The organism is Cnuella takakiae, from assembly GCF_001953305.1.
GTDB classification, from domain to species: Bacteria; Bacteroidota; Bacteroidia; order Chitinophagales; family Chitinophagaceae; genus Flavisolibacter; species Flavisolibacter takakiae.
The window spans coordinates 1-57671 of record NZ_MTFE01000001.1 but is presented as its reverse complement, the minus strand read 5'-3'; the positions used below and the strand labels follow the sequence as shown (position 1 = coordinate 57671).

Genomic DNA, 57671 nt, shown 5'->3' with positions numbered 1-57671 from the left:
TTTGTAGGCTATGCGAAGGGCCTGCTGTTGGAGGGTAATCATTTCATCTACTGCCCGGTAGATGTTATACAGTGTAGTGGCGTCGGCAGCTACGATGGCTGCTGATGTCAAGCGGCTGTCCAGCAAGTCGGCAAGGTTCTTTAGCCGGTTATTACCCACCTTCCAGGTAGCAACAGAAGCCTGCGAAGCCAGTTGGTTGGTCGTTGCTTCTTTGTGGTCGCTGTAGTGCCGTTTGTTGGTTTTAATCATTACTTCAGTGGCGGCTACATCCCAGGTATCCTGCTGCCCGGCTGCAGGCAGAACGGAAGCGAAAGACAGGATCAATAAAACAGGTGCTTTCATAGGGCTTAGAATTTCCAGGTTCTGAGTACGTCTTTCACCAGCGCGGCATCCCTGTTTACCATGGAGGCAAAAGGATTGAGGGTTTGTATCAGTCCCTGCTGCACCACCAACCGCACTTTGAGATATGAACTATAGGCAAGGCCGTTGATTACCTGCAGGTCCATCAAGATTTCACGCATCAGGCGGGTACGCTCCCCTGCATCCATCAGCAGGTTGCGGTCGTTCTCCTTGAGTACGAGCGTACGGATTTGGTTGTAATAAGCAATGGCACGGGTCACCATTTCCTTTTGCATCTGCATGGCAAAGGCAAGAGCCAGTGGGTTTTTCTTGGCTTCGCGGATCATGGCGCTTTCACTTTCATAGATGCTCTTCATCACCTGGGCACACTCGTAAAGCTGGTAGGCGTTCTTTACATTGTCGCTGATCAAGGTGAGCCCTTCGTAGGTTTTCTGTTGCCAACGGTTGATAAAGTCTACGGTTGCAGCCGTAGCAGTTTGCAGGTTCTGGATCATCACCTGCCGCTCTTTGATCTCGTTCATGCTTTTGCGCTCCACTTCCCCGTTGATGGCCAGCATTGTTGAAAGTGTTGGATCGATTACCAGTTCCTGGGTGTTGCCACGGCTGGCCACCAGCATACCCACACCCATCAGAACCATTAGTTGCTTTGCGTTCATACCATAAGTTTTTGGGATTGGTAAATGCCTCCGGAACGGCTGCATTGCTTTAAAAAATCGTGGAAAGGGAGCCCGCTTGCTTTCAGGTCTTTTACCAGCGCCTCCATAGCCTGTTCGTAGGTAGCATAAGCTTCCAGGTAATATTCCAGCACCTCCCGCTCTTTGCGTTCGGTGGTATAGGTCAGGTACTCTTCAAAAGGCACTTCCACGCCATACACTTCGCCCACCCCACCCCGCTTGATGTACACTTCGTTGAACCGGCCCCTACCCTCCCGGTTATCGAGGCGATTGATGGTAAATATTTTGTTTTGCTCTACCTCGTTCAGGCCTAGCAGCTTTGCGATATCGGAAAAATTGTCCTTATACTTGTATTGATCCAGAAGGAAGATGGTATCGCTGTTGGAGATAATGCTATCCTTTACAATGCTGTTCCCGATAATGTCGCCCAACTCCTGTGTGACAATAATGGCTTCACCAGCAAACTTGCGTACCGTTTTATATAGGTAAAGAATATAACCTGCCATCATGGGAGAGGCAATAGCCTTCCAAGCTTCTTCAATCACCAGGATTTTTTTGTTTTTCTTGTAGCGCATTTTCTGGATGAACACATCCATGATGATCAGCGTGGTGATGGGGAACAGGAGCTTGTGTTCCTTTATGGCGTCAATTTCAAAGACAATGAAGCTTTCGTTGAATAGGGTATTGTCTACCTCATCATTCAAAATCCTTTCGTACTCCCCGCCTTTGTAAAACTTTTTGAGCACAAAGCGGAACTCGTCCAGGGCAAAGGATATTTTTTCTTCCTGTAACAACGCATGGATGGCTGCGCAGGCGAATTCGTAAAAAGTGTTGAAGTTGAGGCACTGCACCTGTACCCGACTTCCGAAATAATCCGTGTAGTAATCGGTGATAATTTTGCTGAGTACCGTGTCTTCCACTTGGTTGAGCTGGCCATCCACCCCTTTCCAGATCAGGCCAATCAAAGACTTCAGAATTTGTCGCTTTTCTTCGTTGTTCTCAACGGCCTCGATTCGGAAGGGGTTCATGGTGATGGGCCTTTCCTCACTGTAGGTGATGTACCTGCCGCCAAAATACTGGTTGGTTCCAAAATAAGAGTGCCCGGTGTCCACCAGTACCACATCGGCACCCAACACCTGGCACTGTTTGATATAGCGGTTGGTCACAAAAGATTTACCCGTACCGCTGGGACCCAAAATGAACTTGTTGCGATTGGAGATGCGGCCCGTTTGCATGGGCAGCTCCGATGTATCAATGCCAATGGGCACCCCCTGCCTATCGGTGAAATACAGCAGGTAGTCGGAGGCTTCGGTTTTGGGCAGGGTTTCTTTGAAGAAAAAGCAAACCGCCGCTGGCCGGGAAGTCAGGAACTTATCGTATTTCTTAAGTTCGTCTGCATTTCCGGGGATGGCTGACCGGAACAGCTCCATTTGGTTATACGTGTTCTTGCCAGGTATAATTCCCATGGCAAAAAGGTTGGTATCGATATAGTTGACGGCCTTATTGATCTTTTCCCCTTCCGCCATCACCAGGATGCTAAAGTTGCAGTACACCAGCAGCTCATTTTCCTGTGCAATGCTCAGGAACATATCATCAATGTCCTCCACGGAAATATTGTTAGCCGGATCGGGCATGGAAGCATGCCGTTTCTTTTTAGCCTCCAGCTCACCTTTTACTTTTACCTGATCGGGAATAAACACAACCTGGTTGTACAGCACGGTGTCTGCTTCAGGCACATGGAGCAGAAAAGAAAGCGGGTCAACGGGGAAAGGCTTACCAGACCGGGCAAGGTCATGGCGGTTGGTATACGCCGACACTTCAGCAGGTATGTTCAATTCATCGATGTCAATAAGGGAAACAACTTTCAGTTGGCGTTCCCCAAACTGAAGGCCGTTCTTGTCTGCTGCAATGTTTGCGTAGCTATACTGGGCATCGGAAAAGTTGAAGGCCATATAGCGAGCCTGCAGGCTTTTCATTTCCCCTTCATTCAATACGCCAACAGAAGCTTTTGCATTACGGATGGTGTCCATGATCTTGAGCACCTTTCCTGTGAACTCCTTTATTTCCCCTTCATTATACGCAAAGAACCGCCCCTTGGTGTTTTGATGGGTAATGGTCAGGTAGGTAGTTAACCGGTTGTACCTGCGCCCTTCAAAGTAGCGGAAGAACTTTGTATCCAGGTAATCACCCGAATTGTTGTTAGGCTGCTGAAAGCAGGACCGGGTAACTATATCTGTTTTTTGCAACAGGATGCCCGGACCAGCAATCTTGATGATGTGGCCGAACAGTTGGTGGGCAGCCTCATACAAACGCTCATCAGCGCAGTACTGGGGGCACCCGTTTTCCATCTGGAGTATCACCGAGTAATTGCCATTACAGCTGTACAACAAGGTCAGGCCATCCGCAACCGAAGTGCCGATGAAGGGAGATTCAAATAGCTTTTTTGCCTTCATGTTTCCGGTAGATTGTGTGTTTGGAGGGAATGATGAATACCGCGTCATCACGCCGCTTTTCGTACAAGCCTTGCTTTTGCTTTTCGATGATGACCATAAGCAGGGGAATGGCAACTATTGCCATGGCAACAAGACCGGCTATGGCGCCTAAAACCACACTGGCAACTATGCCTGCTGTTATACCACCTACCAAGGCGCCCAACGCCATGTAGATAAACCGGCCTTTAAAAACCTTGAAGACAAGGGGCCGTTGCAGCCCCTTGTAGATGGCATAGGTGCGGGTAGCCATGTTACATCCCAAAAATGGTTTTCAATATGGTTCCGGTCAGCAGCAGAAATACGCAAGCGCCCATCCACCCCACGATGCTTTTTTGTACGTCCTGGTCGCCGTTCTGCCATTTCACATAAACCCGTATGGCACCGACCAAGCCTACAATACCGCCAATCATCAGAATCAGGGTACTTACATTGGTGAACACCCCTTTAACCTGTGAGGAGGCCTGATCAATGCCTGTACCCAGGTTTTGGGCAAACAAAGCCGTGGTGCTGTACAGGGTTAGGGCAGTCAGCATTGCCGCTTTCATTCTGTTGTTCTGTTTCATATAGTGTGTTTAAGGTTAAGCTGTGTGGATTGGGATTGCTTTGGTTAATAGCCGAAGATTGCTTTGACACTCAGGCTTGCTACCAGCAGGAAAACAACACCGAATGCCCAGGTAGCTATTTCTGTTTCGATATTGCCCTGCCCTGCCTGCCACTTGTAATAAATGCGGCAGGCACCCACCATGGCAACGATGCTGCCGCCAATGAGCAGGATGCGCGAAACATGCTGAAAAATTTCAGAGGAAAGGAGGTGTTGCATGGTTAAGGGGAATTTGGCTATAATACGATGGCAATAAAAGTTCGTGCAGCCAGGAAAAATAAGGAGGCACCCATCCAGCCTGCTATCTCTGCATCTACCCGGAAGCAGTGGGCGCCCAGCTGCCACTTGTTGTAAATCCGGATAGCGCCAATGAGCCCAAACAAAGCACAAAGCACCCAGCATAGGTTACCTACAGAATAAGCAACCTTAGTAGCCGTGTTTTCTACCGCATCCCAGCTTTGCAATAAGTAGAACAAAAGGTTATTCATAGGATTAGGGATTTAGCAGCCGCTTAATATTGTTGGTAGTAACCTCCACTCCCTGGAAGGAAGCAGGCTCAAGACCCAAATCAACACCTAAGTTTTTATACCCCTCCTCGGAATCAGTCGCCGGGCCTGTTGTTTCTGCTGTTTGTTCAAGGGAAGCGATCTTTTTTTTTTCGCCACCACCTGAAGCTTCATCCCACGTTGTTTCTTCCGGGTTTTCCCTGCTGGCTAATTGGCGTACATCGATGGGTGGCTGGCTGGCTTCAACTTCGTAGTGAACCGCCTCATTGCCCATTGATGTTTTGCTGGTGGTTTTACTCCGCACAAAATCCATTAGGATCAGGAAGCAGTAATAAGCGCCATAAACACCCAACAACAGGAGCAGGAACTTGCTAAGGGTCATTTTTCAGTCTTTATGTGAATAATACTAAACCATTACTCACATCTAAGTTAAAGATCGACTAATCACATAACCAAAATAATTTGAATATTTTTTATAAAATATGCATCATGCGATTAAAAACAGGGCGTAGGTTTTGAAATTCTAGTTGGTTAAAGGGTGCTGTTGAGGGAACAGCATGTGCTGAAGATGTTGTTACAAAAGGCAAAACAAATAGGCTGCTTTGCCTGAACCAGTTATCAAATAGGCTTTTTATGGTTGCGTTTGCCCTGCTTACTTTGTTGGGCAACAACAGAGGGATACTTTCCGGTGCCCACTTATTCAATAAATGCAAAAAGGTCTGCAGCTTGCCATAATGTACCATGCTGTACTCAAAAGGCATAACATGATGATGTGCTACTGGCAGCAGCCGTAATATTTCAAGTGTTGCACCGGAAGGCAGATCAACTATCATATATGCCGGGGCCTGAGCACCTGCAGCAATGGCTTGGAGATAGGCGGCACACTGTGAAGGAGAAATATCACGGGCTGCGAAAGGAAAAGGAGCTTGCGCTTCTAAAAAGGGCAAAACCGAAGGCATGTCGCAGGAAAGGAGCATGACCTTGGATTTTTCGTAATAGTGAAGGTACCTGGCGAAATTGATGGCCATGGTGGTTTTACCACTGCCACCTGCAAGTCCTGAGAAAAATATGGTTTTCATCTACCCAACCCTTTTTGTCTTGATTTTCTTTTTTGTTCTTCCTTGTCCTTACTGGAGCGTTGGTGGCCACCGGCTGCATGGCTGTCTATTTCATTTCCGGCAATTATGCCATCTATAAACCGGTCAAAAGCAGCAAACATTTCACCCAGTCCGCTTGCCTCAGGCATTTGTTTTTCAGCTCTGGTAGCGCCGTCGTTGTTTAGGGTCAAGAGTTCGGAAATTGTCTCCCATTCTTTAGCGCTTTTTCCGAGTACTTTAGGTTCAGGTGCAAGCGGCAGTACTTTCATCCTTCTATCCGCTTTTTGGGTAAGTGCAGCCAAAGGCATAATGTCCCCTCCTTTGTATACCGTCTTTGTTTTGTGATCGATGAGGGCATAACCGTAAGGCGGCAGTCCACCTTTCGAAAAGAAATAAAACTGCAAACCGTGCTTCTCCTGAAGGTACCGGGTTAGGTCGCTCCCATATTGCACTTGTCCGCTGCTACGTACAAAAAGCTCCTGCTCCCGCTCCAACCGGGTAGTGTACCGGCCCTGATACTTGTGGATGATAGCTTTTATCTGGTCTTTACGGTGCTCTTCCCCCTCCCCTATTCTATTGTTTAAAGCAGCCAGAGAGGTGTACCCCACTTCTTTGCCGTGCTTGAAAAAATGATAAGCTGCTCCTACCTGCTTGCTGGTATAGCCCTTTAGTTCCATCAGCAGCAGTAATTGAGGGGTGGTTGATGCCCTGTATGCCAATACCTCTGCCAGGTCCTGCTGCAGCGCGGCTTTAAGGTCCAATTGCAAAAGCTGGGTAAGTAAAGTATTTGCTTTTTTCCCTTCCATATCATGAGCAATTTTGCTTCCATCAGGGGCTATGCGGGATGTAACAATATGCACATGATTGTGGCGGGTATCGTGGTGCTCATAGATCAGCAGGGGATTATCGCCATAGCCCATCTGTTGCATGATCTGCAAGGCGTACTCTTTCAGTTGCTCATGACTATAGCTGGCGCCTTTGCAGCTTAAGATTGCATGGAACTGCTTTTTTTGCACCCGGTGGTTACGGGCCGAATATTTTTCAAAATACTCCTTGAACTCCTGCCGGCTGATCTCCGATCGCTCTTGGAGGTAACCAAAATTTTGAAAGTGAACCCTGCGGGCAACATCCTGGGCCTGCTTCTTTTCGTTGTAATCCACTCCATGGAAAGAAGCGGCCGGGGGCATGATCTTAAATACAAGCTTCATATCAGAAAAAGGCTTTTTGGAGTTGGTAGCTCAATTGATCACGCAGATCATTATACCGCTTAAGCTCACTCAGGATTAGCGCAAACTCGCCAGCCTCAATCTTCTGGCTGTTATTGATCTGGTGCAGTGCTGTGGTTACCTGATTAATATTGTGGCCGATGTAGCTCATTTCCCGGGTCAGCAGGTTCAACTGTTGAAAAAATGCTTCTTCCCTGGTATAATCCTTCAAGGGTTGATCGCCTGCCAACCGGTGCCGGATCAACTTAGAAAGCTCCATGCCCTGTGATTTTGCCAGTACCTGATACCTGGCTTTTTCCGCTTCTGTACAACGGAAGAAAAAGCCCGGATACTTTTTTTTGGTTTTTAGTGGTGTTTCCATCGTATTCTTTTTGGAGTTGCGACCACCGCTTGATGGACGCCAGCCCGGAGTTGCGGAGGGCTGGATGATTCCCCTTGTAAAGGGCAGGAACACCTTTGTGTATACAAAGGTACATCCTGCAATGGGCGACAAAAACCGAACTCCTCCCCTACCTAACATGCTGCCGTGTTCATTTTCTGACCTGTTTCTTCATCGTTATGCCCAATTGCTCATTACTATTTCCATCCTCGCTCATTTCGATTCATCCGTTTTCATCAAACCTCATTTTTTGTCGCTCAAAATCATTAACACACATCAAAAGCAATAATCTATAGAGCAAATTAAATCATAAACTGAATATTTTATTTATTTTAGTTACATGGAAGATAAAAAAGGGAACGAATCAGCAGAACTGGTCCGTACGCTACTATTGAGTAAAGGCCACGGGCAATTTGATCTGCTTCCACTTGTTATCGAAAACAGGTTCTTGTTGCGGGAAAAACCCATTGTACTGTTGAAGATGATTTACAAGCAGTTGCAATTGACGCCAGATGATTTCAACTCCAATTCCTTTCGCAACTGGCTGGCCCGTTACCGGAAAACAGCAGTATCAACAAGAGCCGATTACCAACAGGTGGATAAAGCAGCAGGACATCAGGCCGTTACTAATTCAGTGGAGCAGCCATTTTCACTAACGGATCCCTCCACTTTGGTGCGGGAAAAGGAAAGTTTGCTACGCCGCCCAATCAAACCAAAATGAAACCCTTAGCATATGAAGACATTCTATTTCAACGTACAAGCGAAAGGAGGCGCAGGCAAGTCGATGCTTACTTACCTGCAGGCTTTAAAGCATGAAGAACACCAAAGTTCGGTTTTTGTCGACTTTGACGCATCAACCAAGACCAGTACCAGGCAATTGGCATTTCTGCTGGAAAAGGACCGGCTGCTTGAAGTAGCTATTACGGATAACATAGAACGGATTGACCGGGAAAAGTTGTTCCAGAGCTTAGAAGAGCTGGCAGAACTCTCCTTTGCCGAGTATTACCTGGATTTTGGCGCACCGGAAAGTGAGCAACTGCCTAAATTGTTTACCCTCGACTTTAATGTTGAGGAATTCAAGGAGTTTGAAACTACCCTGAATGCCAGGTTTGTCTTCAACGTAATTATAGCTGGTGGACCTGCTTACTTGAGTTGCATGGATTATTTGCAACGTTTTGCGGCACCCCTGAAAGGTGCTTTCGATGTTTACGCTTATGTCAATGAGTATTCTTTCCAGGCACATCCGGAGTTAATGGATGAGGCGCAATCTTTTATTAAAATGCAAGAAGGAACGATTAAAGGCGCCAGATTATTCGGTAATATATCGGTAGAACGAAACAGCGGCCAGAACATTCTGGAAGCTATCTCAGCAGGAAAAGGCTTGCCTGGACATACATCTTTTGCAGCGAAAACAGTCATCCGCAGGGAGCTGGGTAAACTATGACAAAGGAGAAACAACAAGACTACCTAACACTTTTGGCAGAGCTTAGGCACCGCTATAAAATACGGTATGGTTCGACCTTAGATGACGAAATCCTGTTCGTAATCATCCGGATCAACGAACTCCAGGTTGACTTGAAAAAAGAAGTACAAACAATCAACCGGGTGTCTTTTCCAACGGGGTTTAGTTACTTCCTGTATGGTTTAGGTAAGTCCATCAGCTACTTATTGGCAGGTATCGGGCTGCTTATGATAGCTGGTACCATCTATTTGAGCTTCACTCCTACCCCATCTAAAAAGTACGAGTACATCCAAACAACAAAGGGAACAGTGTTGTTCTTGGAAGCTTTTAATGGTAAGGACACCATGATCTTGGTAGAAACCAAAGTGCCCAAAAAGAAAAAACAATAAATTTATTATGTAAGAACTTTCAGAAGAAGGAACATTAAAAAATACAGGTGCAATCAAAAGTAATTTTACTTGTATTTATGGAAGTATTTATGTTTTGATTCCAGAAGCAAACAACCAATTGAATCACCCACCAAAAACACCCTTACTTATGAAACAGAATTTGCTATGCTTTATGGCCACTACCCTGCTGCTGATAGCAGGATGCAAAAAAGATGATGATACGGAAGATGCAAGTGTTCAGATTGGCGATCAAATAACTTATCAGGCCTCAGCCACAGGCGGGGAACCTACCATGGTTGTAGGCTATTACAATGAAGAATCCAATTTGGTAACTGTTGAAAATGCACCGGCTACAGGCTGGTCCTACTCTTATACCGTTAAAAAGAATCCCACGTATGTAACTTTTGGTGCTAACGGCGGCACGGGGAGTAAAGTGACTGGTCGAATACTGCGCAACGGAACAGAAGTTAAAACCCAAAGTTCAGACTTCAGCGTTAATCTCACTTATCCTTAGAACTTTCTACTGGTTTGAAAGCGGGCGGTTGGCCCGCTTTTTTTGTCGATTTACTTGTGTTTTTACAAGCTTTTTTAACATTAGTTTACTAGTAAATTAATATACGGTTTACAAGTACTCTTATGTTTAAATAACTAGTGTGTTAGCCATCTATTTACAACTCATCACCTAGCTCTTTTGATTTTATATCTACAATTAGTTTAACAACTAAATTAAAACGCTCTTTACAAGTAAATTTACTTCTTGTTTCATGGTAAATCAAAAGCAAAATCACTTTCTAAATACTTTAAAATATACTTGCAAATATGAATGAGCTTTAAAAAGCAATTTCAAATAAATAATGCAAGTATTTCCGAAAAAATTTCACAAGCATTACGGCTTTCATTTTAGTTGTAGAAGACATCCTGGTTTACAAGTTAAATACATTCTGTTTTCAAGACCAATATAATAGTAAATCAACTTGCATTTAAAAAGCGTATTTACAACTATTTAAATAGCAAAACCACAAGCTTTATGGAAACACATTTAGTTATAGTTATACTTTCTTTTTTTATCCAAAAGAAGAACTATATTAGGTTTTGTTTTTACAACTAAATTTAAATCCTTATTAGTTGCAAATAGAAATGCTTTTTTCAATGTAATATTGCATCCTAATTTCAAATTGATGATCTACACAGTAGGAGGTATCAAGGGAGGAACCGGCAAAACAACCATCTCTGTAAACTTGGCCGTTTGGCTGGCAAAACAAGGAGGTGATGTTTTACTCGTAGATGCGGATGAACAGGAATCGGCAACTGATTTTACTTCTTTCCGGGAACATACCTTGAATGGAGAGACAAATTATACTGCCGTAAAGCTTACCGGCGATCAATTGCGCAGCCAAGTGACTAAACTGAGCAGCAAATACGATCACATCGTTATTGACAGTGGGGGACGAGATACGATAAGCCAGCGGGCAGCTTTGGTAATTTCAGATGTGTCCCTGTTTCCTTTCCGTCCCAGAAGCTTCGATTTTTGGACCATAACCAAAGTACAAAACCTCATTTCGGAGATCCGGACTGTAAACCCAGAACTTAGGGCAATGGTGTTTATCAACCAGGCCGACATCAGAAGCGAGGATAACAGGGAAACAGCAGAGCAATTAAAAGAAATCGAGGGCTTTGAGTTCATCCCGGATATGGTTTGCAACCGCAAAGCATTTGCATTAGCAGGAGGGCAGGGGCTTGCTGTTTTCGAACTGAGCCCACAAGATGCGAAAGCATCAAAAGAAATAAACGCATTATTCAAAGCAATTCCGCAATAATGGCAAAGAGAGTAGGATTACCGCCTAAAGCAGGAGCAGCGTCTGTACTGGACGAAAAGCGTATCATGGATATCATCAATAAGGGAGGCAGCACTACCAAACAGGTAGAAGATGCAGTAGCCGAACCGGAACAGCCAGTTGCACCGGCTCCTGCGCCAGCACCAGCGCCCGTGCAAGCATCATCCAGGAAGAAGGCTGAAGTAGAAGAGCATCCTGATACTATTAAGCAAACAACAGTAGCCCTAACAGTAGGGGAGTTGGCCAGGATCCGGACGCTACGGGAGCTACGTCCCAAACCCAGGACACAGCGGAAGCCAGCTATTTCATTAACCGAATGGGTGTTGGAAGCTGTTTTGGAAAAGTTGGAGCGGGAAGAAAAGAGTTTACTACACAAAAAACACTAGCAAAAAAGCCACTAGTTATACTTGTATTTTGTAACTGAAAGCACATTCAATTTTACTTGTAAATTAAAATGTGCTTTCGGTTTTAAGTACCCTCATCCGAATAGCTTTCTATTTTAAATTGAGCCAGTAACTCAAACACTTTGTAAGCTTCTGCACCAGTTGCCTCTGAGAAGCGTATTATATCATCTACCCGCCATAAGCTGCCGTCTATAGATTTTTTACGCAAAAACCCGCTTTTATTAAACCCCAAGGTTTCTGCCAGCCGGCTTCTGGGTATGTGCTGGTAAACGGTGGCGAAATTGCTGATCTTACTATTGTTGATTAGGCTTCCGATACGTTTTAGTGCATCACGCGTTAACGCATCAGTTATTTCTTTCCGGAATTCACCACCTGTTTTGCTTTTCGCCATACATCAAACTTATGTGTTATAGAGGCATCCTGCGGTAGGAAGGCAATTTGGCTTCAGCTTTTAAACATTCTTATTGTAGGTTTATTAAAGTTCATCCTTGTTTGGGGAATGAAAATCTGTGGTTTCTAAATCAGCTAATGGCTTCAATGCTGAATAGGGGAGGGGCATTCCTACCATCCGCACCAATATAAGGCCATTTGGTAGCTGACAAATGACTTGTGTCTCCAATACTACTTGTACCCGGTCGCCAGGGTTCCACTTTGTTTGTTCCATGATTCAAATGTTCTTTAAAGTTTAATGGCTTTATTGTTCAAAACTGTGATTGAGAAGAATAGGGGTGGTAAACTTCGTTTGCTCCTTTTTTTATACTTTATAATTTAAAAAAGTGTACCCGTGACATGACATAGGAAAGGGAATGAGGGGTGTCCGTATGTGTTTCTCCTTGCTGGTCGAACCCCACCACTAATCCATTCCCTTTGACGGGCACTCCTGAAATATGAAAACCTACTGCTCCTTCTATGCCTTCATCATCTACTAACAGGTCCATGTCTGGTAGATGAACCACGTCAAAGAGTCTGCAGCCAATTGCTTCATATATGCCGTCCAGCGAAAGTGGTAAGTCAATAAAGTATACTTGTCGGCGCCAAGCATCTATTTTGATAGCCTTAATTCTGTTAATCATTGCATTTGGTTTGATGAGATGGAAAAGAGTAGGGGAGGGGTACTCCCCCTTGTAGCATTAGGAAGCTGCTTTGAACATCATGTTGTGTGTAACAACATTGGTATTTACAGTTCCTAACTCTTCTGTATTTGTCTCTTTCAAACCGAGAATATGGTTGGCTGCAGTGATAATGAGCGTATAATCCCGCTGGAGTGCATCAATCCAGTTATCGATGTACCCAGCATTGTGATGCCTGGTATCTGGATATATGCCTGCTAAACCACATAGAAAAGTGGCGCCGATTTCCGCTATCAATTCTTCCTTACTGTACTCAGGGCTCCCAAAAGGTGCAGGCTTTACGCCTTTTTGGAAACGATCTAATCTGGAACTGTGGCCAGTTGAATGGATTAACTCATGGAAAAGCACTGAATAATACAACGATTCAGTCTTGAATGATGTTACGGGAGGCATGTTTACCTTGTCTTGAGCAGGTACATAATAGGGGGTAGCAGCTGCGCTCGTAATTTGAGGGCCATTACTATATCCCGCTACTATGTTTTGACATGCTACATTTGTGAGTTGGTTATCAGATGGGGGAGGAGGAGTGAGAATATGGAATGTTACTCCATCTACCTGGTCAATATTAAAAACGTAGTAGTAAAAGGGATATAGGCGGGTTTGTTTTTCCTGTGCTTCCCGGTCTTGTTCTATAACTTTCCAAAAAATAATTACGGTAGCTTTTTCTCCTTTACGGATATGTCCACCCAGCTCTTGAGCTTGTTTGAAAGTTAAATACTGTGGAGTTTGGTATCCTTTGGTGGCAGCCTTGAAGGATAAGTAGAATTGGTTAAAACCTGTGTATGGACGGCCGGTTACGTAGTTTTTTGCCAGCCCGGAATTAATAGCTTTTGAAAAAGGCGTACTCCAGGTCACATTTCCTTTTTGAAGTTCCTCAATGATTTCTTTTGTGATCGCTTCGGTGATCTGACCGAATTTGGTAGTTTCGCTGTGCATAATTAAAAGTTTATGTGTGACGCTTAGATTTTTTCTGCTTCGGAGGGTTGCCGGCCAGCAACCCTCTTCTTTATTAATAGATCAAAAAAAGTACCAAAAATGTACTTTTTAAGGTTTCATTTATATACTTTTCTTGATAAGATTTTACGCAATATCCAATGCGTTGTTAGTGCAGTTAATAATTATTGGGATGGTTATCTGGGTAGTTGGTAGAAGGAGCTTTAAGTACTCCAGATATTATGGAAGCAACTAACTGAAGGAGATTAAGAAATAGGACAATTAAACAGTATAAAATACCAGCAGCAAACTTAAAGATGTACTTGAGGACTTTTATTGTTACGTCTACGGAATGTGTCGCCCAATTTTCTTTTTGCTGCCATTTTATACTAATCCCTTTTGATCACTACGAAAAGCTAGGCTAAACTTCAAGTGATAACAAGCTCAACGAAAATTTATTTGTAAACATTAATCACCTTCTAACTTTTTGAATAAAAATAATTACAAGGTGATTAATGGTATAGGGTTTGTAATAAAACTATATCAGTAGTGAAGTTTTATCACATAATCTGGTTTACCTGATAAATTAGAATAAATCAACAATCGACGTTCGGCGACAAAAACCGAACTTTATGACATTTCAAAACTTTGACTGTTTGAACTAATAACAAAACCCTTAGTTATTGGTAACCAGCGCTATATATTAGTTCGGCGACAAAAACCGAACTTTTTTTGTTGTATTTATGTTGGAAATCTTGCACTAACTAGGTGAGTGAGCAGGAATAGACATCATCCTGGACTGAATAATTCAACTTTCGCGGTTAAATAAGTTCATGTTTAACCGTTCTTGCGTATTTAAGCAACGACAAATAAAGGGCCTTTAACTAGTAACCATTTTATTCCCTTTATTATGAAGGAATCGAAATAAATTTTTCATTTTTGCATTGCGCTTATATTGCTGATAACTAATGCTTTAGACTATATTAAGAGACAAAAACCGAATTATAGAAGTTTTGTATTTAAACGATGAGCGACAAAAACCGAACAATTCCTGCGCGGCGCCAGGTTTTTTTTCTTGTATAATCGAGATTTCTTCCTTTCAACCTCTTTCGAAACAGTATTTTCCTGCCATTCTGACAACTTCTCTCTTCTGAACATCAATTCTATAAACCTCTTTTTTTGTTGCTCAGTGTTTTCTTAGATCAAGTTGTGATTATAAGGAGCTCTGAAAGTAAAGCCCACAAAGCGTTTCCTAATTATGCGGGCGACAAACTCCGAACTTTGCAGAGACAGTTTCCGAACCGGTTAAGACAATTTCCGAACTTTTATAACGACAAAAACCGAGCACTTGAATATGGCAGGCGACAAAAACCGAACTTAAAATTGTTATCCTTTGCTTGCAAAGGCATTTAGAAGGCTTTTTATGATGTATGCCTGAGGGTTTGTGATCGTCTGTGTGTTCTTTCTAACATGGTCAATCAGCTCCAGAATCTTTACCTGGATCTCCTGCATAAAAAACTGTTCTCTGAAGATGGGCTCCAGCTCTTCTAATTGTTTTTGGCTGAATTTCATGTGGTCCCGCAGTATATACCTGCAATGGTCGGCTTGTTCACTTTTGTCCTGTAGCCGTTTTTGTGTAATTACTTTGAAGTTTAAGCCTATTACAGAACGCCCCTTCTTTACCTCAAATCCTCGCTCATTACAATCAAACCAACAATCTGCTACACCTTCCAGGTCGGCTTGAACAGGGAGCAGGATACGGCGTTTAAAATCAAAGAATTTCTTATACTCTCCTTCTTCCAATCCCAAGTCCTTATATAACTGCTCAAGTGGAATGAAAAACTCACCTTTTTGCCGCCAGGAGCAAAGCAGCATGTAAAGCTTGAGAGTGTACTTGTTGGTGGCCGACAGTGCCACTTCATAGAGGTACCTGGTAAAGTTCACTGGTTGGGCCTTACCATTATCCAATTGCTTTTTGTCAATTTCAATGAGCAGCTTTGCAACGTCTTTGTACATATGCAGGTACAGCACGCTCATACCGTTTTCTTTTACCGGGATGTCTATTTTGGTAACCAAACTGGCTACGGAGATATAATCTGCACCTAACTGGCTTTTTAGATAGGTCTTAGCATTCATCAACCCTGTGGCCTGCTCAACGATTTCTTTGTACTGGTTTGGCTTACCAATAGTATGCAAGGGAATGCCTACCCGGATCAGATCTTTGTTCTCTTCATTGGAAAACATTTCCAGTTGGCGCCAGTCCCTGCCTTCCATATCTAGCTGTATGGCCTTTTGGAACTGGTAGATTAGGCTGGCCAGCAGTTTGTACTGCGTAAGGGTAAACTGCTCAAAACGGCCATTTGTAACCCTATTTGGCTGGTAAATGAAAGTTTGACCAGGTAATAATACCTCGCTTTTCTTCTTTTTTTTACCAGCGGCTCCTTTAGCCTTGGCTATTTCGGTTTTTGTCGCCTTTGGTTTGGTAGCCTTAATAGGGGAGGGCTCCATACTAATCCAGTTTTAATGAGGTGCAAATTGTAACTCCAGCAAATGTAAGTTTAATAATGTGGCAACTAAAGCTAAGCACACAAACACATCTAAAATTACAACTAAAACTAAAAGTATTTGAGAACGAAAACAGCAAGTATTTTTAATTGCATAATTAACTTTCTTAAGACCCATGATTAGAGATGTTGTGCCAAATAGGATAGGAGCCTACATGAAAGGAATAAGAAAGGGAAAAAATTGTTGTAACAGTAACTATCCATGTAATAGTTCAATAAAACAGAGTACTGAACCCATCACATTGAAAAACATGGCACTGACACAAATCAAGTTGAACCACTTCGAATTTAAAAAACGTTTTTTACTGTTTTGCTCAATAACATAGTACAATATGCCACCAATTAGCAGAAAGAAGGCTGGAAGAAGGTAAAATGTTTTCATGGCAGTGGTTATACTACAAACAGGTTAAATGCTCAGAAACTATGCCATAGAGAGGCATACCGTGATACACCAATAAGCAAAACCAAAACACTTTGCCTCCTGTCAGTAAAATGTATACATCACGTAGTTAAACAGTGAAGATTGATGAAGAATAATGTGCATTTTTGAACAACTACTTCAACCATAGATGCCTGTTAATTATAAGCTTTATCCCACCAATTGGAAAGAGATCAGCCGCCGGATCCGTTTTGAACGGGCTAAAGGCTTTTGTGAAAGTTGCGGGGTACCGCACATGGCAATCAATCCATACACAAGCCGGCGGATTGTCTTGGCTTGTATTCATCTTGATGGCAACCGCAGCAATAATAAGGATAAAAACTTGGCAGCTTACTGCCAGCGGTGCCACATTTTACACGATCGCAGGCAGCATGTGTACAGCCGCCGCTATGGCCGGGAGGTTCGGTATCAAACAGGAACTCTATTTGAAATGGCTAAAGTAAAAGCTAAGCTGATCAAACGACCAAGAAGTTTCCGTTTTGTTTCAATTTTTGAAAACCCACAGGGTATTAAACAAACAGCGATGTTTGTTTAGCTAAAAGTAAAAACGGGAGTGGTGCCAATCAGCCCTATTTAACATAACAAAAATTATAGGCAAAATCTTTCCCCTATATTAAACGCGGTCGTTTAACATAATGTTTCCACTGAGTTCTAGGTGGTGATTGTAGTAAAGTCTGTTCGAAGCATAGTAAAAAAGGTTGATGGTAAGATCAGATGTTTCAAAACAGTACCTATAACTGCACCATCCTCCTGTCATGTGCGATAGCTCATATTTCTCTTACCTGAACCGCTTTCAGCAAGGTTTTTTACTTTTGCCGGATGTTAAGAGTGTTCCTGCTTTTTGTTTGCTCAATGGGTTTTGCGACCCTTTGTTATGCCCAGGAGCAAGATGACTCCACATTCGCAAAGAAGATCGATGAAGTAATCATCCGCTCCTGGATGCGTAGAGATATACAACGCATGAGCGAGGAACAAAACGGGGTGCTGGTTGGTGGTAAGAAAAACGAGGTCATAAACCTTGGTGCAGCGAACGCCAACATAGCCATCAAAACAGGCAGGCAACTGTTTGCAAAGGTTCCAGGGGTGTTTGTATATGATATGGATGGTAGCGGCAACCAATTGAACATTGCTACACGGGGCCTGGACCCGCACCGCAGTTGGGAATACAATGTGCGCCAAAACGGCGTGATCATCAACTCCGATATGTATGGATACCCAGCCAGTCACTACAGTGCACCCATGGAGAGCTTTGAGAAGATCGAACTGGTGCGGGGTACTGGCTCACTACAATACGGCGCGCAGTTTGGGGGCATGATCAACTACGCCACAAAGAAGCCTGATTCTACCAGGCCATTTTCCTTTGAAAGTGTCAGCACAGTGGGTTCCTTTGGGTTGGTAAGCACCTACAATGCTGTGAGTGGAACATCCAAGCGTTTTTCCTACTATGGATATTATTACAAGCGCCATTCCACAGGGTACCGTAGAAACAGTCAGTCAGATGCCGATGCGCAGTTCGTGCAGCTTCAGTACAGAATCAGTGATAAAGCAAGCCTCAAGGCTGAATTTGGCCATTCCAGGTACCTGTACCAAATACCAGGGTCGTTGAACGACAGCATGTTCAAAGTCGATCCTACAACCAGCACCCGTAGCCGCAACTACTTCAGCCCTGATATATATGTTCCTTCACTAAGCCTGGACTGGAAGCTGGCTAAAAGAACTAAACTGGTTGCGATTGCCTCTGGGCTGTTTGGGAGCCGTAGCAGTGTTATGCTGGATGCTTTTGCTGATGTTCCTGATACCATAAACAGGACAACAGGAGTCTACAGGAACCGTCAGGTAGACATTGACAACTTCAACAGCAGAACGCTCGAACTGCGCTTCCTGCACGAATACCGCTTCGGTTCGGTGTCCAGCAAGCTGGCCACAGGCGTATTATACATGAACAATGATCTGCAACGCCGCCAGCTGGGAAAAGGAACGACAGGATTAGATTATGACCTTACGCTTGTTGATCCGGGGTTTGTCCGTGACCTTCGTTTCAGAACAGGCAACATCGCACTCTTTGCTGAGAATGCCTTTCATTTCGGACCAAAGCTGGTTGTTTCTCCTGGGCTTAGGTTTGAAAAGGGCACTTCCAAGATGCGCGGCAGTATTCGCTATTACAACCCTGGAGAACTGCCCACGGACATCAAACATAGCTTCCTGCTGGCTGGGGTAAGTACGCAGTACAGCATTGACAAAGAAAATGCTTTTTACGGCGGCATATCGCAGGCATACCGACCTGTGCTCTTTAAAGACATCATTCCATCTACAACCTACGAGCAGGTGGATAAAAACCTCAAGGATGCATCGGGATACAATGCGGAGGCAGGTGTAAGGGGAAGGCTTGGGCACCTGCAATACGACGTGAGCTTGTTCAGCGTTTTGTACAAGAATCGGATGGGGACATTAGTATTTCAGGATAACACAGGGCAAACGTATACCTTCAGAACAAACATCGGCGACAGCCGCACAAACGGTGTGGAAGCCTTTGTTCAATACAAGTTTCGGGTGGCAGGACACCTGTACGCTGGATTATTTACTTCCACCTCCTACATGAATGCCATGTACGTTTCGGGGGTTCTCTCCACAGGATCGGAAAACAAGTCCGTAGTAGGAAACAAGGTAGAAGCCGTTCCAGATTGGATCAGTCGCAATGGGTTGGACCTGTTGTACAAAGGCTTAAGTATTACTGTTCTTTACAACTATACCGCCCATTCGTATTCTGATGCACTAAATACAAAAGCTCCAGCACCAAATGGAGCAAAAGGGCTGGTACCTTCCTATTCAATCTGGGATGTAAACGTATCGCTGAAAACCAACACCTTTCTGAGCGTTCGTGCTGGTGTCAATAACCTTTTAGATAAGCAATATTTTACCAAGCGACCCACTATGTATCCGGGTGCAGGTATCTGGCCAAGCGATGGCAGAAATGCTTATGTGACCATTGGTTTAGATTTAAAATAGGTAGGCATCCAGGAGTACCACCAAAATGTAACCATGTTATCAACACATCTGAGATGTGATGTGATTTTTGCTTTATGTGAGCTTATTGTAAATCTTGCCGATTAGTGATCACAACTATGGCATAGATTAAACTAACCACCGAAAAGTTTATATCCCATGTATTCAGCTAACCGCACATGAAGAAAATAGGCATCTTAGTTTTCTCATTCTAAGGGCAAAAACCGCTTGTAGGTAGCGTCCAAGAATAGAAGAGCTAACTTTACTATGGTTTTTCCTAGGATATTGGATTTTATACGAGGCTGCATTTCCATGCGGCCTTTTTTGATGCGGGTATAGCGGCTCTTGTAGAGTTCAAAAAAGCGAAGGAGTTATCAAGAACCTATATTAAATATTTAAATGTTTATGAGAATACGCTTAACTTTTTAGTGAAGAAGCAGGGATATCTACATAGTCTCACCCATAGGCTCCTTATCATTTACCCTATGTCATTGGTCGTTATAGCCCTTCTTTTGCTAAGTATAAGGTTGGCAACAAAGAAGCTACTTAACGAATAACCCCTGACTCTAGCCTTGATAAGCCTTCACTAAGGATACGTAGTAATGGCAAGTGAAAGGTTAGGGTGCTTGGCACGGCAGTTTATTGTACACCTTGCAATTCTCAACGCACAGTGTATGGAACCGTCTCACTACTTTTTATATTCAGGGTAGCCTAGTGGTTTAGTGATGAACTGGGCGCCAAGTGCAGTGACAAAGTCGCGATCACTGGGGCTACTTGATGTGGCAAAGACCACAACAGGCGTATCCGAATACCGGGGAATACTACGGAGCTTAGACAGAGCCTCTCGCCCATTCATCACCGGCATGTTTAAGTCTAGGACGATCAAGCAGGGATCTTCGGCTCGCGCCGGAAGCTGCGCGAGTTATTCAATAGTCTCCTTGCCATTTCGGACAACTACAAACTCGTGCTTTATGCCATTTTCTTTTAGGGCTTCCGCAAGTAGATCAAGGTCATCAGAGTCGTCGCCCACCAACAGGAATTTTCGGCTTAATAGAGCTGACTGAGGCATAATGGTTGAAAGATGATTTTTGGGGTTATTACAGCACCTGCTGCCGCGGTTTTCAGTTCGGGATCAACACAAGGATTAAAACATGAAAGTTCAGCTGATCTTGCTCATAGTAAACTTTTTAACGGAAATTGATTTTACTTGTGGCTCTTTGGATGCTGACTTGCCTGCCAACAATCTACCATTACTTTCAGGGTGTTGTATAAAGCTTCGAAGTTGCTGGGCTTGAAGAAAAAACCCTGTGCCAGCAGGTCATATGCGTGTTGGATTTACTTTTCTGATGCTTCAGGTAAGCCTGAACTTCCTTAGTCTTTTCCATGGTGATACTACTTTAGCTTTTACCAAAATAGTGCACTAAGGTCTGACGTATCTACAATACTCTTTACATTTGCAGCGATGAAAATCTTAGGGTTCATAATGGCATTTTTAGTACTGGTACTTAGCTGCTTGCCATGTGCTGACCAAGGGATGTCATCCGGAATCAAAGATGTTAAACATGAGCTTGTTAAGAAAATGAAAAGCCCAGAGAGTGGGGATGAAGATAGCTGTTCACCATTCTGCCAATGTTCCTGCTGTCCTGGATTTTCTATAGCTCATCCATTGCTAGCTTACGATTTTAGCACCAAACATATCAGTCTACTTTTTCCTCCGCCTACTTCTTCGAAACAAATAGGCATTCCATTACCTATCTGGCAGCCACCACAATTAGTTTAGCACCTCTTTTTTAGTGCTATTACAGCACCCCTCTTTTCTATTCATTAAACACCTTTATGGCAAAGTCTAGGCTTAGGCCAAACCGAAGGAAATACCCACAGTATACCAACAAGGAATGGCTATTTGACAAAAAGTCAAACAACTCATTAGTCGTTTTCGTAATCTTTTTGGCATTGATGGCGATACTCGGTTTGATCGGAGCATTTCTGAGATACTACAATATGGTAGTTAAATAAAGCAGGCATGTTGAACAAGATCATCGTATTCTCAATAAAAAACAAGCTAGTAGTTGGCATATTTATATTAGGGTTGATCGTTTGGGGCGGATACTCCCTTTCTAAACTCCCTATTGATGCTGTACCTGACATTATGTAAGGCTCCCCTGTCTTCGACCATTGAAGTGTAGAGGAATAGCTCTAACTCAAATAGAAGAAATATGAAAAAGAAAAACTTCACCGAGGCACAGATTGTTATCATCGTCAACCAATAGGAGGCCGGACCTCTGGTGAAAGAAATCTGTCGAGAACACGGCATCTCTGATGCTACTTTTTACAACTGAAAAAAGTTACGGTGGTTTACAAACAAGCAAAGTAATGCCTCTCGAAGACTCTGAAGAGGAGAACACAAAACTGAAGCGCATTGTCGCTAATCTCACACTCGAGAACGACGCAATCAAAACCGTTGTTGAAAGATAGTACGGAGGCCCGGGGCGACAAACGCGAGGCGGTAGGATTGTTAGTCAAAGAAAAGATCAGTGTTCGCCAAGCCTGCAAAATCGTTCATATCTCCCGTTCGCTCATTGTGTATCACAAAAAGCAAAAGGACGACAGCTCTTTGATAAACGCATTGCACGAACTGGTGGCAAAGCATGTTTCGATCGGCTTTTGGAAGTGCTATTATCGCTTGCGAAGGCAAGGGCTTGGTTGCAACCACAAACGGTTGTACCAGGTGTATAAGATGCTTCAACTCAACGTGAGGCACCGAGCAAAAGAAGGCGGCCCCAGCGCGTCAAAGAATCTTTGTGTTTGCCGGAAGGATTAAATCAGTTGTGGAGTATGGACTTTGTTTGCGACAGCTTAGTGGATGGAAGGCGCTTCAGGTTATTAAACATCATTGATGACTACAACCGTGAATCTTTGTCCATTGAGATTAACACTTCGCTGCCATCTCAAAGAGTCATCAGAGTACTAGAACGACTTGTTGAAACAAGGCAATCACCAAAGCAAATCAGAGTCGATAACGGACCGGAATTTATCAGCGACCGCTTACAAACCTGGTGCACGGAAAAGAGCATTGAACTCAAGTTTATCTAGCGAAGAAAGCCAATGCAGAATGCATTTGTGGAACGAAACAACGGTTCGCTTAGAAAAGAACTCTTGGATGCTTATCTGTTCTTCTCGCTTGCCGAAGTGAGAGCAATGGCCGAAGCATGGCAAAGGGATTGCAACAACTCCAGACCACACCAGGCGCTTGGCTTTGTACCGCCGCTGGACTACCTTTAATCCGTTTCCCTTTTGATCACAAAAAAAACTCTTGGAGAACGCTACACCCTCGTGGACCTAAAATTAGATGAGCTTACAAGAAGTGAACATTGATGATTTAGGTAGTTCAGGCTTTGGCATGATTCACGGAGCTTTCCGGAAGTCTGTTGTTTTGATCGCTATGCTTATTAAAAAACGTGTGGACACAAACTTTTTCAAATCTCTATGCCTTGATTTTTTTATACCAGACAACAGGTGTCCTGTAATAGTTATAATAAGCGTTACATCTGGCGAACATCCTTGTATTGAATTCAGATAAAACGAAAAAAAATTCAAAAAATTTTTAACAGCATCGAGAAGGTTCCAACAATTTTTTTAAAAGCCTGTAAAAAAAACCTGCCGCCAGGCAGGGTTTTCAACCAAATCAATATCATTAAGAGGGTTAGTAGCGGCTTTGTTCGCTGTTTTTATAGTACGAGCTTCTTGCCTCCTGTATCGCTTTTTCTTCTTCATACTTCAGGTTACGTACCCATCCTTTCCGTTGCTGGCGGCTTAAGCTTCTATCCTGCCGCACCGACCACCGGCGGTCTTTGTATTCGTTAGGTAGGTCTTGAACCTGAAGATCTAACTTGGACGGCCGGTACCTGTTATATGAACCATACGGATTCCCGAAATAAGAATTGTATCCAAAACCACGGTTATAGTATCCGAACGGCGCATAGCTGCCAATGCCCAAGCCAACGCCTACATGTGAACGCACCGGAACGTGACTGCGGACAGCGCCGTGATGCTGGGCAGATGCCCGTTGCAACACCAACCAGTAGCAAAAGAACCAATAGCAGTTTCATATATCTTGATTTAATTGTTTTATGCTTCCTATAACTACAAAAAACATACAGTTATTTTAAACATTTTCTTTATAGCGGTACTATAACAATAAAAGCCGAAAATCCTTACCATTAAAGCATTTGACTGGTTTTTTGGCAGTTTTTATTATCGCTGTCTGTTATATCTAAACAGGTGCTGACACAACGGCAACACCAATAAGTGCAACCCTGTTTGCAGGACATCTATCATGGTGTTTTTAAAACAGGTTCGCATGGCATAATTTTTTCAGATTTATCCTTAAATTAATTTTTATGGAAACAAACAATCAAAACCAGGGCAGTTCTTCATCAGACCAGAACCAGCGTACAGGCAATCAGGGCATGGGCGGCACACAAGGTGGCACCAGCGGCACCGAACAGCATCAGCATGCCGAGCATCACCAAGAAGAGGAACACCACCCACATAAAGAGCATCACGCAGGATTTGACCCCAACCAGCCGGAGCAGCACAAAGAGCAAGAACACCACGACCACCCCGAGCATCACCAGGAAAAAGAGCATCACTCGGGAAGCCAATCGCAATCGCTTTAAAATTTACCTACCAAAACCCTGCCTGCGTAAGACAGGGCTTTTTTATAAACTAAGCCAAAGTAGCATTCCATTTGCCGCCTGGCGGAGCTGCCTTAAACCCGCAATTAAATTATCGTGTCAAAAAACCGGCATAATTCTCTTGTGCATTTTGTCAGCAAGCTAAGGGCTGTAACAAGCTTATTTATATGCCTCGGGCTGGCAGCCCTTTGTTATGTGCTTGTATCGCTTTGGGGTATTGAAATTTTAACCCGTATCATGTTTACCTGGGATGTTTTTAGTCTGAGCATGCTGGCAGTAAGCTGGTTAACCTTTTTTCACACCGAATGCATAAACATTCGCAAGGAGGCTAAGCAACAAGACGAAAGCAAGGTAACCATCTTTATTATCGTACTAGCCTCCGTTCTTCTCAGTTTGCTTAGTGTTTTCATTTTAATCAATCAACAAAATGAAGCAATGATACAAAAAGACATGCACGTGCCTGTTTCCATCGTTGGTGTCGTTTTATCCTGGTTCCTGTTGCATACCATATTCACGCTTCGGTATGCCCATATGTTTTATAGTGAAAATAAAAGCAAGCCCGTCGTTGATGCCGGTGGGCTGGACTTTGGGGAAATGAGGGAGCCGGACTACCTGGATTTTGCCTATTTTTCCTTTGTAATCGGGATGACGTTCCAGGTATCTGACATACGAGTGGTGTCGCGCACTATAAGAAGACTGGTCCTGCTGCATGGCATTCTATCTTTTATATACAACACAAGCATCATAGCCCTTTTTATAAATATTATTGCAGGTATAAACAGGTAACGGGAACCTTAATTTTTAAATCGCAATAAATTAAACCTACTGCTAAATGCTATCATCAAATAAAGAAGTGGTCTTGAATAGGGTTCTTTAAGTCAAGGGGCAAGCCAACCAAAGTTACAAGTCCGGTGCGGGCATACATTTCCTGGATTGCATCTGCTTATGCTTTGCTGTCTTATGACGTTAAAAATAAATCACCTGCTTTTGCATGTATAAAATTTTCCAAATCCTTATACATACATCCCTATAATAACAAACAGGATAAAGCCCACAAAAAAGCTAAGGGTCATATAGGATTTCTCTTTTAGTTCGTGGGCTTCCACCAGCAACTCCTCAGTGACAAGATACAGCAGTGCCGCCAGACCGAAAGACAGTAAGGTCTCAAGCAGTTCATCAGACAGATTACCGAACAAAGTGGCTCCGGCAATGGCCACTACCAAAAAAAGCCCGCCGAACAGCAACAGCAATTTTGTTATCCGCTGCTTTGTGTAGCCATCCGCAGTTAGTTGTGCCGCCAGCGCCAATGCTAAGGCCATTATTTCAATCGTAAGTGCTACCGCCAGTAAAATGCCCTGTTCTTCGCCGGCTGCAAAGCCAATGCCCAACAACAATCCGTCAATGACAATATCAACACCCATGGTGATCAGGAAACCTCTTGCAGCTTCGCCTTCTAACGTGCCTTTAACAGACAGGTTTTGCTTGGTCAGCTTTTCGATCAGGAACATGAGCCCGATACCCGATCCAAAACCAAGCAATACTTCCAGCGGCAAATGCTTTTCTATAATGCCGGGCAGCAGCTCCACTGCGACGATGGAAAACACCACGCCTGCAGCAAAATGAAGAATAGCACCCCGAAGATTTTCGCTTGGCGATTTGTAGGCGGCAATCATTCCAGTACTGATTAAAACAATAGCGGGCAGCAGTGAGAACAGCAGTATTTTTAAGACCATCTTTTATTTTTATACATCTTCTACGAATTTCAAAACTTTTTCAACATCCCATGTCTGTATTTATATATCCATTTGCATAAGGGGGCTGCCGGTCAGAAACATAATTAGTTTAGCCTCTTTTGGTTAATAGTTCATATGAACGCCGTAGCTTTCTTTTGCAAGCAGACTATTCCATAAGGAGATCAGTTTTTTATATTCCGTTCCCACTGGCCGTATCTTGCGATCCATATCATACAGCCCGAGTGGGTTAATCCTGCCATTGTCTTCCCGCAAAGCGGTATCCCAATCGACCTGGTCAATCAGGCTGTACCAGGTAAAGCCAACCATCGGCACGCCGTCCTGCTTCAGCCGGTAAGCATTTGCCCATTCTTTTTTCAGCCAGTTTACCGCATCCGGTTCTTTCATATTTGTTTCCGTGTGCATCATAGGTATCCGGTAGCGGCTGAAGTACTGGCGGGAGATGACATAATAACCAAATATTTCACCTGCGGCCGAAGTGGTGCCATCGTCGTGTACCATGTGCTCATTGGTCCAGTAATAATCGTTGCCCATAATGCACTTTGCGGTTATGTCCTGCTGGCGAAACCATTGGTATTCTTCCTTCGTCATGCCGTTCTCCATCAGGTATTCATACATAATCACGCTTACCGGGTAGCCGTACGTCAAATCAAGGGAAAGAAATCGTTTTTCGTTTAAAAATTGCGCTCTGGGCAGGCAGTGCGGTTCAGCGGCGTGAAAATATTCCGATGATTCGCTTTGTATAAATGTTGCCTGAGGCTGCACTTCCAGTATTGCATTCATGGCCAGTATATTCGCTTTACAGATGTTCTTCAGAGCGGTTACAAAAGCCTTGTCGCTGGCGAGGCATTCGTTCCACCAGCCGTATTGCGCCGAAAACGTCGCGGCAATAAAAATCTCGTTCACCGGCGTGTAAAACTGCAAATAAGGAAACCGCTTGGCAAAGTCTTTTGCATATTGCGCAAAGTGTACCGGCCATTCTTCATTCTGGAAATTGCCGACCCAATCCGGCACTCCGAAATGGCAGAGATCAACGATGGGCGTGATGTTCAGTTCCTGAAGATATTTAAAGGTTTCATCCGTAAAGCTCCAGTCGTACCGGCCGGGTCCGGTGTGCACGTTGTAATAAGGCGGGCCGTAACGCAGAAATTCAATTCCCATTTCCTTTACCAGGTTAAAGTCTTCTTTCCAGCGCTGGTAATGCCCGGTTTTTTCCATTTCGTCTACCCGCTTTGTGGTACCGTCCGGCAGTTGAATGGTAGGATAGCTGTTTTCAATACCGGTGGCAAACATGAACTTATTTTCCATTCTCACCTTTTATTACTGATAAAATTTTTCAAGGGCTTTTTGTAACATTTTCATTAACGCACAGCTTTTCAAAAGCCCATGCAGCTATAAAATATTCAGCCGCCCGCCGTCCACGTGCAGGGATGCGCCGTTGATATAAGTTGCTTCGGCTGATGCTATAAAACAAACAGCCGCCGCAATATCTTCCGGCTTGCCAATCTTTCCAGTTATTTTTTCCACGCCGCTGGCCACGTTAGGATTACTCCAAAGCATGGGCGTATCTACCGCACCCGGCGCCACACAGTTGATGCGCACTTTATCGCTGCTGTATTCAATACTCATGCCGCGGGTAAATGCTTCCATGGCGCCTTTGCTGGAAGCATACGGAATGACGTTAGCGGTGGTTTCGTGGTAGTGTACGGAACTGATATTAACGATGGCAGCGCCGTTCATGTAGGGCAGGCATAATTTGCAAAACATGAAAACCGATTTCATATTCACTGCCATCACTTTGTCCCACTCGCCTTCCGACAATTCAAGAATGGGCTTAAAGGTCATGATAGCAGCATTGTTTACCAGCACATCCACCCTGCCCCACTTGTCCACTGTTTTTTTCACGGCATCTTCTACCTGTTGATAAATGGAAATATCGGTTTTGATAAAAAGGGCTTCGTTACCCGTTGGGTCAATTTCATTAGCAGCTTGCTGGCCGCTGTCCGAAATATCTATAATCACTACTTTGCCCCCTTCGGCAGCCATTTGCTGGCAAATGGCTTTGCCGATACCGGAGGCGCCGCCCGTTACAATACATACCTTATTTTGAAACCTCATAGTCGTTGTATAAGATTTTATAACCAGATGCGTTTAATTGCCCACGGCTTCCTTTACATTCTAGGTTCATATAAATTGCCCCACCATAAGCAAATGAAAAAATTGTTTGCGGCACCTTACAAGTGTGTTTCGTTCTCACTGTACTTTTCCGTTTCCAGTTGAATGGTGGTATGGTTTATTTTAAAGTTGGCGGTTGCGGCATTGTTGATTAGCGCCAGCAGATCATTATAAGGCAATCCGGCCTCTATCACTACATGCGCACTGAGTGCATTGTAACCGGAAGTGAGCGCCCATACATGCAAGTCGTGCACGGCTTTCACGCCGGCAACGGCCAGCATCGCTTTTCGAATTTCTTCTACATTTACATCAGCAGGCGTTCCTTCCAGCAGCACGCCCACCGCGTCTTTCAGTAAAACCCAGGTGCGCGGTAAAATAAAAAGACCAATACCAGCTGAAATTATGGGATCGGCATAATACCAGCCGGTGGTTAGCATAATAACAGCGGCAATAATGACACCTATGGACGTGAGCATATCGGACAGCACTTCAAAGTACGCCCCTTTCATGTTCAGGCTTTCCTGTGAGCCTTTTTTTAAAATGAGCATGCCGATGATGTTTATACCAAGCCCGATCGATGCCACAATGAGCATAGTCGTGCTCGATACCTCGGGCGGATTCTTGAATCGCCCGTAAGCCTCATATAAAATATAAAGAGAGATGCCGATCAAAACAACAGCATTGGTAAGTGCTGCCAGGATCTCTGCCCGGTAATACCCATAAGTGCGTGTAGCCGAAGCGGCCCGTTGCGTCATGTTGATGGCAAAAAGCGCCAGCGCCAGCCCGCCTACATCAGTAAGCATGTGCGCCGCATCGGCCAATAAGGCCAGGCTGCCGGTTACAATGCCACCGATAACTTCGGCAACGAGGTACGAGCCGGTCAACAATAAAACAGTTCTTAATTGTTTCTTATTCTGATACCCTGCTGATGCATTATTTCCGGACATAGTTAATTACACTTTTAAAAAAATGATCTCAACGCATAAAAATTGATTACTTGCGCATTCCTGTTTGCTTCATAGAGGAAATCACTTATACTGAACCGGCATTTTGCTGCAAGGGTAACAAAAGCAATCTCAAAACATCGTTCGCGGAGATAATAGTTCTTTCCAGCAAGTGTGTTGGACATAACAACACTCCTTGTTGTGATGTTTCATGTCCATAGGCTTCACCGGTTTTTTCAATCTATGGATTATGATAACTTCAGTTAAATTTTTACAATAACCCTATTGATCTTATTATCAGATAATCTAATCCTGTACGTTCCATCGGTTATACTGTTTTCCTTAGCAAGTTTCGTGACACGGCAACCAGCTATTATGAACAGGAATGGAATGATAACGGTATATAATATAAGTCCTGCTATTGTTTGCTGTTCCGATAGCTGGTAAAAGAATGATTGCTTTCTATAACTGCTTATTCATTTTTAATAAGCCATGTTTTTAACCACCTCGTCCCTTCGGCCTGCCTGCCAATGATATTTCTTGCCAGTATCTTAAGGGTTTGGTGCGATCCATATTTTAGCTCTGCATGAGCAAGCTGCTCTGCTTCAACATTTAGTTGAAGCATGAATTGAGCAACTAGCGTATCTACATTGGCGCCTTGCACTATTTTATCCTGCAACACTACATTTCCGGCTTCTCGGATGGCATTTTGAAATTCCTTTGCAGACGAGGATCTTTTGGCAGGTTCATTTTCTATGAATCGCGTCAGCTTTTCTATTTCGCTTACCTGGTCTTCTATCACTTTACGTGAAAATATTTTAAGCCTTTTGTTGTCCCCATTCTCTATTTGAAGTTTTGCAATATCTATAACTGCATCGTGATGTTCGATCATCATGAATGCAAAATCGCGGTCGTTGTCTCCGGATAACGGCTTCCGCTCGTTCCGCTCTATCATATGCTGCATTACCGCCGGCAAGCTATCCGTAACAATGGCAGTTTTGTCTTCATAGGGTATTTTATCATTCTGGATTGGTTTGTGGGAAGTTCCGTTACATGATATAACCATGACTGCGAGCACCCACCTGAAAAAATACGCCACCATGACTTTATATGATGAAAAACAGAAACTATACATTCATTTTTTGTATGCGTACTGCATTCAGTATGGCAAGCAACGCCACACCAACATCTGCAATAACGGCTTCCCATAACGTCGCCACGCCGCCAGCCCCCAAGATCAGTACGATCACTTTCACGACCATTGCCATAGTAATATTTTGCCAAACAATACTCCGGGTAACTTTGCCGATTTTTATCGCTGACACGATCTTGGAAGGCTGGTCGTTTTGAATTACTACGTCGGCTGTTTCAATGGTGGCATCGCTGCCCAAGCCGCCCATCGCGATACCGGCATCTGCCAAGGCCACTACCGGGGCGTCATTCACGCCATCGCCGACAAAAGCAATGCGCCTGCCTTCATTCTTTAATTTCTGTACCTTCTCTACTTTTCCTTCAGGTAACAGATCGCCATACGCTTCATCGATCCCTATTTGTTTTGCCACCTGATTTACTACGGTTTGCTTATCGCCGCTCAGCATGACGGTCTTAATATTCAGATCATGCATGGCCTTAACAGCAGAAACAGCATCTTCTTTTATTTCATCGGCAATGGTAATGTACCCTGCGTATTTACCATTAACTGCTACGACAACAATGGTATCAACCACCTCTTCGATTTCAGTGGGATAAGCGATGGAAAACTTTTTCATCAGCTTTAAATTGCCTGCCAGCACTTCTTTGCTTTCAATCCTGCCTTTCAATCCATGACCGGCTATTTCTTCTACATCCGTTGCATTGGTGGGATGGTCACCGGCATGTTCCACTATAGCTTTCCCTACCGGGTGAGTAGAATTGCGTTCCAAGGCTGCTGTAAGCCGTACCAACTCCTTTGCATCGATTCCATCAGGAACGATTTGCTGCACTTTGAAGACCCCTTTCGTCAAGGTGCCGGTTTTATCCATCACTACGGCATTCACTTTGGTCATCACATCCAGGAAATTACCTCCTTTGAATAAGATGCCGTTGCGTGATGCGAGTCCGATGCCACCAAAATAGCCGAGTGGAATAGAAACCACCAGAGCGCAAGGGCAGCTGATCACCAGGAACACTAAGGCCCGGTAAAACCAGGTATAAAAATCATAGTTTTCTACAAAGAAATAGGGAACCAAACAAACTGCTAACGCCAAGAAGAAAACGATAGGCGTATACACTTTGGCAAACCGGGATATGAATAACTGCGTTTGCGATTTGCGGGCGGTCGCATCCTGCACCATCTCCAATATGCGGCTTAGCTTGCTATCTTTGAACAGCGCATTCACCTTCACTTCCGATACGGTGTTCAGGTTGATCATACCAGCCAGGACAGCCTCCCCTTTATATTTTGTATCTGGCTTGCTTTCTCCGGTAAGGGCAGCGGTATTAAAAGACGCATTCTCAGAAATCAATTCGCCATCCAGCGCTACTTTTTCGCCCGGCTTAATTTGTATGATCTCACCTAACTGGATTGAAGACGGGTTGAGTACTTGGGTGGACCCATTCCGGACAACGGTTACTTCATCCGGACGTATATCCAGCAAGGCTTTTATGCTTGACTTGGCTCTTTGCACCGCGGCATCTTGAAACCATTCGCCAATGCAATAAAATACCATAACAGCGACCCCTTCCTCGTACTCTCCAATAGCAAAGGCGCCAAGCGTGGCCACACTCATGAGCACAAATTCATTGAAGAAATCGCCTCGCTTTGCCTTGCGGAAAGCAAGGTCAAGCACCTTGCGTCCTGCCAGCAGATAGGCGATACCATTTATAACCAATGCGGCAATTTTGGGCAGCTCTATTTTAAAACCGTACTCCAAAACAAGCAACACCGCTAGAATAAGCAGTGCCAGTAGCAAATCCCAATGCGCCATCCATCCGGATTTTTCCGCTGTTGCTTCGCTGCCATGGTCGTGATCATGGTCGTCACCGCCCGTATGATCGTGGTCGTGATCATGGACCGCTTTTTTCTGCACGGGTTGTTTCATTTGAACAACCCGTGTATCGTTTTCAGGGTTATGTTTTATGTCCATACTATAATATTTAATGAATGAAAAAACTAATAATTCCTACAAGTATTAATACGCCACCTGTAATACGTTTTTCATGGTGTTCAAAAAAATGCATATTCATCAATTTGATTCCCTGATATGCCAGCAGCACTAAGGCTACGATACCGGATATGCTAACTATAGCATACACGATTGCCATAAATAAAACTTGATTCATTCCGTAAGCACCCGCGGAAAGAAACAAGCTTTCCACCTCCAGGCAGGGTGACAGAAACATCATCAGTACAAAAATCATAATCCAACGTTGTTTCGACCTTCTATACCCGTTTATGTCTTCCTTCTTTGTATGATGGTGATGCGGCAGGTTAATGGTGAAATAAATCAAGCCGAAAAGAATCAGCAACACGGGGGCAATTAGGTGTATATACTCATCGTACCGATGCGCCAAAGTCTGCCCGATATTTCCCAACAGTATGCCTAATAAAACGGTTCCGAGCACGTGGGCAAAAGCGGATACGAACGAAACCTTTACGAGGTCGTTTTTGGTCCAGCCTTCTGCCTTTGCCACGGCTACCAGGGGCAGCCAGTGGTTGGGTATCAAGGCATGAACCATTGCTAAAATCAAAGTACCGAATAAAATTTGTGTCATCGTATGCTGCTCGTAATTAATACGTTTTTATTTACCCTTGCTGCATTACATGCTTGCCAAAGCAAAAAGAGCAGAGAGCAGCACCACGCATTTCCAGCAATTTAGTCTGTTCATGTTTTTTGTTTTTATTTGGGGTTTTGAAAAAAGTTTATAAAGAAAAGTCATGCCGCAACGTGTGTTCATGCAGGCAATAATGCAATGGCAAATTTGCCTTTCTAATGATGCCTGCCGCCGTGATGGCTGCTATAATTTTCATGGTGTCCAATATCCACATGATGTCCCAAATCTATATGGGGAACAATAACCTGATAAGCAAGGTACGGACGGTACCGGCGTACCGGCTTTCTTGCCCGGTATGTTTGCGGGGCGGAAACGATGTTTCCGGACGGGGCAACAGCTGATTGCTGCGTGGATGGCTGTGCATCAGAAAATACATCCTTTGAACCGTTTGCATAAACAATGTGTGACACCTCCGCTTTGCCGGTTACATATACGGGTCCACTGATATTGGACGACTTGTAATATTTTATTTCGTTGACGCCGACCTCCGCCACTTTGCCATTAATGGCTTCACCGTTTCTCAGCGTGATCACATCCTGCGCAGACAGCAGAGAAGCCGAAAACACGGCTATCAATATTGCAATAAGCTGTTTCATCTGTTTTCGCTTTTTGAGATTAAAAAGTAATATTGTCAATAATCATACGGAGTTGTTTTGGAATGCTGTTTTTGTCGGGAAGCGGCTCACTTAACTGCCATTTAATCCTATCCAGGATAGTGCTGCATCCTTTTCCGTTAACTTAAAAAATTTTACCTCTGCCTTGGTGAAGGGTTTCATTAAATCCGTCACCTTTTCTTGCCAAGGTTTCTCACCCACCATTGCTATTTTTTCAAAACCGTTTGCATGCGTTACATCAAATTTTATATCTTCCCAAAGTGCCTTTGCATCCCAACCTTTAAAATCCTCCATTTCAAAATACCACCTGATCGTTTTAAACTGCCGGAAACGGTCTACAAGCAACGGCAGCAACTTCGCATAAGCTCCTACGGTTAACTTTCCCGTCGCTTTTATGGCGATCAAATTGCCTGCTGTTTGCTGTAAAATCTGTATCATAACTTTTTCTTAATGATTTTCTATCTTATAACAGGGTAAGGAATCGCTTGAAGAGAAAGAAGGGACCGCTCAATGTCTTCTGGGGATTTGATCAGCAGCGAATCAAAATATCCAGTTTCCTTACTACAGACAATATTGAAAAACAATTCATCCTTTTGAAGGAAGGCTGCTACGTCAGGAGGTACGCCGGGATGCATCAAGTTTTTAAGTTCTTGCGACCGGTTCTCCTTCAGGCTGAAAATGCTGCACCAGGAAACTTTGTCGCCGAACGTATCTTCCGAAAAATGGGTTAGCATCTACAGGTCGGGCATGGAGAACAGGACAAACGGGTCTTTCTCATGGTGCCCTGCGTTGACAAAATTTTTGTCTTTCCCCAGTCCGTTATAATCATCCGCCAGCACTTCATACTTCCAGATTATGACTTCCAGGTTTTCTAAAGAAGCCTGTTTTTCTCTAAAAAGAGAAAACCGGGAATGACGTGATTCTTCAGACCCGGGGTTAACAAACAGCCAATGAGACATAATGATGAAACCGAATGTTATACACTGCACCTGCTGTTTCTATCGCAGGACCTGCCGGATCAATAGAAGAATTTGAAACATGCAGGTAATTGTACAACCCGTCTTTAAACTCTTTTTTGAAAAAAATGCTTACCATAGTAACTTTTTTAAATCCCCTACTGCCCGATATTTTTTTGTTGCCCAATAAATGCCTGTGACAACAAAATCATGTTAACCAACCAGCAAACCGGAAATAAAGTATGTACTTACGCTTCAGGAAAGTACATACTTTAAGGATTAAGCCATTTGTTGTTGCCCATGATGTTCATGGCAGGCCTGTTCGCATCTCCGGCACGCTTCTGCACAGCGTTTGCAATGGTCATGATCATGCATACTGCATTCGGCAGCACAAAGCCTGCAGGCTTCTTCACATACGACTAAAAATTTGTGCGAAACTTCACTGTCCCTTAGCAGCAGCTTGGCTCCCAAAAAGCAGATTTCCGCACAATCCCTGTCCAATTCTATACAGTGTGCCATTGCGGTTACGTCCTTTTCGTCAAGGCAGGCAGCAGCGCACGCTTCACAAGCCCTGGCACAGTCTAACAAGGTTTGGATTAAGCTTTCGTGTTTGTGTCCTGAATGGTGATGTCCGGGCTGTTGATGTTCCATTGTTTTTGTTTTTATAAGTGAATAAATGAAGAATTTTATTTCCCCCCACTTTGCTTTATATGGTGCGTTCCTGTTTTTCGCCTTTCCTTTTTATCTTGTTTTTCCACCGGGTGTACCAGGCCTGCCGGTCCAAAGACAATAGGAAGTATAATAAAAACGTCGCCACAGCGGCTAGGATAAACATATCCACCCCTACCGCTACCCCTACTGCGGCGGTGCACCAGACCGTGGCGAGCGTGGTTAACCCCTGCGCGTTGGCCGAGGTATTGTTCCGGTAAATAACACCGGCACCTACAAAGCCTATGCCGACCACGATGTTTGCAATGATCCGGGATGCGGATCCAATGTCTTGAAACTCGTGGGCTACCGCCGTGAACAGCGTGGAGCCAAAACAAACGGCTGCGTAGGTGCGGATGCCGGCATCTGCATCTTTCTTTTCCCGGTCGTAGCCGATGAAGGCGCCGAATGCAAACGCAACAATCAACTTTAAAACCATGACTAATTCAAATTGTACTTCCATACAGTTATGTACTCAGCGGTATGCACCTTTGAGGCTTTCACACCTTTTCATGCGTTTGCAAAAACTTGCTATGTGCTTTTGAAAAAGTTCATCCTGCTATTGAATAGCCTGTCAAAATTTATTATCCTTTATCAATGCCCTTCTTCATCTTCCGAGTTTTCCATTTTTGAAAGCAGGTCATAGGCGCCTTTTATCACCACTTTGCTTTTCGTGTCCCAATTTTCCGGCAGGATAACAGCTGTATAACCATTCTCGGTAACACCTATACCCACTTCTACCCGGCGGAAGGCAATGTGTTTTTCTTCTTCTTTTGATGCTACGCCCCCTTTTGCGGTGCTGTCACCTTTCGCTTCCCCAGCTTCATTCTCGTCTAAAACAAAAATGTAGCTTTTTCCGCCTGACTGCACCACGGCGGCTTGCGGCAAAGCCGGTGCAGACGAAGCCCCGACCTCCAGAATAGCATTGATGAACATGCCGGGTAACAGCGTTTGCGACGGATTGTGGATGCGGCCATGCACTTCGACTGTCCGGTCCACGTCAATATCTTTTCCGATCAGAAACACTTCTGCATCGCGTTCAACACTATCGCCTGTCGCCCTGAAGCGAATTTTTTGTCCCATCCGCACTTGAGGCAGATCCTTTTCAAACACTTTTACCCGTATCAATATGTTACTGGTATTCGCCATGTCTGCAAGGAGCTCATTGGCACCGATGTATTTACCGACATTGGAATACACTTTTGTAATGTACCCGTTGGATGGCGCAGTAATATTAATTCTTGAGGTAAACTTTCCGGAACGTACATTACCGGGATTAATATTCGCTATTCTCAGACGTGCTTTTAACCCTTCCACACGGGCTACCATGCTGGTGTACTCACTGCTTGCGCGTTGCAGGGACTTGCGGGCAGCGATGTTTTCCCGCACCAGTTCTTCCTGGCGGGCTAAGTCCTGCTGCAAAAATGATAACTGGCTGCTGCTTTCCAGGTAGTCCTGTTGCATTTGAACAAACTCCGGGTTTTCAATGGTTGCAATGACCTCACCCTTGCGGACAAACTTGCCTTCAATAACATTAGTGCTCCGGATGGTGCCGCCATAAGGGGAGGCAATGGAGATCAGATCCTTGGGCGGGACATCAATAGTGCCGGACGCTTTGATGTAATTACTTAGGTTGGTGGATACCACACTTCCCAATTGAATACCCACCGATTTATATTGCTCGTCGGTAAACTCAACGACATTTGGATCATGCTCTTCCGTAGCCGTTTCGGCAGCAACAGGTTCTGCTGCTTTATCAGCATTGCAGGCAGCTAAAAAAAGCGAGGCGACAACGAGTACTTTGTATATTGAATTAAACATTTGCAAATAAATTTTTTAAAGACCTGTAATCAGTTCGAGTTCGATAGCGGTTTGATTATATTCATTTAATATTTCGATGAATTGGCGGCGCACATTATTGGCATTGTTCAGCGATTGCGATAACTGGTAATAATCCATTTCACCGGCTTCAAAGGCCCGTTGCGAGGTGCGGATCAGTAGTTCCGCCTGCGGCAGCGCCGTATTGCGGTAATACTCCAATTGAATGGCTAACCGGCGTAGATCGGAAAGCAGCAGCGAACCCCGTTGGGACAATCCGAAATAGAATGCCTGTACTTCGGCTTCCCGCCGTTGCTGGTTGATTTCGACGGCACGGATCCGTGCCCGTTGCGGTTTGGCGAATAGCGGGATGGAGATACCTGCTTCGACGCCCTGAAAGCGTTTACCAACGCCATAGTATTTTGCTACACCATCTTTTTCATGCGTGCCCACCAACGATTGGTTGAAATAACCCACATTGAAATCCGGCAAGAGCTTGCTCCGTTCTACTTTTATTTCTTTTCCGGCTACGGCAATCTGGCTGCGCAGCACCTGCAGTTCCGGGTTGTTCCCTAAAACGGAACTGTCCAACGTTAAAGCCACTGTTTTTTCCCGCAATACCGTGTCCTGAATTCCAATAACTGTTGAATCTCCCGTATACCGGCTTAACTGCTGGATATCTGTTTTTGCCTGTTCTTCCAGTTGCCGCCTTTGTGCAATGGCCTCTTGCAACTGCGTATTGGCATTGTAGCGTTCCAAAATATTAGTTTCGCCGGTTCGGAAGCGAATGTCGGCTGCTCGGAGCACCCGTTCGTACAAGAGGATTAACGAGTCGGTCAGTCTTCGTTGTTCCGTGCGGTAAATGAGCCGGTAGTAAAGGCTTTTTACCTCGTAGTTGATCCGGCTCTGGTACACCCTAAGTTGCAACTGGCTAGCATCAATGCTGGCATCTGCTAATTCAGACAGCCTTCGCAAATAAACCGGGTTGGGTATGTTCTGCGAAATGGTTATGTTGTTGTCATAGGGTACGGGACTGTTGTACTGTCCATAGGTGAGTGTAATGTTGGTTTTACCAATATCCCGTACCGAGCCGCGTAACGCCTGCTGGTATTGTACCTCAAGATTTCCCGCCCGTATATTTGGATTGACGCCAAGCGAAGTATTGACAGCCGTAGTGAGATCAATGATGCGGGCTGGTGATGTTTGTGCCTGAACAGAACTGCTACCTAATAACAAGACCAAAATGGCAACCGCCGGAGGGACGGATGGCGGCACCTGTTTACGCTTCCGTTTTGCTTTCCCGGCACCAATCCTTTCAAAAAAGGTGTACAGCACCGGCAGAACGATGAGCGTAAGCAATGTCGCGGTAATCAAACCACCAATCACCACAGTTGCCAACGGCTTTTGTACTTCACCGCCAGCGCCGGTTGAAAGTGCCATTGGCAAGAATCCCAAGGACGCTACGGCCGCGGTCATCAGCACCGGACGCAGCCGCACTGCTGTCCCTTTGAGGATAATTTCATTCAGGTCGGTCATGCCATCTTTCTTTAACCTGTTGAATTCGGTAATGAGCACAATGCCGTTTAATACGGCAACACCGAACAGGGCAATAAATCCAACGCCTGCGGAGATACTAAAGGGCATGCCACGTATCCAAAGAGCAAACACACCGCCGATCGCCGACATCGGGATAGCGGTAAATATGAGCAGGGAATATTTAAATGAACCAAACGTGAAATAAAGAAGTAACAGGATTAATCCAAGGGCTACCGGCACAGCTACCGACAATCGCTTATTAGCTTCTTCCAGGTTCTTGAATTGACCGCCATAGGTGATGTAATAGCCGGTAGGAATTTTTACTTTCTGATCAATTTTTTGCTGCATTTCCTCCACCACAGAAGCAATGTCCCTGCCCCGCACATTGAAACCAACGATAATCCGCCGTTGTGCCTGTTCCCGCTGTATCTGGTTAGGACCCAACTGTAAGCTGACGTCGGCAACCTGCTCCAATGGAATTTGTGTACCGTCAGCCGCTGTAACATACAAGCGTTTTACATCTTCGATACTTTGGCGTTCGCTTTGTTCCAGCCGTACCACCAAGTCAAACCGTTTTTCACCTTCAAACACTGTTCCGGCAACACCGCCCGCAAAGGCGGTATTGATTGCCTGGTTTATATCGGATACGTTCAAGCCGTGCTGAGCAATCTTATCCCGGTTAAGCTTTATAGAAATCTGCGGCAGTCCGCTCACCTGCTCTACATATAAATCTTCGGCGCCTTTAACAGTGGGAACAATTGCGCCGATCCTTTTAGAAAGATCGGAGAGCACCTGCATGTCCTCACCAAAAATCTTAATGCCCACGTCCTGCCGCACGCCGGATATTAATTCATTGAACCGCAGCTGAATAGGCTGTGAGAAGCCAAAGGATACGCCCGGTATGCTTTCCAGGGCTTCTTTCATTTTTTCGGCTAATTCTTCCCGGTTATCGGCGCTGGTCCATTCTTTTTTGGGCTTCAATAAAATAGTTAAATCGCAAGCTTCTATTGGCATCGGGTCGGTCGGGATTTCGGAAGCGCCAATCTTGCCCACCACTTCTTTTACTTCCGGAAACTTTTTCATAAGAATGGTAGAAGCCTGGGTTACTTTATCAACGGTCTGGCTTAAGGAGCTACCGGTCAGCAGCCTGGTTTCCACGGCAAAATCACCTTCTTCCAGTTGCGGTAAAAACTCACCGCCAAGAAAGGAAAAGATAAAGAAAGCAACAGCTAATAATGCTATGGCGATAGCAACGACCATTTTCCGGAAGCGCAGAGCACCTTTAAGAATAGGTTGATAGAACCGCTGAATCCTGTCCATCATTTTATCGGAAAAATTTCGTTTATGGCTGATGTTCTTGCTCAGGAAAAGAGAGCTAACCATCGGCACATACGTCAGCGAAAGGATGAAAGCACCCAGAATGGCAAACGAAACGGTTTGTGCCATCGGACGGAACATCTTTCCTTCAATACCTACCAGGGCAAGGATGGGCAGGTACACAATCAAGATGATGATTTGACCAAATGCCGCTGAGTTCATCATTCTTTTGGCTGAGGCAGAAACCTCATGATCCATTTCGTGTTGGGTGATTTTACCCGCCTTCCTGCTTGCCAAATGATGCATAGTGGCTTCCACGATAATGACGGCGCCGTCCACGATCAAGCCAAAGTCAATAGCGCCCAAACTCATCAGGTTGCCCGATACACCAAACACATTCATAAGGGAAATGGCAAACAACATGGCGAGCGGTATTACCGAAGCTACGATCAAGCCAGAACGGATATTACCGAGAAAAACAACCAAGACAAAAATTACAATCAGGGCACCTTCGATGAGGTTCCTTTTTACGGTGTCAATCGCTCTGCCTACAAATTCGCTTCGGTCCAGAAACGGCTCTACTTCCACACCCTCAGGCAGTGACTTCCGGATTTGCACCATTCGCTCCTTAACCCGTTCCACCACTTCACTGGAATTGCTACCTTTCAGCATCATCACAATACCGCCTACGGCTTCCTTATTGTTGCGGGTAAGGGCACCATAGCGGTTTGCCGTGCCAAAGCGCACCTGGGCAATATCACGAATGGTGACGGGAATGCCGGTTTCTGTTTTTTTGACTACAATGCGCTCAATATCACCCAAGTTGTTGATGAGCCCTTCGCTACGGATAAAATAGGCATTGGGCTTCCGGTCAATATAAGAGCCCCCCGTGTTCTGGTTGTTTTGTTCCAGTGCGGTGAAGATGTCCGCAATGGAAATATCATAGCTCCGCGTTTGGTTGATGTTCAAGGCAATTTCATATTGCTTCAAAAAGCCGCCGAAACTATTCACTTCCGCAATGCCCGGCGTACCCAGTAATTGTCGGCGCACATACCAGTCTTGCATGGTACGGAGATCCATGGCATTGTACTTATTTTCATACCCTTTTTTCGGGTGAACGACGTATTGGTAGATTTCACCCAGACCGGTGGAGATGGGGGACATTTCCGGTTCGCCGGCACCATCGGGGATATTACCCCTGGCTTCGGGCAACCGTTCGGCCACTTGCTGCCGTGCCCAATAAATATCAGCATCATCATGAAAGATGACGGTTACCACAGATAAACCAAACCGGGATATGGAACGCACTTCCTGGATTTCCGGAATGGTGGACATCGTTTGCTCGACCGGATATGAGATGAGTTGTTCCACCTCCTGTGCAGCTAGGGAGGGGCTGACGGTAATAATTTGTACCTGGTTGTTCGTTATATCAGGTACGGCATCTATGGGCAACTGGCGTAAGGAATAGACACCCCAGATAATCAGCCCAAGGGTGAAAATGCCGATGACCAGCTTATTCTTTATAGAGAAATCAATAATCTTTCCTAACATGTCTGAGAATTATTTTGTTACTAACCGGTAGTATTGGATCAGCGCTCCAGCAATCGCCATCAAGGCAAGGATACTGAGCAGGACACCGATAATGGTCATAGCGATGGTTTTGCTTTTAGACCATTTAGGATCCTTGGTTTTTTTGCTGTATTGTTTGCGGGTGGGTCTAAGCCGGGACTTAGCCATTATACAAATAGTAAATAGGGAAAATGGTGAAATGTACCACTTAGGTATGCACAGGCAGTGCATACAGAAATAAATGCTTAATTAGCTTAACAACTGAGGCGGTTGCCAGATAGATAACGCAATACCCGGAGGGATACAGGAAGATAAGGAAGAAAACGATGTCGTTGCGTAGGTGATAATCAAATTAGTAAAAGCAATAGGATGATTGATGGAATAGCCGGCACAACAACAGGTGCATTGGCAAAATGGCGGGCAGTTGTCGCCCTGAGAATCATTGTGATTTTCCGTTGTTTTTGCGAGTACTGTTTTGTTTTCACCCGCTTTCATAGCATAAGCTCCGTCGCTACAGGACAAGCATCCAAGCCCAAGTATGATAAAAGCCATTATGAAAGCAAAAAATTTCATGCGCTGCAAAGATAATAATGATCTATCGTTGTTTGAAATCAAAAATTGAAGCAAAGTTGCGAAACCTGCTAAAAGCGTAGTGTTGAATTAATAGAAAACAGTATTTAAAATCTTGTTAACACCTGAAGGTGATAGAATTCCTATGTTCTCCTCAGAATTCCCCTTTACTTGTCATACCTAAGTTATCACAATAGCGACAATTTTATAACCCGTCGCTTTTTCAACAACTATCTTTTTATTTATTCGATCACCAGTTTTGTCGTAGCCAATTCCTTGTTTTTCCCGTGTACCTTAAGGAAATATACACCCCTGGCTAACTTTAGCGGTGCAACATCCACATTTAATATGGTACCGCCTGCTCTTACTTCGGTATTTGCAATCTGATGTACATGCCCCAGGATATCCACCAATTGCAGCGATACAGTGCCTTGGTAAGAAGCTGGAAGCGCAACTTGGAACTTGTCTTTTGCCGGATTGGGATATACCCGCAGCTGCTGGGCAGCTACCAAAAGGCTAGGGTCAGTTGGCAGTAAAAAAATGTTTGGCGGCAACTGCGTATTAACCGTTACCGAAGGCCTTTTCGAGGTAGTAGGCTGAATAATGACGTAATTGATCTTCGTGTTGGTACCACCAATAGCATCTAAAGTGAGCTTGCCATCAGATACACTTACAGAGATTGTTGCCGACTTGAACTTGTTGGTGCTTGAAGATGTAAAGCTTACAATTGCGGGAACACCTTCTATGTTAACGCTGTGCTTGCTGTCGTAATAACTTGCATCGCCAACGGAAACGGTCACATCATAGCTGCCGTTAACCACCTCTGCTTCCCATTTGCCTTCCACCTTTACACCGTCGAAAGTGCCGCTTGCCTGGTTGGCCTGCATATGCATAAAAGTAGCAAGGGTAGCATCAGCAGGTGTTTTACGGTTGCGGCCGTTACCCACCAGGCTTACAGGGCTGCCTGTGGTGCGGCTAAGCCAGCCGTATGTATTGCCTGTGCCTTGTCCTGCAGAAGTACGGGAACCAAATGCCTGCCCAAAATCCCCTACCCAGCCGCTTGGCGCTGCAGTGGCATTATCTTGAAAGTTTACTTTCAGGTTGGTGAAGTTGGCAGAGGCCCCCGCTAGAGTAATCACCAGCTGTGGGGGGTTAGACCCAAATTCCTTACTGTTAAAAGAAAGAATCCGGTTTTGCCTGGCTGTATCCATTACAACAAAGGAAACAACACCGTTTGTAGCGGCTTCTTGTTTTACAAAGTTGGTTACGTCAAACTCATAGTAAGTTTTAGTTGCATTGATTACGTTGGTGTAAAGGCTACTTGCAGGCGGTGCATGCGCATTGTTCCAAGTAATGCCCGCTTCTGTCCAAGTATCGTTTGTGAGGCCCTTAACCGTAATGTAGGTATTGGTGTTGTTTTCTGTATTACGGCCATACAGTCGCAATTTGGCCATTATGATACTGGATGAATTTACCGGGAATTTCAGGTATGTCCTGCGCTTATAACCTGCCGTAGTAGTATTATCAAGTTTAACCAGCAGGGAGGTATCATTGCCATAGTTGTCGCCGGCATAGGTGCCGTCGCGCACATATGAGTCTTCAAGAGGTGTTGCCGATATGATGTTTTCGGCTACAGCCAGGTCACCACGGTAAGTAGTGCTGGTACTAGAGCCACCAGAGTAATAGATGCTGTTGCCTATAAAACCTGCTACACCCGAAAAGCGGGCTTGTGGTAAAGGGGTAAGGTTTGTCCAGGTGTCGGTGCCCGGATCATAGGAAGAAACCATACTGGTACGGCCGGTCTGGTGTACAGTTTGGCCGCCAAGCACAATGATCCGGTTGTTTACCACTACAACGGAGGAAGTTATATGATTGCGGCCTGCAGCACCCGCAGGCACCGGCATATCAGCCATTTGCGTCCAGGTGTTTGTTTCCGGATCGTACCTGTGTACGTCCTTCTGTGGCACCAGATCAGCATCATGCTCGTGCTGCCCACCTATATAGTATATTTTACCCCCAAGCACTGCCGATCCGCCATGGTGGCGCGGGTTAGGCAGTGGCGCAAGGTTTGTCCAAGTGTTAGCACCGCTGGATATATCTAACATGTAGTGGCTGCCTAGGTCAGTAGTACGGGATGCGTTAGTTCCGCCTATATAATGGAGCCTGCCATTCAGATATACCATTTGTCCGGCCGAAATCACAACCGGCAGGTCTGGCATTTTGGTGTAGGTGTTGGTAGCTACATTGTAGCGCCATACCTGCTTGGTTCCAAATATCTGGCCTGTGCCGGCAGTGTTGGAAGTATATCCACCTGCAATGTAAATGTTGGTGCCATCAGTAGCAATGCCGGCATGCGTTACGCCACCGAACGAGGTTCCATTTGGTGTAAATGGCAGGTCCGCAATAGGCGTCCAGCTGTTAAGTTCAGGGTTATAAACATAAGCCCGCTTTGTGGGCGTAAACGTCGTCTTTTTGCTGTCGAAACCGCCAAATGAATAAAGCTTTCCATTTACAACTTTAGCCTGGCCTTCATTTAAGGTAAAAGGCTGCGGAGCTACAGTGCTCCATCTAATGGTGTTAAAAGAGGAGCTTTGGCTATAGGCCGGCAAAAAAATTAAAGCAACCGCAAAACTCAATAAAAAATTCTTCATTGATGCAGGTAGCTGGCTTGATTGCTTTGACTGGGTAGGGTCGATTTTTTTCACTGTACCTAAATTTGTTGCAGAAAAAATTTTTCTGTTCCGAAGCAAGCACTTTCAATATACTTACTTGTTAGCGCTGGTTCCTATCTTGATCATTAGCAGTATAACAAAGTTAACCACTTAGCGCACTGATTCTGTTTGCTAGACCATCAATACAGTTAATGAACCTACAGTTTAGACCCTCAGTCGCATGAATAGAAGGTAATGCGTTTAATGTACAGTTTCAAATACATAAATACGGCCAAACATGTGCTTAACACATCAATAAAAGCTATATTGTAATTGCAAGGAATGTTTATTTAATAAAAATAGAAAGAATTCACTAAAGGATAAGTTTCAACTTCATGACTGTAGATTGCTGCTTATCAGAATATTCGATATAAGGAAACCCATCTGAAAAATTGCCGAGCGCAATTATCCTTAACTTTTCTTTATCGAGGACAAAAGTAAGCGGTTGAGTTTTGTTTTCTTTGGTATGTTAGGTTCAAGGACTTCATACCATTATTAGTAAACCCTTCCACCAGTTGAACCAGCTCCCATATGCAGCCGCACAGCTGATCTGGCTTCTAAACGATTAATAAATCGTCTCTTTTCGTTTTTCCAGTACTTGGGTTAAGTTTAGGAAACTGTTTCAGTGCAGAAATCTTTTCTTACAGTATCTTCTCGCATCCGGCTTTTTTAGTGCATCCACCTGGAGGTGTACGCGCCGATGAATTTGACCACCTTAGGCCGAAGCAAACTGACCACCCTTTTTGCTGGCGAAGAGCAGTGGTTCATACATGTGTAGGTGGTGATTGATTGGGGTTGATTTTTTAGTTTACAATTGGCCGTTTTCTGCTTCAAATTTAACCAGCAGCTCCGGTACTTACCCCCTTTCTTTTCCTTAAGGATTCACCTTTGAGCTCCAGGCGGTGCGCTGTATGTACAATCCGGTCCAAAATAGCGTCGGCAATGGTTTGCTCACCAATCACTTCATGCCATTTGCTCACCGGCAGCTGTGAAGTAATGATCAGCGCCCCTTTGCCATGGCGGTCTTCAATGAGTTCCATCAGGGCAGCCCTACTACCTGCATCAAAGGGCTGCAGGCCAAAATCATCGAGGATGAGCAGGTGCTGCCGCTCAATCCTGCCCACTTCCCTGAGGTAGGAACCATCGGCCTTACTCATCTTCAGCTTGGAAAACAGCTTCGGCACACTGTGGTAGATCACCCGGTAGCCCATGGAGCAGGCGTGATGCCCCAAAGCAGAGGCCACATAACTCTTTCCAATACCGGTGGAGCCGGTAATAAGAATGTTTTCCCCCTTGTCAATAAAGGAGCAATCAGCAAAGCGCATCACTTCGTTTTTGTCCAGATTGCGATCGGTGTGATAATACAGGTCCTCCAGCAGGGCCTTGTAGCGGAAGCGGGCGCCCTTTATTTTCTGTTCAATGGAGCGGTTCTGCCGCTCGTCCCATTCTGCCTCTACCAGGTGAGCGATCATCTCGTCTGGGGTGTAGTGGTCCGTGCGGCCGGATTCAATGTCTGTTTTAAAGGCCCGGTGCATACCAAGGAGCTTCATGGTTCTTAATTTTTCCAGTGTGGTTGCATTCATGTCTTTGATTTGTTTTTGAGTGGTTGTTTTGATGGTTACTGATAATAGTTACCTCCGCGTATGTTGTCATGCAGGGGCATTTTGAGTTGGTCAGTTTGGGCCGGCGCTTCTTTTTTATCCAGCTCTTTTTCCAGTATGAGCTGAATGGTTTTGTAGTTGTAAGCCTCAAAGCTCAAGGCCCGCCGGCAGGCGTTTATCAAACGTTCGCCACCGACTTTCTTTATAAAGCTCAGAATACCAATACAGGACTTATAGGCCTGTTCGGGGTGTTGTTTGCGCTGGAGTACTTCTTGGATATATAGCTTTACATCCGGGTGAATGCTTTCTGCCCACGCGATAAACTTCTGGGGCGTCCATTCCGCCACAAAGCGGTGGGTGGAGGCCAGGTGCTCTTTATCGGTGGTGTAGTGATAAGGAACTTTGACCCTCCCATGCAGGGCAATGCGCTGGTAGTTGTAAAAGATCTCCACCGAGTGGCGTGAGAAGAGGAGCTTTACTTTCTTTCCAATGTAGCGGTACGGCACACTGTAGTAGTGCTTATCAGCACTCAGGGCTACATGCCCGTTTTTGGCCACCGTGGCATACAGGCATTTTTTGAGTTCATAGCGAAGCGGTGGCAGGGGCATGAGCACCGCTCGTTCCACTTCTTCAAACTGTCCGCGGCGACTGTAGTTCCTGCCTTTGAGCAGGGCGTTGTTGTGTGCTTCCAAGGCTTCTCTGATGGCAGTATTGAGCGAAGAGAGGTTGTGGTAGTCGCCACCGCTGATCCGGGCATAGATGCGGCTGTAGGATAGTTTGACGGCATTCTCTACCAGGGCTTTATCGCGGGGGCGGTAAGAGCGGGCCGGTAGAATGCAGGTGGCGTAGTGCTGGGCAAAATCCAAAAAGGTCTCGTTCAGCGTGGGTTCATACTTACTGCTTTTGGTAACCGCAGATTTTAAATTATCCGGTACAATGGCCTGCGGCACGCCGCCGCAGTAATGCAGGGCGTTTTCACAGGCTGCGATAAAGTCTTCTTTGCCCTGAGTCATCACCGCTTCCACATAGGTAAGCTGGCTTGCGCCCAGGATGGCAACAAAGACTTCTACTGCTGTTAGCTCACCGGTTCCCTCATCAACAATATGGAGCTTGTCACCGGCAAAGTCCACAAAGAGTTTGTCGCCCACTTTGTGCTCCATGCGCATAGTGGGACTCGTTTGGGCTTTCCACGCTGAGAGATAATGCTTGAACTGGGAAAGCCCCAGGCCGTCCGGATGCTCAGTCCTGTAGCGCTCCCAGAGGGCCTGCCGGGTCGCCCCTTTTTTCTTTAATTCTTTATCCAGGGTGGGAAAGAGCGCAAGAAGGGTTTGCAGTTTTTCGCTCAGCGGCTTTTCTGCTCCCTTTACAAACAACTCTTCCAGGTCTTTATCACTGAGGGTAGTGATCTGTTCAAAGGTTAGTCTGCTATCGGTAAAAGCCCGTAAATATTTTTTGAGCGTGTTGCGGGAAATGCCTGTTTGATGGGCGATTTGCAGCTTGCTGCGCCCCTGGCTGTGTAGTTGTAAGATCTGTCTGATTTTACTCATGCTGATCGGTTTATTGGCCATCCCTGTTTGTTTTCTTCGAAAACTAACAGCAATGCCGACCAACACATAGCATGAACTTTTTCCTCTTCTCTCAGGTGGTCAGTTTGACCCGGCCAGACCCGGTCAGCTTAAACCGGCGACAAGTGGTCAGTTTCACCGGCGCATACACCTGGAGGTTCAGATTCTGATACAGGATAGATACCCGTGCATAGCCGCATATCATAGACGGTAGGTTCTGCTTGTGTTAATGGATGGATTAAGCTATGCTTAGTTTCCTAAAATCAGGCAAATATGCTTTTTTTGCACTTTGATTATTTACACCTGTTTTTTACACCATAAAGGCTGTCAAATACGATTCTATTCTTTAGTGTAAACAAATGAACGTTTTAGTACACTTTCCCACTTGCACTCTTGGAGCGATCCTTGACCATAATTGCCGGTAAGCAGCAGTCAATACATAAGTTGGATTTCTTATATTTATACCATGTCCATCATTCAACCGTATACGCTGGTAAAAGACGACGGTAATAGCGTGATAAGAGCGCTACGCCTCACTGACCTGGCTGCTGGCCATCCTTTTATGTACCATAGCGACCTGCTTCCTGAAGGGCAGGTATTTTTTGAATACCCCGACGGCTCCTTCCGCGTAGAGATACGCACCTCTGCCGGCACCTTCCAGATATTACGGCTCGCTACACCTAAAGAAATAGCTGCCTTAAAGCAGGAGTATGTCCACCTTTTCTGAACGGCCAACTCTTTTTATTGTGGCTGGTGCTAATGGTGCCGGTAAGTCCACGAGGTCGCGCAGTATGCTGCCTGCCTACATGGAGGATATTCCCATTTTTGATGGAGACATTCTGTTTAACGAGAAGAAAAAGGAACTGCAACAACATTTCAGTGCGAAGGAAAGCATGCAGAGGGCTGCTTCTTTTGTAAGCGCCCATTTTGATGGTTTGGTAAGTAAAGCCATTCAGAAACGAAGGCACTTTGCTTTTGAAGGCCACTTTACCCAAAAAGAGCATTGGCAACCTATCTTAGCGTTTAAGAACAGCGGGTACTATGTGCATATGGTGTACCTGGGACTGGATAAAGTAGAAACGTCTCTTGACCGGGTGGCCAGACGGGTGCGTACAGGTGGCCACTATGTGGATGACTTCAATGTAAAAGCAAACTACTACGGTAACCTGGACATGCTCAACCTCAATGCTCCCCTACTCCATCGGCTGGATCTGTATGACGCCAGCAGATCGCTCCGGCACCTGGCAGTGTTGCAGCCCGGAAGGGTAATGGATGCTTTGCAACCGGCAGAACAACCTAAATGGGTACAAACCGAATTGCCCAAGATTGCTACGCTGATTAACAACAGACAGTTCGAAGAAGTCAGGCAGACTAGGGGAATGGCTCTTTGATGCCTTCCAAAAAGTAAATGATATAAGTATTTGCTTCCAGGAACAAATTTCAAAATTTTCTAGCGCTTATTTAATTAAGCAGTTAGTTTTGGTTGCGGCCTGCTGTTTTCAGCGGGCTTATTTTTTTCAATCGCCAGAACTTATCAAACAGGGGAAACAATGAGGAGCTATAGTAGCCCCTCATCTGCAAAGCTGAAGTAGGTCTCCGAAGAGAGAATGATGTGATCCAGTACCTTGATGTCCAGCATCCTACCTGCCTCTTTCATCCGCATGGTGAGGTCCTCATCGGCGCGGCTGGGCCGCAGTGTTCCAGAAGGGTGATTATGCGCCAAAATGATGGAACAGGCACATACCTTGAGTGCCGTGGAGAAAACCAACCGGGGATCAGCTACGGTACCTGTGAGCCCTCCGGTGGACAGACGGTATAGGGCTAAAACCTGGTTAGACCGATTTAGCATCAGCACGCAGAAGTGTTCCTGGAGGTCCAGGGTGTCCTGTTCCCAGGTGTGGAGCAACAGTTGGTAGGTGTCGAAAGAAGAAAGGATCTGCTTACGTTCCGCAGCCTTTACCTTGTTTACATAGGATACTTTCACTTCAGATACTACGAAGGCGCTTGCAGGAGTCATCGTGCGTTTCATAACCATGGGTTTTGAGGTGATTAATTATGAACCGCAGTACAGGCATTTGAATTTGGCTAGGCGCAAGGAGGAACGGAATAAAAGAAGGCCTCGTGGGCTGGCCCCTGTGTTTATGCCGTAGTTCCTTGCAAGCCTGCCAAAGCAAAGCCTAAATTTGGGTAGTAATTAATGCCACAAAGCCCGGCACCAGCAACGCAGCCGAAGCACTTGCTACAGCCCTCCTTGCTGCCGAATAGCGATAAGAATGTACAAGTGTGCGACGCAACGGAAAGCCGGTAACGGGTAAAAGCTGGTAACCACAACAACATCGCTGCTTTAAAATTGAAGCGCAAGAAAGCGGTTCTGGCTGGTGTAAATCTTTTTTGCCTGTTATGTTCCAGTAGAAAGGGGAATCTGCAGCCTCACTAGTCGGTGTGAAAATGTCAAAGCTTTTTCAGGTAGTATGTCTCCACCCACTTGGGTAGGCTGTCACCTACCTGTTCAAACTCCTGTTCGCCGTTGGTCGTGCTTACTTGAGCTACCAGGGGCTCCCAGGCAATATCTGCTATTCTATCCTTGGAGTTATCATAAAAGTAGGTACGATGACAAAGAGGTACGGCCTCTGAAAGCAGTTCCAGTGCCCGGTAGTACCGCTGCTCTATCTTTACCGGATCTACATTATGACCGCCCTTCAACACCCGGAGCGCTACCCGGTACTTGTTGATTTCTGGCGATTCAGTAGCTACAAAATAGAGGTAGACTTTATAACCAGCAGCTGCAGCCCGGCGCATGATATCCAGATTGGACTCATGAGAAAACACCGTTTCAAAAGAAAAACGTTTGCCATGCCGCAACAGCTCTTCCCGAAGAAAACGGGCCAACAGCTGTGCCAGGCGTTCATCTACAGCTGGTGTTTCAAGCTTTACCTGTCCGGCGTTGTCCACGGAGTAAGCCTTAGCCAGATCATCGGCACTAAATTCATCGCTGAGCAAACCTGAAGCCTGCGCAAATAGGGTAAATGCATCAATTGAAAAGGAAAGATCATAGGCAGCAAAAGAAAAATCACCCTTCCGTAAGGATGCTGCTATTTCGTCAGCGTTAATATAGTAGCCTAGATCAACTGGTTTGCCGTTGTGGGTGAAGGCTTTCACAACCTCAATGATGGTACTTTTCCCAGACCCATTAGGACCTGCAAATACCCGAAGACGCGGTTGTTTGGGGGAGGATGGTACGGAGGAAAAATCCAAAGCGGCAGATGTTTATATACGCGTCAGGCGCTCCTGGCGGCCATCGGCATACTTCTTTACCACCCATTCGCCTTCTTGGGCAACCACATAACCCATAATGGCCATAGCGCCATCAGCCGCCTTTTCGAAAGCTGACCGAACCTCACGTGATAACTTACGCTGAACAGGAGAGATTCTGGCACCTGAGGGGGCAGTCCGTTTGGCAATTCTTTTCATTTCCTTGCTCATAGCCCAAATTTAGGTGATAAAATTCATCAGCTATAGGCTATACTAATATTGTACCTCTATTTTAGGGTTTTGCAGGAGGAAAATTCAGGAAAGATGCTCCTGCTGGATAGAATCGTTGGAGGAACCTGCCAGCAGCGCCTGAAATGCCGTATATTCCTCCTCTCCCATCCTTTCCCGCACATAAGCCTCCATGCCCACATCGTTCTTTTCCATCACATAGCGGGTAAAGGGCAACAGGGTGCGGCATTCTTCAAAGCCTTTTTCCTTCATTTTAGGCTGTATGGCTGGCGGAAGGCCTTAAAGCCATTCCTGATAGTCCGTTTCTGTAGGGGTATAATCCTGGGTGTCCTGGTGATAACGATAGCTGCTGTTGCCATAAGAAAAGAGAAGTTCATGATACCGCCGCTCCTCAAGCGGGCAGTTGGCCAAAAAAGCTTCTTGGCTTTGGCGGTATTGTTCTAATGGATGTTTCACCTTGATCATAATCATTCCCCTTTGTTGCGGCAAAATACAAAATGCAGGGCATCTGCCACTTAACATCCAACTTAGGTTTTAAGGGGTTAGACAGAAACCCATTTATCACGCTTATTCATTATCAACCAGTTAGCCTTATTTTGCCCTTCCTGGTTCTAAAAACCAAACCTACTCATGCCTACACTGCAATGAAGAAGTTTCTAGTCATCAGTTCGCAAACAGATTACATCAATATGCTACTCTTATTGAAGTTACTTCACCAGTTAAAAGTATTTCATGGAAGCCAATTAATTTTTAAAATAGAACCGCTGTATTTCCGTGCGTAGTTCACTCTTCAAAACCATGGGATTATCAAACAAAATGGTTTTATGTTGATTGATATTGAAACCAACAGTGTTTATTGGTGTTACGGTTTTGTTTGAAATCAGCAATAAATTTAACTTGCTTTGCTCCCTTCCCTTTACCAAGCCCATTAAATAGCCAACCTCATGATATACATTGACGTTATTATGAGTCAAATCGGCAATTAACAATCCGCATTCTTCAATCTGCTTTAATATTTCGTCAGGAATCTTATAGGCCGTACCATCCTTATACCGATCAATACGGAGAGGAAACAACTTTATACCAGCACCTGTTTCTCGGTTGTAATCTTCTAACATATCACTGATAGCCTGATAATGCGATTCGCACATGAAGTCGTTGAACTTCATAGAAATGAAAATAGTCCGCTCTTTGGCTTGCAGCATCTTTTCAAAGATGTTCACAAGGTCCAACGCCGACACCATCTGCAACTCATACAAGTGGTTATCTAAAATCCAACTAGTAAACCAATTTAAGTTGAATTTATTTTGTATATGAGTAAAATATAGAAATGCCACCATTAGTCCAGTGGCATTGGACCGTTGCAGCAATGGGTACTGCTCATAAATAGCATCAACCTGTCGGAAAGTTTTGAAAATGGAATCTTTCAACTCATTCTCTAACGGCAGACATCCCTTATTACTTAAAAGCTGAAAGAAGTGCATCAGCACTGTTCGGCTAAGTTCGTCATCGTTATGAGCTACACTCAATAACGGTTCCAAGCCATTAAGCTTCCCATCGCGGATAAGTGGAAGCATTTGCCTAGAATACAAGTATTCTGTACCAAAATTTTGTGAGTTTTTCAGCTGCTCGTCAGTAATGTATTCTGGTTCATCTAAAATCACCTTATACAATTCCTCTGGTTCTAATGGAAGACTCTTGGAGTTGATGTTATGAAAAACAGTCCGTTCAAACTTAGTTGGCCTGCGCTCCGGTACTTTACCACGAGCAGTTTTTGGAATTGGTGCATCGTTCGGAAGTAAAATCAGACAAAAAGGTGTCATTAGATCGGCAATAGCCTGCCGTTCTGCAAAAGCACGGGCTGCACTTAACCGATGGTTACCATCTATACGTAAAAACGGCTGTATCCCTGCCGCTATTAAGGTGGAAAGCAATCGATCGTCGATCTCTACTGTCACAACCTGGGTTTGTGTCTGAGTTCGTCGGTCATTCCGATTTTTATAGGCTATGCGCCGTGAGCTAAAGGAGATGCCATCAACATTAGACCGGTAGCGTTCACCCCGCTGAATTTCTTGAAGTGGATTGAAACCTTCTTGATCATTCTTCGCAAAGCGATGCCGTACCATGTAACTCAAAATAACCTCTGGAAAAAACAAATCAGGATTATTTTCCAAGAAGTTTTGGATGGTCAACTCTTGCCGTTCGATGAGATTCCGTTGAAAGGTTAAGTCAGCACGGGAAACTTTTTCCAGATCGGCCAAGCGGGCATAGCCACGGATGCAAAGCTGCGATAGGGACTGATCGAGTATACCACGTAAAATCATGATAGAATTAGCTTTTCGATTTCTTTTTTGGTTGCTTCAAATTGATTTAAGGCCTCTGCAAACATAAACCTAGCCTGTTGCCTGATTTGCTCTATTTCAGCTGCAATTTGCTTCTGTTTTTCTATCGGTGGAAGTGGAATATGTAATCGACGAAGCAAGTCATTGTTGATTCCAGACTGATTGTTCCAGTTGATACAATATTTATAAAATACCCGCCGTCTTTGGTAAAGGTTAAAGATGTGTGTGAGAAACACAGGATGCAAAGTTGGTTTTGAACAAATTCTTGTAATGTGATTTGAGCAGAAAAATGGACGCTCAAGGTTAAAGTAAGCAGATTTGCCAACTAATTCCTGGCTGTTGGTATTGTTAAAAAGCACTTCTCCATCCTTTATTTTTTCCCGTTCACTATTCTTTATTGAATTTGGAAGAATACGAATGGTCTTTTCGAAAACCAAATCTCGGTTTTCACCAATGTTAGTCGGCCTGATTTGTATCCACCCAGCCGCCGTTTCATCCTGGTCGCTTCGTCCTGCAGCAAAGCCTGGTTGCATATACTGGGTATGTATGCCTAGAGGAACAAAGGGGTAGTGGGTATTTTCGATTCCCCCGTAAATAGGCGCTTGATTGTACAAGGCATCAATCCGGCCGCTGGTAACCTTTTGCCAATTCGTCTTAAACATTCGTGATTGAATGGTTTCGTCATCTTGACGTGGCAGTACAACACCCAACCCGCTTAGCAGGAAATCATCAATCGAAGCCAGCAATGCTGCGGCTTGCTGTTCGGTTTTTTTTCTCTTTTCGACAGCCTCCGTTATTAAATCTTTTACTTGCTTTTGAATACCTATTTTAGGGCATGGCAGAATGAAGGCACGTATTTCTTCACTATTGATATTGGTCATTCCTGCAATTTGCCTACTTACAGCATCTATCTGCATCCGCCCCAATTTAGTGCTCAGGAAGGCTGTTGCAAATTCTGGCAACATTTTATTACCATCAAGCACAACGCGAATCAAATACGAAGCAAACACCCATTTATCATTCCTGCTCCAGACTGCGCACTTTCCAACTAATTCTTTGGAATTTGTGCGATTGAAGAGGATATCTCCCTTATTCAATGTCCATGTTTGTTGTTCCTTTTTAGGGAGGAGTATATACTTTATGTCATTGAAGTTCCAGTCATCATCCTTCAAGTTATTCATACGTACGATTGGAAGTCCAACCGGCGTTTTAGTAGCGAGTGATGAACTTCCATATTGAATGAAAGTAGCTACACGTCTAAGTTTTACAAGTGGTGCTTTACACTCCTTTAGTGCTCTAATGAACTTATCAAATAAAAAAACATAATTCGGGTCCCACCTTGTCACCAGCTTGCCCCTTTGTAGCAAAAACAATTTGTTCTCGTCTACGCCGGGGCTCAGGCGAAAAAATGGTCGCGTTTAGCCATTTGTTCAGCAATAAAGCGTTCTAGCTCTTCACCTACCTGTTCCAATTCATTTACCTCAATTTTTCGACCAACAGCATCGTAGCCAATCTGCTCTGTGATAGCCATAAAAATGGGATAATCCATCAGATCGGCGGCCACAGCAGCCTGGTAAGCATCCTGCAGGGTTTCCCGAGCATCAGTGATTCGTTCGTTGTATGCTGAAGTGGTGTCAATCTTCCATTGCTTGAATTCTTCAGTACGCTCCACCACCTTAAGATCCTTAACTGAAAGTAGCGGCGGTGAGTCATTTTCAGTATGTTCAATCAAGCCAATTACACGGGCAACATCCGTTGGAGACAGGTCTTGCAATGCTTTTAAATTATCTTCACTTTCCCAATTTATACTCTTGTAGTCAAAGCCCGTACGCCCTTTTAATACGGCTGCCTTTTCTTTCTCCAAAGCAATTATCTCTGGCCCGTGCTGGGGCACCTGCCACAACCGTTCTTGCAACTTCGCCTTGATTGCACGGATAGTGGCCGTTTTCTCCGGACTCCACTTTTGCAAAAAAAGAACCGAGCTTTTTACGCCCGCATCGTTTGCTTTGAATGCATCTTGCGGCAGGCTTATGACCGCAATAATGCGGTAATGCTCTTCTATCCAGTCGCGGATATCTTGAGTGCTACTATTAGTTAAGATTCCATCGGGCACCACCATGGCCAAAATGCCGCCCGGTTTCAAGTAGCGATAGCATTGCTCTATAAAGAGTACTTCAGTGCTTTGGCTATCCCGGGGGCCAATGGCAAAGCTTTTCTTATAACGAGCATCTATCCAGTTCACGCTTTTTATTCCAAAGTCATAAGTCTTCAGATATGCCTGCTCCGTCAAGCGGATGGAAGAGCCAAATGGCGGATTGGTAATGATAAAATCGAAACGGTCGTACTGGAAATTAAAATTTTTGGTACGGGCCTGCAGGGTTCCAGCATTCCAAGCTTCCCTTTCTTTCTTTTGCTCTTCACTCTCACCTGGTTGCGGTTCCCGCCAATCAGCAGGAAGCAAGCCGTCGGCACTCACTACATTGGTATGCCCATCATCGTGAATGATCATATTCATTTTGGCTGTACGAGCAATACTTTCAGAAATTTCAATACCAAATAGGCGCTTTTCGGCAAAGTTGTGCCAATATGGACGCCATTTTTCGTACTGCTTTGTATTCGTACGCCAATTAGGATATAAGCGAGTGGCTTCACGTCGCACTTTATCTAAAGCATACAACAGAAAGCCGCCGGAGCCACAGCTTGTGTCTAGCACACAACTATCACGGGTAATCGGCAGCACCCGTACCACAAACTCCACCACCTCTCGAGGCGTGAAGTACTGACCAAAGTCACCACGGAAGTAAGAACCTATAAACTTTTCAAAAGCTCGGCCCTTACTATCCAGATCTGTATCGCCAAGGTTGATGCCCGCAAAATAACCCACCACGGTTTTGACTTCTTGGGCAGAGAGCCTGATGGGTTCATTGAATACGTTGGCGTCCTTCAGGCGACCCTTCTCGTAGATGGCCTTAATACGTTTTAGCAAAATTTCAGGGTCTTCCTTTTTAAACTCCTGCACGTCATATGGCTCACCTTCGGCGCGGTGTTCTTTTTCGTCCCAAAGCTTACAGAAAATTAGCTTGTCCAATTCGTCGAATGCTTCAGAAGGATTACGCTTGCCACCAGCCCAAAGCGCCTGGTGAGCTTGGCCGAAAATTCGGGTAAGTTCGTCTTGCTCAACCTTTTGCAGGTCGAATGCAGGGTTACCTCTTTCATCTACGCCGCCATAATAGTATTTGCCTATACTAGTTTCCGCTTGACCAAATCGAGGGATGGTAGCCTCTAAGTTTGCAGTACGCTCCAATGGAGCATCACGTAGTACCTGCCAGTATTTATTTTTAAGGCCTGTCGTTACCCACACCCAATTGGCCCCAAGCGAAACGGCGTTGCCAAACCCTTGTTCGATAGCTTGTACAAATTCAGCTTCCGATACAGTAGACTTTTTACACTCAACCACAATTAAGGGCTTTAGCTTGGCATCATCTTCAAACACAACAATATCGGCTAAGTCAGAAGGTGTGCGCCGTGGGACAGTTACTTCAACATCAATCCGATGGGCAGGGTATTTATACTCTAAAATAAGTTGTAAGTAAATTTGAGCTCTTACCCTTTCTTCTGGATCTGACCAGCGGTATTTTTTATTAACTAGGAGGTAATGAATGTTCTTGTTATCAGCATCAAAATCCACAAAGCGGTCCTTCATGCCTTTTGTAAGTAGTTCCATAAACAGTGGAGGTTAACACCCATTTTAGGGCCTGTAAAAATATCTATACTCTACGAAACTGCACTAGGTTGGCAAGGTAAGTATAAGAATGATAGCCACTGTAATCCCACTTACCATCCATCAGGTTATCTAACTTAGTGATATGTCAGAAAAAAGGTCAATGTTTCATGAGGCTGTATACACTACCATCCAGCAAATACCAAACGGGAAGGTGGCAACATATAGGTATATCGCTGAAATAGCGCTAAACTTATCACGCATAAGT

57 protein-coding genes and 2 pseudogenes (1 of these 59 running past the window's edge) are annotated in these 57671 nt (G+C 44.8%); 15 read left to right on the top strand and 44 right to left on the bottom strand.

All coding sequences use genetic code 11. The features are described from left to right. The 11 genes from BUE76_RS00285 to BUE76_RS24385 all read right to left on the bottom strand — a co-directional run. Window positions 1-342, bottom strand: the 5' portion of a protein-coding gene (locus BUE76_RS00285; protein WP_073047550.1) for a hypothetical protein. 309 nt of this gene lie to the left of the window's left edge; the window shows 342 of its 651 coding nt (coding positions 1-342); the start codon lies at window positions 340-342; its stop codon lies beyond the left edge, outside the window. 5 nt (window positions 343-347) lie between these two features. Then, window positions 348-1016, bottom strand: coding sequence for a hypothetical protein (locus BUE76_RS00280; RefSeq protein WP_073047547.1), 669 nt, complete (start codon window positions 1014-1016; stop codon window positions 348-350). Then, window positions 1013-3487 (bottom strand): TraG family conjugative transposon ATPase, encoded by a 2475-nt coding sequence (locus BUE76_RS00275; protein ID WP_073047544.1) that lies wholly within the window; start codon window positions 3485-3487, stop codon window positions 1013-1015. The genes BUE76_RS00280 and BUE76_RS00275 overlap by 4 nt, the downstream gene beginning before the upstream one ends. Further along, a complete protein-coding gene (locus tag BUE76_RS00270; protein WP_073047541.1) occupies window positions 3465-3776 on the bottom strand; it encodes a hypothetical protein in 312 nt (103 codons plus the stop codon). The genes BUE76_RS00275 and BUE76_RS00270 overlap by 23 nt, the downstream gene beginning before the upstream one ends. Window position 3777: 1 nt before the next feature. Next, window positions 3778-4089: a DUF4134 domain-containing protein gene (locus tag BUE76_RS00265; protein WP_073047538.1), complete on the bottom strand. Its 312-nt coding sequence runs from the start codon at window positions 4087-4089 to the stop codon at window positions 3778-3780. 44 nt (window positions 4090-4133) lie between these two features. Continuing rightward, complete coding sequence (locus BUE76_RS00260) at window positions 4134-4346, bottom strand: DUF4134 family protein (protein WP_073047535.1); 213 nt, start codon at window positions 4344-4346, stop codon at window positions 4134-4136. Window positions 4347-4363: 17 nt separating this feature from the next. Then, window positions 4364-4615, bottom strand: a complete 252-nt coding sequence (locus BUE76_RS00255) for a DUF4134 family protein (RefSeq protein WP_073047532.1) — start codon at window positions 4613-4615, stop codon at window positions 4364-4366. 4 nt (window positions 4616-4619) lie between these two features. Beyond that, window positions 4620-5015: a hypothetical protein gene (locus BUE76_RS00250; RefSeq protein WP_073047529.1), complete on the bottom strand. Its 396-nt coding sequence runs from the start codon at window positions 5013-5015 to the stop codon at window positions 4620-4622. Window positions 5016-5106: 91 nt separating this feature from the next. Then, window positions 5107-5712, bottom strand: coding sequence for a P-loop NTPase family protein (locus BUE76_RS00245; protein WP_073047525.1), 606 nt, complete (start codon window positions 5710-5712; stop codon window positions 5107-5109). Then, complete coding sequence (locus BUE76_RS00240) at window positions 5709-6938, bottom strand: relaxase/mobilization nuclease domain-containing protein (RefSeq protein WP_073047522.1); 1230 nt, start codon at window positions 6936-6938, stop codon at window positions 5709-5711. Before BUE76_RS00240 ends, BUE76_RS00245 begins: the two co-directional genes overlap by 4 nt. 1 nt (window position 6939) lies before the next feature. After that, entirely contained in the window at window positions 6940-7410 is a 471-nt protein-coding gene (locus tag BUE76_RS24385) for a plasmid mobilization protein (RefSeq protein ID WP_158069903.1), read from the bottom strand. Window positions 7411-7675: 265 nt separating this feature from the next. Between BUE76_RS24385 and BUE76_RS00230 the strand changes: the two genes are divergently transcribed. The 6 genes from BUE76_RS00230 (at window position 7676) to BUE76_RS00205 (ending at window position 11407) form a co-directional block, all read left to right on the top strand. Continuing rightward, window positions 7676-8056, top strand: a complete 381-nt coding sequence (locus BUE76_RS00230) for a hypothetical protein (RefSeq protein WP_143157455.1) — start codon at window positions 7676-7678, stop codon at window positions 8054-8056. 12 nt (window positions 8057-8068) lie between these two features. Next, complete coding sequence (locus tag BUE76_RS00225) at window positions 8069-8779, top strand: P-loop NTPase family protein (RefSeq protein ID WP_073047512.1); 711 nt, start codon at window positions 8069-8071, stop codon at window positions 8777-8779. Then, complete coding sequence (locus BUE76_RS00220; RefSeq protein ID WP_073047510.1) at window positions 8776-9186, top strand: hypothetical protein; 411 nt, start codon at window positions 8776-8778, stop codon at window positions 9184-9186. The genes BUE76_RS00225 and BUE76_RS00220 overlap by 4 nt, the downstream gene beginning before the upstream one ends. A gap of 148 nt (window positions 9187-9334) precedes the next feature. Further along, complete coding sequence (locus tag BUE76_RS00215) at window positions 9335-9700, top strand: hypothetical protein (protein ID WP_073047506.1); 366 nt, start codon at window positions 9335-9337, stop codon at window positions 9698-9700. Window positions 9701-10364: 664 nt separating this feature from the next. Beyond that, window positions 10365-11003, top strand: a complete 639-nt coding sequence (locus BUE76_RS00210; protein WP_073047502.1) for an AAA family ATPase — start codon at window positions 10365-10367, stop codon at window positions 11001-11003. Next, a complete protein-coding gene (locus BUE76_RS00205; protein WP_073047499.1) occupies window positions 11003-11407 on the top strand; it encodes a hypothetical protein in 405 nt (134 codons plus the stop codon). Before BUE76_RS00210 ends, BUE76_RS00205 begins: the two co-directional genes overlap by 1 nt. Before the next feature lie 82 nt (window positions 11408-11489). On the opposite strand, the gene BUE76_RS00200 is transcribed toward BUE76_RS00205, so the two are convergent. From BUE76_RS00200 to BUE76_RS00185, 4 genes are all read right to left on the bottom strand, one after another. Beyond that, window positions 11490-11816, bottom strand: a complete 327-nt coding sequence (locus BUE76_RS00200) for a hypothetical protein (RefSeq protein ID WP_073047496.1) — start codon at window positions 11814-11816, stop codon at window positions 11490-11492. 370 nt (window positions 11817-12186) lie between these two features. Then, window positions 12187-12498, bottom strand: a complete 312-nt coding sequence (locus tag BUE76_RS00195) for a DUF3846 domain-containing protein (RefSeq protein ID WP_073047493.1) — start codon at window positions 12496-12498, stop codon at window positions 12187-12189. A 57-nt stretch (window positions 12499-12555) separates the two neighbouring features. Continuing rightward, window positions 12556-13491 (bottom strand): ArdC family protein, encoded by a 936-nt coding sequence (locus BUE76_RS00190; RefSeq protein WP_073047490.1) that lies wholly within the window; start codon window positions 13489-13491, stop codon window positions 12556-12558. Window positions 13492-14874: 1383 nt separating this feature from the next. Beyond that, window positions 14875-15996 carry a replication initiation protein gene (locus tag BUE76_RS00185; protein WP_073047488.1) on the bottom strand — a complete coding sequence of 374 codons (1122 nt, stop codon included), beginning with the start codon at window positions 15994-15996 and terminating at the stop codon, window positions 14875-14877. Between the two features lie 625 nt (window positions 15997-16621). Between BUE76_RS00185 and BUE76_RS24095 the strand changes: the two genes are divergently transcribed. Together BUE76_RS24095 and BUE76_RS00175 are read left to right on the top strand one after the other, a co-directional pair. Then, window positions 16622-17026 carry a hypothetical protein gene (locus BUE76_RS24095; protein WP_143157454.1) on the top strand — a complete coding sequence of 135 codons (405 nt, stop codon included), beginning with the start codon at window positions 16622-16624 and terminating at the stop codon, window positions 17024-17026. A 284-nt stretch (window positions 17027-17310) separates the two neighbouring features. Then, window positions 17311-19497, top strand: a complete 2187-nt coding sequence (locus BUE76_RS00175) for a TonB-dependent receptor family protein (protein WP_073047482.1) — start codon at window positions 17311-17313, stop codon at window positions 19495-19497. A gap of 685 nt (window positions 19498-20182) precedes the next feature. Here BUE76_RS00175 and BUE76_RS25370 read toward each other — a convergent pair. Further along, window positions 20183-20386 (bottom strand): annotated as a pseudogene (locus BUE76_RS25370) (response regulator); the annotation flags it as partial. A 570-nt stretch (window positions 20387-20956) separates the two neighbouring features. Between BUE76_RS25370 and BUE76_RS25365 the strand changes: the two are divergent. Continuing rightward, window positions 20957-21274 (top strand): DUF6660 family protein, encoded by a 318-nt coding sequence (locus BUE76_RS25365; RefSeq protein ID WP_394333524.1) that lies wholly within the window; start codon window positions 20957-20959, stop codon window positions 21272-21274. Window positions 21275-21710: 436 nt separating this feature from the next. Continuing rightward, window positions 21711-22776, top strand: a pseudogene (locus BUE76_RS00155) (IS3 family transposase). Window positions 22777-23130: 354 nt separating this feature from the next. Here BUE76_RS00155 and BUE76_RS24380 read toward each other — a convergent pair. Continuing rightward, window positions 23131-23268, bottom strand: coding sequence for a hypothetical protein (locus BUE76_RS24380; RefSeq protein WP_158069902.1), 138 nt, complete (start codon window positions 23266-23268; stop codon window positions 23131-23133). Between the two features lie 626 nt (window positions 23269-23894). On the opposite strand from BUE76_RS24380, the gene BUE76_RS00150 reads away from it, so the two are divergent. Both BUE76_RS00150 and BUE76_RS00145 read left to right on the top strand, forming a co-directional pair. Beyond that, the gene (locus tag BUE76_RS00150) at window positions 23895-24173 is read left to right on the top strand and encodes a hypothetical protein (protein ID WP_073047473.1); all 279 of its coding nucleotides are present in this window, start codon (window positions 23895-23897) and stop codon (window positions 24171-24173) included. Between the two features lie 114 nt (window positions 24174-24287). After that, window positions 24288-24977: a DUF1345 domain-containing protein gene (locus BUE76_RS00145; RefSeq protein ID WP_073047470.1), complete on the top strand. Its 690-nt coding sequence runs from the start codon at window positions 24288-24290 to the stop codon at window positions 24975-24977. A gap of 227 nt (window positions 24978-25204) precedes the next feature. On the opposite strand, the gene BUE76_RS00140 is transcribed toward BUE76_RS00145, so the two are convergent. The 9 genes from BUE76_RS00140 to BUE76_RS00100 all read right to left on the bottom strand — a co-directional run bounded on the left by BUE76_RS00140 (window position 25205) and on the right by BUE76_RS00100 (window position 33926). Further along, window positions 25205-25924, bottom strand: coding sequence for a ZIP family metal transporter (locus BUE76_RS00140; RefSeq protein WP_073047467.1), 720 nt, complete (start codon window positions 25922-25924; stop codon window positions 25205-25207). Window positions 25925-26047: 123 nt separating this feature from the next. After that, on the bottom strand, window positions 26048-27250 hold the full coding sequence (locus BUE76_RS00135; RefSeq protein WP_073047463.1) for a family 1 glycosylhydrolase: 1203 nt from the start codon (window positions 27248-27250) through the stop codon (window positions 26048-26050). A gap of 84 nt (window positions 27251-27334) precedes the next feature. Further along, complete coding sequence (locus tag BUE76_RS00130; protein ID WP_073047460.1) at window positions 27335-28060, bottom strand: SDR family NAD(P)-dependent oxidoreductase; 726 nt, start codon at window positions 28058-28060, stop codon at window positions 27335-27337. Between the two features lie 116 nt (window positions 28061-28176). After that, the gene (locus tag BUE76_RS00125) at window positions 28177-29064 is read right to left on the bottom strand and encodes a cation diffusion facilitator family transporter (protein WP_073047457.1); all 888 of its coding nucleotides are present in this window, start codon (window positions 29062-29064) and stop codon (window positions 28177-28179) included. 469 nt (window positions 29065-29533) lie between these two features. Next, window positions 29534-30163 (bottom strand): DUF305 domain-containing protein, encoded by a 630-nt coding sequence (locus BUE76_RS00120; RefSeq protein WP_158069901.1) that lies wholly within the window; start codon window positions 30161-30163, stop codon window positions 29534-29536. A 25-nt stretch (window positions 30164-30188) separates the two neighbouring features. After that, the gene (locus tag BUE76_RS00115) at window positions 30189-32186 is read right to left on the bottom strand and encodes a heavy metal translocating P-type ATPase (RefSeq protein ID WP_083596682.1); all 1998 of its coding nucleotides are present in this window, start codon (window positions 32184-32186) and stop codon (window positions 30189-30191) included. Window positions 32187-32196: 10 nt separating this feature from the next. Beyond that, a complete protein-coding gene (locus BUE76_RS00110; RefSeq protein ID WP_073047451.1) occupies window positions 32197-32814 on the bottom strand; it encodes a hypothetical protein in 618 nt (205 codons plus the stop codon). Window positions 32815-33029: 215 nt separating this feature from the next. Then, on the bottom strand, window positions 33030-33470 hold the full coding sequence (locus BUE76_RS00105; RefSeq protein WP_073047448.1) for a hypothetical protein: 441 nt from the start codon (window positions 33468-33470) through the stop codon (window positions 33030-33032). Window positions 33471-33560: 90 nt separating this feature from the next. Continuing rightward, entirely contained in the window at window positions 33561-33926 is a 366-nt protein-coding gene (locus BUE76_RS00100) for a SpoIIAA family protein (RefSeq protein ID WP_073047445.1), read from the bottom strand. 47 nt (window positions 33927-33973) lie between these two features. On the opposite strand from BUE76_RS00100, the gene BUE76_RS24675 reads away from it, so the two are divergent. Next, complete coding sequence (locus tag BUE76_RS24675; protein ID WP_143157452.1) at window positions 33974-34219, top strand: hypothetical protein; 246 nt, start codon at window positions 33974-33976, stop codon at window positions 34217-34219. Between the two features lie 3 nt (window positions 34220-34222). On the opposite strand, the gene BUE76_RS00090 is transcribed toward BUE76_RS24675, so the two are convergent. From BUE76_RS00090 to istA, 10 genes are all read right to left on the bottom strand, one after another. Continuing rightward, on the bottom strand, window positions 34223-34447 hold the full coding sequence (locus tag BUE76_RS00090; protein ID WP_073047440.1) for a hypothetical protein: 225 nt from the start codon (window positions 34445-34447) through the stop codon (window positions 34223-34225). Window positions 34448-34723: 276 nt separating this feature from the next. Further along, a complete protein-coding gene (locus BUE76_RS25005; RefSeq protein WP_394333526.1) occupies window positions 34724-34819 on the bottom strand; it encodes a four-helix bundle copper-binding protein in 96 nt (31 codons plus the stop codon). A 331-nt stretch (window positions 34820-35150) separates the two neighbouring features. Further along, entirely contained in the window at window positions 35151-35615 is a 465-nt protein-coding gene (locus BUE76_RS00080) for an MgtC/SapB family protein (protein WP_073047433.1), read from the bottom strand. Window positions 35616-35746: 131 nt separating this feature from the next. Next, window positions 35747-36973, bottom strand: a complete 1227-nt coding sequence (locus tag BUE76_RS00075; RefSeq protein ID WP_073047429.1) for an efflux RND transporter periplasmic adaptor subunit — start codon at window positions 36971-36973, stop codon at window positions 35747-35749. 15 nt (window positions 36974-36988) lie between these two features. After that, complete coding sequence (locus tag BUE76_RS00070) at window positions 36989-41374, bottom strand: CusA/CzcA family heavy metal efflux RND transporter (RefSeq protein WP_073047426.1); 4386 nt, start codon at window positions 41372-41374, stop codon at window positions 36989-36991. A gap of 9 nt (window positions 41375-41383) precedes the next feature. After that, window positions 41384-41560, bottom strand: a complete 177-nt coding sequence (locus tag BUE76_RS24375) for a hypothetical protein (RefSeq protein WP_158069900.1) — start codon at window positions 41558-41560, stop codon at window positions 41384-41386. 81 nt (window positions 41561-41641) lie between these two features. Continuing rightward, complete coding sequence (locus BUE76_RS25360) at window positions 41642-41944, bottom strand: DUF6660 family protein (protein WP_394333525.1); 303 nt, start codon at window positions 41942-41944, stop codon at window positions 41642-41644. Window positions 41945-42204: 260 nt separating this feature from the next. Continuing rightward, window positions 42205-44613, bottom strand: a complete 2409-nt coding sequence (locus tag BUE76_RS00065) for a CBM96 family carbohydrate-binding protein (RefSeq protein WP_073047424.1) — start codon at window positions 44611-44613, stop codon at window positions 42205-42207. 896 nt (window positions 44614-45509) lie between these two features. Then, window positions 45510-46256, bottom strand: coding sequence for an IS21-like element helper ATPase IstB (gene istB, locus BUE76_RS00060; protein ID WP_073047421.1), 747 nt, complete (start codon window positions 46254-46256; stop codon window positions 45510-45512). Window positions 46257-46291: 35 nt separating this feature from the next. After that, a complete protein-coding gene (gene istA, locus BUE76_RS00055) occupies window positions 46292-47821 on the bottom strand; it encodes an IS21 family transposase (RefSeq protein WP_216820592.1) in 1530 nt (509 codons plus the stop codon). A 484-nt stretch (window positions 47822-48305) separates the two neighbouring features. Between istA and BUE76_RS00050 the strand changes: the two genes are divergently transcribed. Both BUE76_RS00050 and BUE76_RS00045 read left to right on the top strand, forming a co-directional pair. Further along, window positions 48306-48566: a hypothetical protein gene (locus tag BUE76_RS00050; protein ID WP_073047415.1), complete on the top strand. Its 261-nt coding sequence runs from the start codon at window positions 48306-48308 to the stop codon at window positions 48564-48566. Then, the gene (locus BUE76_RS00045) at window positions 48550-49230 is read left to right on the top strand and encodes a zeta toxin family protein (protein WP_073047412.1); all 681 of its coding nucleotides are present in this window, start codon (window positions 48550-48552) and stop codon (window positions 49228-49230) included. Before BUE76_RS00050 ends, BUE76_RS00045 begins: the two co-directional genes overlap by 17 nt. A gap of 167 nt (window positions 49231-49397) precedes the next feature. On the opposite strand, the gene BUE76_RS00040 is transcribed toward BUE76_RS00045, so the two are convergent. The 8 genes from BUE76_RS00040 to BUE76_RS00010 all read right to left on the bottom strand — a co-directional run bounded on the left by BUE76_RS00040 (window position 49398) and on the right by BUE76_RS00010 (window position 57406). Beyond that, window positions 49398-49868 carry a JAB domain-containing protein gene (locus tag BUE76_RS00040; protein ID WP_073047409.1) on the bottom strand — a complete coding sequence of 157 codons (471 nt, stop codon included), beginning with the start codon at window positions 49866-49868 and terminating at the stop codon, window positions 49398-49400. Window positions 49869-50290: 422 nt separating this feature from the next. Beyond that, complete coding sequence (locus BUE76_RS00035; RefSeq protein ID WP_158069899.1) at window positions 50291-50998, bottom strand: zeta toxin family protein; 708 nt, start codon at window positions 50996-50998, stop codon at window positions 50291-50293. 108 nt (window positions 50999-51106) lie between these two features. Further along, window positions 51107-51322 carry a hypothetical protein gene (locus BUE76_RS24080; protein ID WP_143157450.1) on the bottom strand — a complete coding sequence of 72 codons (216 nt, stop codon included), beginning with the start codon at window positions 51320-51322 and terminating at the stop codon, window positions 51107-51109. Between the two features lie 84 nt (window positions 51323-51406). Then, entirely contained in the window at window positions 51407-51592 is a 186-nt protein-coding gene (locus BUE76_RS00030) for a hypothetical protein (protein WP_073047403.1), read from the bottom strand. Window positions 51593-51619: 27 nt separating this feature from the next. Then, window positions 51620-51811 (bottom strand): hypothetical protein, encoded by a 192-nt coding sequence (locus tag BUE76_RS00025; protein WP_073047400.1) that lies wholly within the window; start codon window positions 51809-51811, stop codon window positions 51620-51622. A gap of 272 nt (window positions 51812-52083) precedes the next feature. Next, window positions 52084-53664: a hypothetical protein gene (locus BUE76_RS00020; protein WP_073047397.1), complete on the bottom strand. Its 1581-nt coding sequence runs from the start codon at window positions 53662-53664 to the stop codon at window positions 52084-52086. After that, window positions 53661-55028 carry a restriction endonuclease subunit S gene (locus BUE76_RS00015; protein WP_262485778.1) on the bottom strand — a complete coding sequence of 456 codons (1368 nt, stop codon included), beginning with the start codon at window positions 55026-55028 and terminating at the stop codon, window positions 53661-53663. Before BUE76_RS00015 ends, BUE76_RS00020 begins: the two co-directional genes overlap by 4 nt. Before the next feature lie 50 nt (window positions 55029-55078). After that, window positions 55079-57406, bottom strand: coding sequence for a restriction endonuclease subunit M (locus tag BUE76_RS00010; protein ID WP_073047392.1), 2328 nt, complete (start codon window positions 57404-57406; stop codon window positions 55079-55081). Window positions 57407-57671: the final 265 nt, after the last annotated feature.

Coding starts and splice junctions, on each gene's coding strand:
- BUE76_RS00280 (WP_073047547.1), bottom strand. CDS start 1,016: ATGAACGCAAAGCAACTAATGGTTCTGATGGGTGTGGGTATGCTGGTG.
- BUE76_RS00230 (WP_143157455.1), top strand. CDS start 7,676: ATGGAAGATAAAAAAGGGAACGAATCAGCAGAACTGGTCCGTACGCTA.
- BUE76_RS00220 (WP_073047510.1), top strand. CDS start 8,776: ATGACAAAGGAGAAACAACAAGACTACCTAACACTTTTGGCAGAGCTT.
- BUE76_RS00030 (WP_073047403.1), bottom strand. CDS start 51,592: ATGAAGGAAAAAGGCTTTGAAGAATGCCGCACCCTGTTGCCCTTTACC.
- BUE76_RS00070 (WP_073047426.1), bottom strand. CDS start 41,374: ATGTTAGGAAAGATTATTGATTTCTCTATAAAGAATAAGCTGGTCATC.
- BUE76_RS00125 (WP_073047457.1), bottom strand. CDS start 29,064: ATGTCCGGAAATAATGCATCAGCAGGGTATCAGAATAAGAAACAATTA.
- BUE76_RS00210 (WP_073047502.1), top strand. CDS start 10,365: ATGATCTACACAGTAGGAGGTATCAAGGGAGGAACCGGCAAAACAACC.
- BUE76_RS25360 (WP_394333525.1), bottom strand. CDS start 41,944: ATGGCTTTTATCATACTTGGGCTTGGATGCTTGTCCTGTAGCGACGGA.
- BUE76_RS24095 (WP_143157454.1), top strand. CDS start 16,622: ATGCCTGTTAATTATAAGCTTTATCCCACCAATTGGAAAGAGATCAGC.
- BUE76_RS24080 (WP_143157450.1), bottom strand. CDS start 51,322: ATGAGCAAGGAAATGAAAAGAATTGCCAAACGGACTGCCCCCTCAGGT.
- BUE76_RS00225 (WP_073047512.1), top strand. CDS start 8,069: ATGAAGACATTCTATTTCAACGTACAAGCGAAAGGAGGCGCAGGCAAG.
- BUE76_RS00135 (WP_073047463.1), bottom strand. CDS start 27,250: ATGGAAAATAAGTTCATGTTTGCCACCGGTATTGAAAACAGCTATCCT.
- BUE76_RS00110 (WP_073047451.1), bottom strand. CDS start 32,814: ATGACACAAATTTTATTCGGTACTTTGATTTTAGCAATGGTTCATGCC.
- BUE76_RS00250 (WP_073047529.1), bottom strand. CDS start 5,015: ATGACCCTTAGCAAGTTCCTGCTCCTGTTGTTGGGTGTTTATGGCGCT.
- BUE76_RS00275 (WP_073047544.1), bottom strand. CDS start 3,487: ATGAAGGCAAAAAAGCTATTTGAATCTCCCTTCATCGGCACTTCGGTT.
- istA (WP_216820592.1), bottom strand. CDS start 47,821: ATGAGTAAAATCAGACAGATCTTACAACTACACAGCCAGGGGCGCAGC.
- BUE76_RS00255 (WP_073047532.1), bottom strand. CDS start 4,615: ATGAATAACCTTTTGTTCTACTTATTGCAAAGCTGGGATGCGGTAGAA.
- BUE76_RS24375 (WP_158069900.1), bottom strand. CDS start 41,560: ATGGCTAAGTCCCGGCTTAGACCCACCCGCAAACAATACAGCAAAAAA.
- BUE76_RS00020 (WP_073047397.1), bottom strand. CDS start 53,664: ATGATTTTACGTGGTATACTCGATCAGTCCCTATCGCAGCTTTGCATC.
- BUE76_RS00040 (WP_073047409.1), bottom strand. CDS start 49,868: ATGAAACGCACGATGACTCCTGCAAGCGCCTTCGTAGTATCTGAAGTG.
- BUE76_RS00240 (WP_073047522.1), bottom strand. CDS start 6,938: ATGAAGCTTGTATTTAAGATCATGCCCCCGGCCGCTTCTTTCCATGGA.
- BUE76_RS00025 (WP_073047400.1), bottom strand. CDS start 51,811: ATGATTATGATCAAGGTGAAACATCCATTAGAACAATACCGCCAAAGC.
- BUE76_RS00260 (WP_073047535.1), bottom strand. CDS start 4,346: ATGCAACACCTCCTTTCCTCTGAAATTTTTCAGCATGTTTCGCGCATC.
- BUE76_RS00065 (WP_073047424.1), bottom strand. CDS start 44,613: ATGAAGAATTTTTTATTGAGTTTTGCGGTTGCTTTAATTTTTTTGCCG.
- BUE76_RS00245 (WP_073047525.1), bottom strand. CDS start 5,712: ATGAAAACCATATTTTTCTCAGGACTTGCAGGTGGCAGTGGTAAAACC.
- BUE76_RS00130 (WP_073047460.1), bottom strand. CDS start 28,060: ATGAGGTTTCAAAATAAGGTATGTATTGTAACGGGCGGCGCCTCCGGT.
- BUE76_RS00200 (WP_073047496.1), bottom strand. CDS start 11,816: ATGGCGAAAAGCAAAACAGGTGGTGAATTCCGGAAAGAAATAACTGAT.
- BUE76_RS00100 (WP_073047445.1), bottom strand. CDS start 33,926: ATGATACAGATTTTACAGCAAACAGCAGGCAATTTGATCGCCATAAAA.
- BUE76_RS00075 (WP_073047429.1), bottom strand. CDS start 36,973: ATGTTTAATTCAATATACAAAGTACTCGTTGTCGCCTCGCTTTTTTTA.
- BUE76_RS24380 (WP_158069902.1), bottom strand. CDS start 23,268: ATGAAGAAGAAAAAGCGATACAGGAGGCAAGAAGCTCGTACTATAAAA.
- BUE76_RS25005 (WP_394333526.1), bottom strand. CDS start 34,819: ATGCATGATCATGACCATTGCAAACGCTGTGCAGAAGCGTGCCGGAGA.
- BUE76_RS00270 (WP_073047541.1), bottom strand. CDS start 3,776: ATGGCTACCCGCACCTATGCCATCTACAAGGGGCTGCAACGGCCCCTT.
- BUE76_RS00050 (WP_073047415.1), top strand. CDS start 48,306: ATGTCCATCATTCAACCGTATACGCTGGTAAAAGACGACGGTAATAGC.
- BUE76_RS00195 (WP_073047493.1), bottom strand. CDS start 12,498: ATGATTAACAGAATTAAGGCTATCAAAATAGATGCTTGGCGCCGACAA.
- BUE76_RS00215 (WP_073047506.1), top strand. CDS start 9,335: ATGAAACAGAATTTGCTATGCTTTATGGCCACTACCCTGCTGCTGATA.
- BUE76_RS00115 (WP_083596682.1), bottom strand. CDS start 32,186: ATGGACATAAAACATAACCCTGAAAACGATACACGGGTTGTTCAAATG.
- BUE76_RS00090 (WP_073047440.1), bottom strand. CDS start 34,447: ATGTCTCATTGGCTGTTTGTTAACCCCGGGTCTGAAGAATCACGTCAT.
- BUE76_RS00190 (WP_073047490.1), bottom strand. CDS start 13,491: ATGCACAGCGAAACTACCAAATTCGGTCAGATCACCGAAGCGATCACA.
- BUE76_RS00175 (WP_073047482.1), top strand. CDS start 17,311: ATGTTAAGAGTGTTCCTGCTTTTTGTTTGCTCAATGGGTTTTGCGACC.
- BUE76_RS00140 (WP_073047467.1), bottom strand. CDS start 25,924: ATGGTCTTAAAAATACTGCTGTTCTCACTGCTGCCCGCTATTGTTTTA.
- BUE76_RS00045 (WP_073047412.1), top strand. CDS start 48,550: ATGTCCACCTTTTCTGAACGGCCAACTCTTTTTATTGTGGCTGGTGCT.
- BUE76_RS00150 (WP_073047473.1), top strand. CDS start 23,895: ATGGAAACAAACAATCAAAACCAGGGCAGTTCTTCATCAGACCAGAAC.
- BUE76_RS00265 (WP_073047538.1), bottom strand. CDS start 4,089: ATGAAACAGAACAACAGAATGAAAGCGGCAATGCTGACTGCCCTAACC.
- BUE76_RS00105 (WP_073047448.1), bottom strand. CDS start 33,470: ATGAAACAGCTTATTGCAATATTGATAGCCGTGTTTTCGGCTTCTCTG.
- BUE76_RS25365 (WP_394333524.1), top strand. CDS start 20,957: ATGAAAATCTTAGGGTTCATAATGGCATTTTTAGTACTGGTACTTAGC.
- BUE76_RS00185 (WP_073047488.1), bottom strand. CDS start 15,996: ATGGAGCCCTCCCCTATTAAGGCTACCAAACCAAAGGCGACAAAAACC.
- BUE76_RS00120 (WP_158069901.1), bottom strand. CDS start 30,163: ATGGTGGCGTATTTTTTCAGGTGGGTGCTCGCAGTCATGGTTATATCA.
- BUE76_RS00205 (WP_073047499.1), top strand. CDS start 11,003: ATGGCAAAGAGAGTAGGATTACCGCCTAAAGCAGGAGCAGCGTCTGTA.
- istB (WP_073047421.1), bottom strand. CDS start 46,256: ATGAATGCAACCACACTGGAAAAATTAAGAACCATGAAGCTCCTTGGT.
- BUE76_RS00080 (WP_073047433.1), bottom strand. CDS start 35,615: ATGGAAGTACAATTTGAATTAGTCATGGTTTTAAAGTTGATTGTTGCG.
- BUE76_RS00010 (WP_073047392.1), bottom strand. CDS start 57,406: ATGGAACTACTTACAAAAGGCATGAAGGACCGCTTTGTGGATTTTGAT.